We start from the raw sequence: 57,671 nt of genomic DNA, 5'->3' as shown, positions 1-57,671 counted from the left end.
CCTCCGTGAGATTCTTCAGTTACAGGATATATTTTTTTAAATAATCGTACCAAAGGATTTTTATCCGGCTGAATATCTTCATCTTTATGAAAAAGCATTTTAATCCCTGTAACCACAAGTAGTGCTCCAAAAATATAGATTATCCAATGAAACTTATTAATTAGAGCAACACCTGCAAAAATAAAAATAGCACGCATTGCCAAAGCACCCAAGATTCCCCAAAATAAAACTTTGTGTTGGTACTTTACATCTACTTTAAAATAAGTAAAAAGCATTATAAACACAAAGAGATTATCAATGCTGAGTGATTTTTCTATCACATATCCTGTAAGAAACTCTACTGCCTTTTGCTCTCCCATGAAAACATAAATGCCGTAATTAAAAATTAAGGCGAGTCCTATCCAAACGGCACTCCAAATTAGCGCTTCTTTTATTTTTACTTCATGTGATTTACGATGAAAAACGCCTAAATCTAAGGCTAACATAAAAAAAACAAAGCCTAGAAAACATATCCAAACAAAACTATCAATTACCATATCTTTTTTTTTGAAATTTTAATTAAATTTTAGACGCTAAGCGCCACTCCATAGTTTATTAAGAAAACCAATTAGCTCATCCAACAACCCAGAAAATCCTTTTTGAGAAATAAAATCTATCAGATACGAGAGCAATGGCAATAAAACGGCAAAAAAAACAATTATAAGGACTATTAAAACAAATGCTATAAATATTAAAAACAGCTTGAGTTTTTTATTGTTTCTTAGACTTGTTATAAACGCTTGTTTGTTAAAAACCACTTTTTCATCAGTATAGAATTTATACTTATAATGATCCTTTTTATAATAGTTTTGGTGTTTCTCATTTTTATAATAGTTGTTCCTTTTTTTAAAAAAGTCATTAAAATCCATGAGTAGTATTTTAGTTAATAAACACAGTTATTTAGCATTACAAAGTATAATGCAGTTTAAGTGATTGAAAAAATCAACCACTATTTTAAAAATCAGTGTGTATTAACTAAGCTTTGGCGGTTGCCAAACAGAAAAGAAAGGTTTTTGTAATCCTTTACTAAAATAGAAATGATTGTGATCTGTAAGATGTCCAACCATAGAAGAAAACTCCATTACAAAAACAATCTGGTGTTCTTCATTAACTTCATTATCAAAGTCGATTGTGTCTGAATGCAAAGTATCCTCTGCACTACACTCTATCAATGAAGTATTAGAATTTTCTTGAAAACAAATATCAAAACACAAGAGCACACTCATTAAGAGTACGATAGCGGCAAATATTTTTTTTCGATTAAATTTCATGCGGCAAAAATAATTAAAAAGTGATCTGTTGGTATTCTTATAGTCGAGAATTTGGAATTATTTAACAACAATGTAATAATCTAAGTTCTTTTGGATTTGACTTTTAAATCAATTCAAAAATTACGAGAATATTTTAAAACAAAAAATCCCGACACAGATCGGGATTTTTGTTTTATGAATTTTAGTAAAAAATGAAGAGAATAATTCTCTCCTTACATATTCCTTCTATATTGACCACCTACTTCAAATAAAGCAGAAGTAATTTGTCCTAATGAACAAACTTTGGTTGCTTCCATCAAATGCTCAAATAAGTTTTCATTTTTGATGGCCGCTTCTTGAATATCATTCAACTGTTGCTTCACTTTATCTTGATTAGACTGATGTAAATTATTCAACATCGTAATTTGATATTGTTTTTCTTCCTCAGTAGCACGAATGACTTCAGCAGGAATAACCGTTGGAGAACCTTTAGAACTTAAGAAAGTATTCACACCAATAATTGGAAATTCTCCTGTATGTTTTAAAGTTTCATAATACAAGGATTCTTCTTGAATTTTACTTCTTTGGTACATCGTTTCCATGGCACCAAGAACTCCACCACGTTCTGTAATTCTATCAAATTCTGCTAAAACTGCCGCTTCTACAAGATCTGTCAATTCTTCGATGATAAAAGCACCTTGAATTGGATTTTCGTTTTTGGCTAATCCTAATTCTTTATTTATAATCAATTGAATTGCCATTGCACGACGCACTGATTCTTCTGTTGGTGTTGTAATTGCTTCGTCATACGCATTGGTATGCAATGAATTACAATTGTCATAAATTGCATATAACGCTTGCAAAGTTGTACGAATGTCATTAAAGTCAATTTCTTGTGCGTGCAAAGAACGTCCAGATGTTTGAATATGATATTTCAACATTTGCGCTCTTTCATTAGCTCCATATTTATTTTTCATGGCTTTCGCCCAAATTTTGCGCGCTACACGACCAATAACAGCATATTCTGGATCTACTCCGTTAGAAAAGAAGAAGGACAAATTAGGTCCAAAATCGTTGATATTCATTCCGCGACTCAAATAGTATTCTACGTAAGTAAAACCATTAGAAAGCGTAAAAGCCAACTGCGTAATAGGATTCGCTCCTGCTTCGGCAATATGATAACCCGAAATAGAAACCGAATAAAAATTTCTTACATTTTTAGTAATGAAATATTCTTGTACGTCTCCCATTAATCGCAAAGCAAATTCTGTTGAAAATATACAAGTGTTTTGCGCTTGATCTTCTTTTAGAATATCCGCCTGAACTGTTCCACGAACTTGCGAAAGTGTTCTTGCTTTTATTTCATTATACACTTCCAAAGGTAAAACTTGATCTCCTGTTACTCCTAAAAGAAATAAACCTAAACCATTATTTCCTGCTGGCAAATCTCCTTGATAATGAGGCCTAACTACTCCTTTTTCTTTGTATATTTTATTTATTTTTTGCTCAACTTCTTTTTCTAATGCATTTTCCTTAATATAGTACTCACATTGCTGGTCTATGGCTGCATTCATAAAAAATCCTAACAACATAGGAGCTGGCCCATTGATCGTCATACTTACCGAAGTCATTGCATGTACTAAATCAAAGCCAGAATATAATTTTTTGGCATCATCTAAACAACAGATAGAAACTCCTGCATTTCCAATTTTTCCGTAAATATCAGGACGCACATGAGGATCATTTCCGTATAAAGTCACACTATCAAAAGCGGTTGACAATCGTTTGGCTGGTAATCCAGCACTTACATAATGAAAACGTTTATTGGTTCTTTCTGGTCCACCTTCACCGGCAAACATACGAGACGGATCCTCGCCTTCACGCTTAAAAGGATATAAACCTGCAGTAAAAGGAAATTCTCCAGGAACATTTTCTTGCAGACACCAGCGTAAAATATCGCCCCAAGCTTGATACTTTGGTAAGGCAATTTTCGGAATTTGAGAATGCGAAAGGGACTCGGTATGTGTCGCCATTTTTATTTCTCGATCTCGAACTTTAAAGGTATAAACTGGATTTTTGTATTTATTTACTTTTTCATTCCAAGTCAATATAATTTCCCAATTATAAGGATCTAAATCCATTTTTACTTTCTCAAATTGATTCAGTAATAGATTTAGGAAAATTTTATTTTCTGCAACTCCTTGTTTTTCTGATTCTAGAGCGCTTGGCAAAAGAGATTCATCATCGATTCCTGCTTTATTGATTGTAGGAACTTTTCCAGAAACGGTCTCTAATGTTTTAAAAATACCGTATAACTTTTGAGCAACTTGCTCTTGGCTTACTGCTGTTACATCATATTTGCGATTGCTTTCGGCAATTTCAGATAAATAACGCGTTCTATGTGGAGGAATAACATATATTTTCTCACTCATTTCACGCGTAATTTGGAACGTAGATTTCAAATCAGAATTTGTTTTCTCATGTACTTTATCCATAATCGATTTGTACAACGTATTCATTCCAGGATCATTAAACTGTGAAGCTATTGTTCCAAAAACTGGCATTTCATCTGGATTTACATCCCACAAATTATGGTTGCGTTGGTATTGTTTTTTAACATCTCTAATCGCATCTAAAGCACCTCTTTTGTCAAATTTATTTAGTGCTACTAAATCAGCAAAATCAAGCATATCGATTTTTTCTAATTGTGTTGCAGCACCAAATTCCGGAGTCATTACATATAATGAAACATCAGAGTGATCCATAATTTCGGTGTCCGATTGACCAATACCAGAAGTTTCAAGGATTATAATATCATATTTGGCCGCTTTAATAACTTGAATTGCATCGGCAACATATTTAGACAAAGCCAAATTGGATTGACGCGTTGCCAAAGAGCGCATATAAACTCTAGGGTTATTAATAGCATTCATTCGGATTCTGTCTCCTAACAAAGCACCTCCCGTTTTACGCTTAGAGGGATCTACAGAAATTAAACCAATTGTTTTTTCTGGAAAATCAATAAGAAAACGACGCACTAATTCATCAACCAAAGAAGATTTTCCTGCTCCACCTGTTCCTGTAATTCCAAGAACTGGGGTTTTGCAATCTTCATTCATTTTTATAATGGCTTCTAAAGCTGGTTTAGCGACCTCAGGAAAGTTCTCTGCGGCAGAGATTATTCTTGCAATTGCGGTTGGATTCTTAGACGCTAATTCATCCAACTCATTTGTCAATTTATCACCCGTAGGAAAATCAGATTGTTGCACTAAATCGTTGATCATTCCTTGCAATCCCATTGCCCGACCATCATCTGGCGCATAAATACGAGTAATCCCATAATCTTGTAATTCAGCGATTTCTGAGGGTAAAATCACTCCGCCTCCGCCACCAAATATTTTTATTTGAGGTGCTCCTTTTTCTTGAAGCAAATCGTACATATATTTAAAATATTCATTGTGTCCTCCTTGATAGGAAGTAATAGCAATAGCATTTGCATCTTCTTGAATTGCAGTATTTACTACCTCTTCTACACTTCTGTCGTGTCCTAAATGAATGACTTCAACACCTGTAGATTGTATAATTCTACGCATGATGTTGATTGCTGCATCGTGACCATCAAAAAGAGCAGCTGCAGTTACAATTCTTACTTTATTAATGGGGATATATGGTTTTTGTTGTTCCATTTTATGAATATGATAATTTAAGTCCGCAATTTACAATTTTATTTTAAAGATTATCTGAACTATTGCATGCTTGTTCATAAATCAATTCTTTTTTGTTCTACTAAAATGGGCTATCTTTCTTATTATAAGATTATAAAAGGAATACAGTAGAAAACAATAGTCACTAGATAGCTATAATAATAGGAATGTTACTTTAAAAATATAGTTTTTTTAAACAAGAATTGTTTTATAAATTTGAAAAATATTAAACCTATTTAAATTTTAAAAATATGAAGAAAATCTTCCTTATAATTCTTTTACTAAATGTTATTACTAGTAATTCTTTTGCTCAAAAAGCAGATACAGAAAAGAAAAAAGTAAAAATCACTATTCCGAAATCAGACTTTTACAAAAACATCAAAACCTATAATATCATTATTCAAGGCGACGATACTTGGGACAAGAAATACGCAGACAAGAATAAAATGACTTATGAAAAAAACACAACAAAAAACACAATAGAAGATTATACCAAAAAAGACACTATAAATCCTGACGTACGTGTTTTAATGGGTTACAAAGGACCCACTTATAAAAAATCAAGCAATGGACAATTTGTTTTAGATGGTGATTTTAAATATCTTGTTTTAGGAAAAAATAATGAAATTATTTATGAAAAAGGAGCTAATGCTACCATGTATTCGCCTACTTTTAATGGAAAAGCATATCAGAGTTTGACGAATGATTTAAATAATATAGCCTACAAATACTTAAATGACAATAATATTATATCAGTTGAGAAAGAGTACTCTATAAATTATGGTATTTTTGAAAAAGTAGAAGAATTTCCAGAATTAGTTGAATTTAATACTAAAACAACAGAATTTCTTGGTAAAATAGAAGCTAATACTTTAGACAAAAATTACTTAACCGATTTAGAGAAATTTTATTTAGGATATATTGGTAAAGAATATAAAAAATTAAAAGTAAAGGATTATAACAAAGTTGTATATCTTAATTTATCACTTACAGCATTATTTCTATCCAACTTTGATAAATCAATAGAGTATCTAGAAAACGCAAAACAAGGCGCCGGAATGATGAGTATGTGGCCAACCTATACCAAAGAAATTATTGATGGTTTTGTTACTGTAAATTCTTCTGTAAGCGGAGCAAAAGTGGCTAATCTATCTTATGATTCTGCATACCAGATTAACATAGATGGTACTGTAACGCAAAGTGGAAGAACCCAAACTGGTAAACTTAAAGTAGATCGCTTTCCTAATCTTGCTGAAGGAAGCATTTTAAATGATAATGATCCCACAGAAGCTAAAGTGTGGATTTATAAGGATAATGGCGAAGTTGACTTTATTAAAGTGGATGACAAAACTTCTATAAAAACCAATGATGGTGTTGAGTTAATCTTTATACCTTATAATAATAAATTTATTCTAGTAGAAAAGACAAACGATTCTTGCTACAAAAAATTTGAATCTAGTTCTGCAATAATCTATTGCAAGCAAGGTGACAAATATGTAATAAAGAAATAATATCTATTTCATAAAATCATTAACAACTTGATAAAAGGGATTTAACTTCGTTAAATCCCTTTCTTTTTATAAGACATTTAATATTTACAAAAAAAGAATTAAACTCAAATTAGAAACTGTTAGAATCATTAAAAATGCTACAAAAACTTTTAATGGCTTTATTTTTGAATAAGTAGTATTTTTACAAACGCCAGAAGGCAATATTAATGAAATAAATAATTTTACGATGAAAAAAGTTTTGATTTTAATGGTGGCTGTTTCTCTTTCGAGTTGCGCTGAGATGCAACAAGTGATGAACCAACTTCCGCAAACACAAGGAATAAACGGAATTGATATAGCTGGAGGATTAAAGGAAGCGTTGAATAACGGAATTACAAAACAAGTTACAAAACTTACCGCTACGGATGGTTTTTACAGAAATGAAGCTGTAAAAATTTTACTTCCGGAAGAGTTAAGAAAAGTGGATGCTGGGTTAAGAAAATTAGGTCTTAGCTCGTTAGCAGATGAAGGACTAAAAGTTTTAAATCGCGCTGCGGAAGATGCCGTAAAAGAAGCAACTCCAATTTTTGTTGATGCAGTCAGAAACATGACTTTCATGGATGCTAAAACAATATTAATGGGAAGTCAAAACTCAGCCACAAATTATTTACAAAACAGCACTTCGACGGCTTTGTATGGCAAATTTAGTCCAGTGATAAAAAATTCATTTACAAAAGCAGGCGCAGACAAAGTTTGGTCAAATATTATTAACAAATACAATAGCATTCCGTTGGTTAATAAAGTAAATCCAGATTTAACGGATTATGTAACTAATCAGGCAATGAATGGCGTTTTTAAAATGGTTGCTGTTGAGGAAAAAAATATTAGAACCAATATCAATTCTAGAACATCTGTATTGTTACAAAAAGTCTTTGCAATGCAAGATTCTAATAGGTAATTTACAATGAATTCAAACTGATGCAGGAAACACCGTATTAAAGTTAATTTACCTTAAAAAAACTTAACGTATGTACAACAAACTAATAACATAATCTTAACAGCAAGAGATCCTATTATGTATGATCTTTGCCATGTAATAAACTGGTTATTTATTATTTTTGGTTTTGGTTAGTTAAAGAATTGCCTGCATTTTTTAAATGCAGGCATTTTTTATTTAGTAGTATTTATAAATGACAATACTGTAGCATTAAAAGCATTAGGTTGCTCTACATTGACCACATGACCACAATTCTCTATAACAAAAAGTTTAGAGGATTTATAGTGACTCTCTACTACTTTTCGAACCGAAGGTAAAAACATATAGTCCTCTTCTCCCATTACATAAAGCGTAGGAATATTTAATTCAACTTGGCGAAACCATTTTAATATTGGATTGATCTCTGCAGTTAACTTAAACCATTTGATAAATTCTTTTTGATATAATTTTTTAGCTTCATTAATAAAAAGTAAGCGCGATTGTTTATGATTTTTTTTTGGCATTATTACAAAAGCAAACAATCGATATAAAACTAAATAGGGCAATACATATTTAAAAACATTGCCTAAACGCATTAAAACTTGGGAACGAAAATTCATTTTTAAAATGGCTCCTCCTAAAATCATACTTTGCACACGTTCGGGATACATTTCTGCTAAATGTCTGATTAGAATAGTACCCAAAGAAATTCCAACAAAATGTGATTTCTGAATTTTCAAAAAGTCCAAAACCTCTAAAATATCATTGGCCAAAGCCGTAAAAGTATATTTTTGTTTGAAAGCCGTTTTTAAAGTAGTTTTCGATTCACCATGTCCTCTTAAGTCTAGTAACAATACATTAAATTGTTTTTTGAAGTCACGAATTTGCTTGAACCAGATAGACGAACTTCCACCAGCGCCATGAACAAAAGTAACCCATTGGTCACTTTTTTTATTCTCATATATGGTATAATTAATCACGTCTTTTTTTTGTAAAAATAGGACTTTAATTTTAAATCCCAATTCTCCTTAAAACATTGCTTCTTACTTGTCCAAAAAGAAAGCATTACATGTAAATCAGAATTATATTTTTTAATGTAATTGCTTAAAATACGCAAAAGCTTTTAGCAATCTACTGCCATGCCAGGAGAACATCTCTCCATCTACGAGAATAGTTTTGGCCTGAGGCGCATTTTCATTTATTTCATCTATATGCTTTTCTTGAAAAGGATAAGGTTCTGAAGAAAGAAATACCAGATCTGGATTGTTTTCCAAGGCCATATTTTGAAGTTTTATTTCTGGATATCGTCCTCTATTACTGTAGCAATTTTCAAAATGATTTAATTTTAATAATTCATCAATAAAAGTACCTGATCCAGCAACCATAAAAGGATCTTTCCAAATAAAATAAGCTACTTTTTTTACGGGAACATCTTTGATAAACAACTTAAAATCATTCCAAGCAAAAGCAATTTTATCATTCCATTTTTTTGCTTCTGTTCTGCAATTAAAGAGTTGACCAAAATCTGAAATCATCTTAAAATTATCTTCAATTGTAATAATATCTGTTACCCAAACTGGGCAAATTTTTTGCAATTCCGCTACAATTTCTTTTGTATTCTCCTCTTTATTACAAATGATGATATCCGGTTGTAACAATCGGATTTTTTCATAATGCACTTTTTTAGTTCCGCCAACTGCTTTTATAGTCGATTTAAGAGAATAAGGATGCACACAAAATTTAGTAATTCCGACAATATTACTTTCTAAACCTAAATCACACAACAACTCCGTTTGCGAGGGAACAAGTGAAATGATTCGCTTAGGCGAAGTCATAAAGGAATGTGAAGTTCCCAATTGGTCAACAAATATTTTTGGTGTCAATTTATTGCTGTTTTAGAAACAAGTTATTTTTTTTCGAAATTGAATCGAATGCAAAATTAAAAAGATGACGTTTAATTCATTCTTTCAAATCTTATTTTTATACTAAAATGTAAAATTCCTATTCAATATATCTTCCATTTCCTGCTGCATTTTTAGCGCTTCTACTCTTGCTTTTTCTGCATAATCTAAACCGTTTGAAGCATAAATAATTCCTCTAGAAGAATTTATAAGCAAACCCACATTTTTATTTAGTCCGTATTTACAAACTTCAGAAAGACTTCCTCCTTGTGCTCCAACTCCTGGAACTAGTAAAAAACTGTCTGGTACAATTTTTCTAATTTCAGTAAAATATTCTGCTTTTGTAGCCCCCACAACGTACATCAAATTTTCTGAATTTTTCCAAGATTTAGATACTTCAAGCACTTTTTTATACAATTCTTTAGGTTGTGAATCATCAGAAACAGTCAAAGTCTGAAAATCAAAAGCACCTTCATTAGAAGTTAACGCTAACATAATGGTATGCTTGTTTTTGAAAGCTAAAAAAGGTTCTACGGAATCTTTGCCCATATAAGGCGCAACTGTTACACTATCAAAATTTAAATCTTCAAAAAAAGCTTTGGCATACATGGAAGAAGTATTCCCAATATCACCTCTTTTTGCATCGGCAATTGTAAATAGTTCTGAGTACTTTTCATTAATATAATTGATTGTTTTCTGTAAAGAAATCCATCCTTTTATACCATAAGCCTCATAAAAAGCAGTGTTGGGTTTATAGGAAACGCACAAGTCGTACGTTGCATCTATTATTCCTTTATTAAATTCGAAAATAGGATCTTCTAATTCTAATAAATGTGTTGGTATTTTACTTAAATCAACATCTAATCCTATGGTTAGAAATGATTTTTTACGTTTAATTTGATCTATTAATTGTTGTGTTGTCATTTTTATGTAGTTGTGCTGCAAAATTACAAACATAGTATGGATAACCTATAAATATTAAAATAAATTTTAAGTTCGAAACACCACGCTGAAACCTAACTTAAAATTACTAGGTTAATTCATGACTTACTTATCTGTCTTAGTTAAAAAAAATTCTGTTTAAAAAAGCAATAACCTGAATCGCTAAATCGTAGAAAGTGCCTAAAATAAAAATCAATTTAAGGCACTTCTTTATTTTGATTTATTTGAGTTAAAATCTATTGAATTTAAAAAGAAAATTAATGTTAAAAAAACGTAAAATTAACAGTTGTTGATTAAATCAAAAAAACACGCAAATAAGATAAACATAAAGTATAAGACACTAAAAATCAAAAGATATCATTTTGTAAAAAGGCATAAATAATTCAAAACAAAACCTTTTGAAGTGTAAATTCATACAAATATTGAATCAGAATGATTGTAAAAATGAAATTAGATGTAACATTTTTATATCTTTACTCATTAATTACTATTTTATGAAGATCTATTTAAAATTTGATTACGTCCAACTGACGAAAAAAATTGTTCAAGAAAAATTATCTGAACTAGGTTATAAGTATAATTTTATTGGTTTTGGCGAATTCAATTTTTTAGAAAAAGTACCTTCTGCAAAAATAGAAGAGCTTACTACTACCTTTCGCGAATATGGAATTGAAATAGTAGAAAGTCAAAAAAGTGTTTTAGTTCAAAAAATAAAAGATGCTATAGTTGAAATGGTTCACAGCGAAACTCCTTTAAACATCAAAAGCTCTGTTTATATTGCCGATAAATTAAATCTTAGTTACGCCTATTTATCGAATGTTTTTTCGGAAGTAACCTATACTTCTATTGAAAACTTTATTATCATTCAAAAAATAGAATTGGCAAAACAGTTAATGATTAATACACCACTTAATTTAACCGAAATTTCTATTCAATTAAATTATTCTAGTGTAGCCCATTTAAGTACGCAATTCAAGAATATGACTGGAATGACACCTTCGTCATTTCAAAAAATCATCCTAAAACGAAGAGAATTATCCAACAAAAAACAATAGCTAAACTAATTACAAATATGACTACTGATTATATAAACATTTGCCTTGCTGACGATGATGAAGACGATAGATTGTTTTTTACAGATGCATTTGATGAATTAAAAATTAACACTAAAGTTACCACTTTCAATGACGGTGTAGAACTGATGGATTATTTAAATGATGAAGATTCCGTTTTGCCAAACGTATTATTCTTAGATTTAAACATGCCAAAAAAGAATGGTGTTGAATGTTTGTTAGAAATTAAGAAAAATGAAAAGCTAAATGATATTGCAATCGCTATTTATTCTACTTCTTCCTCTGAAGAGCATATAGAGGAAACCTTTATCAATGGTGCTAATATCTACATCAAAAAACCAAATGACTTCGAGAATTTAAAAAAGATTCTTTCTGAGGTTGTTACTATTAATTGGCAATACCATACTTCTGGTTTAAACAAAGAAAATTTCTTAATGAGAATGTAAATGAAACATATCCAACTTCATAAATCACCTCTATTTCTAAAAATTATTTTTGTCATTTCGGTAGCAATTATATTTTTTATTGGTGGTATTACTTTCAAGCATATTACGGTATTAAAAAAATCGTCTGCTTATGTAAGTAATAGTTATGAAGTAAACATTGAACTTGAGCGCTTATTGTCTTGTATTAAGGATGCGGAAACCGGTCAAAGGGGTTATTTATTGACGAGAGATAAAAAATTCCTTAGACCGTATCACAATTCTGGCGCATTAATCAAAAAATCTTACCAACGCATTTCAGAATTAACTGCCAATAGCAGAACGCAACAAAGCAACTTAAAAAAGCTTCAATACCATATTAATAGAAGGCTAAATTATTTATCTAAAAATCTATATTTAATTGAGCAAAAAAATTATAAGATTAAGACACTGGATTCTAATTTTGTAACGGGGCAAAAAGCAATGGATTCTATTCGATATAGGATACAATCTATGATAATTACCCAGAAAATTCTATTAAAAAATAGACAAAAGGATTATGAATCAACGATGAATTATACTCCGCTATTAATCTATTTAACACTTATTATAACTTTAATTTTGATCACGATTGCATTTGTCAAAATGAATCGAGATCTGATACTGCTTAAAAACACAATTGACACTCTTACAATTGCAATAGAAGCCAATAAACTTTCTGAAATAGTGGGCAATTTTGGTAGTTGGCAATTGGACATCGAAACCTTTAAATATTCTTTTTCTGATAATGAGTATCGACTTTTGGGGTGTGAACCTCAGTCTTTTGAAGCCAGCAAAGAGGAATATTTTAAATTCATTCATCCCGATGATTTAGAATCAGTTAAAGAAAGTGTAAAAAATGTAAGTATCAATAACGCTTTCATACCCATAACCTACCGCATAATTAGAAAAGACGGTGAAGTAAGATATTTTAAAGACAAAGGACAAATTGTTTCCTTTTCATCAGATAAAAAAACTTTCATCGGTACGACTAGAGACATTACTTCTGAGATTAATGATCGCATTACTACTGAAGAACGCAACAGAGAGTTAGAGAGTAATAATAAAGAGCTTAGTGCTTTCAATTACATTGCCAGTCATGATTTACAAGAACCTTTACGTAAAATAGAAACTTTTATTTCCCGTTTAGTAAGTAAAGACTACGACAATTTATCCAGTTCTGGTCAACAATACATTTCTAGTATTCAAAAATCAACCAATAGAATGCGAGTTCTTATAGAAGATTTACTACAATTTTCTAGAACCAATAAGATGGAAAAAACATTTGAAGAAGTAGATTTGAATACTCTTCTTGAAAATGCAAAACAGGAACTCGCACAAATTATTGAAGATAAAAAGGCAAAAATAGAAAATAGTGCCTTACCAATTTTAAAAGTAATTCCGTTCCAAATGCAACAATTATTGATCAATTTGATTGGGAATTCATTAAAATACAGCTCGCAAGACAGAACACCAATAATAAAAATAGACTATTCTAAAGTAATTGCTAACGAAGAAGAATTGCTTCCAGATACGCATCATAAATACCATCGCATTATCATTAAAGATAACGGAATTGGTTTTGATCAAGAATATGCTAAAAATATTTTTGTACTTTTTAATAGACTTCACAATAAAAATGAATATCAAGGAACTGGGATTGGTTTAGCCATTTGCAAAAAAATAGTAGAAAACCATAAAGGATTTATTTTTGCAAAAGGAATTGTTGATAAGGGATCTGATTTCATTATTTATTTACCCGCAGAATAAGTACTTAGCAACATCATTTATAATTGCAAATAATCTTTAACAAACGAAAAACTGTTTTATTAATGAGACACAATTTGCATAATAACTTTGATTTTCAAGAGATTTTATCTAGGATTGAAAAATTATCTTCCGATTCTAAACCACTTTGGGGAAAAATGAATGTCGAACAAATGGTAGCACATTTAAACGCATTTCTTGAAACAGCATTAGATATTAACAATCACAAAAGAATGTTTATTGGAAAAGTAATTGGAACATTTTTTAAAGCAAGATATGTTAGTGAAAAACAATTTTCTAAAAATTCTAAAACACACAAGACTTACAAATTTTCGGATGTAAGAGATTTTCAAAAAGAAAAAATAAGATCCATTGATTTGCTAAATCAATTTTACAAAGGTGGAATATCAAAATGCACTACAAAACCGCATCCCTTTTTTGGACACTTAACTGCAGAAGAATGGGCAATTGTACAATGGAAACATTACGACCATCACTTAAGACAGTTTGGAGTGTAGAAAAAAGGATTAGTTTCTTGGATTTTAAGGAAAAGGAAAACATTCAGTTTCATTTTATGTTCCGCTATTATTGTCTTTGCAATTAGTTTTTTTCTAATTAAATAAAGAATCCTATACTTTCGCTTTTATTGATCACAAATCTACCTTTCTCAAACAAAAATCATTTACATTTTTTCTAAAACTACAACTACCAAACTTATAATAGCATTTTTGAACTATTGTAGTCTTCAAAAAATTATTATTTCAGTTTTGAGAGAATAAAACCTTTAAATTCTGTAAGATTTTTTTAAATGGATATAACATATTTTTAAAGATCTAAACAGAACTTTGCATCATACTTTTTTATAAAATAAAAAGTATAATATCTCATTAAATCATCCATTTGATTTAAAAAACAAACATGAAAAACATATTGAATATCAAAATAGTATTCACTGCATTAGCAATATTTTCAGGAATAGTAATAGTTGATGTTCAGGAGATAAAAAAACAGGATCAAACATTTCTCTATGAAATTGGTTTGGCAACAAGCAATACAGACATAAGTTTAGGTTACGAACATTTTAATGATTTTGCAGTGCTTACAAATCAAAACGTTAAAGAGGGATTAAGTCAAGTTTCGCTGAAATTAGCTTACAGATTTAAATTATAACACCATCTTAAATGAAAACATTTAAAATACTATTAAGCCTTGCTATAATTACACTTAGTTTTAGTTCTTGCAAAAGTGATCAACAAAAAAAAGCGGAAATAGTTACCAATAATTACGTTCGATTTGTAGACTCTGTTACTAACATTGGCAGAATTAATGCTGTTGAGAATTGGAATGCAATTGCAAAGAGTTTTGATAAAAAATCAAACGAACTCAATATTGAAATTGACAAACTGGAAGACGTTACTATTTATGATAAAAAAATAAATCCAGCTACCGCAAAATATGAAAATTTTAGAAATCTAGCTTTTGAAAAGAAGTTAGAGCGAAAAAAAGATTCCCCATCAAAATAAAGAATTAGTTAGTTATCCAAAAAAACCAGCGAGAACTCATTTCCGCTGGTTTTTTATTTATATTATATTTCAATATTTTATTTAGAAAACTTCACTGGCTTCCTTTAATTTTTCCATGTTGTTCACTAATTGCAACTCGTCAATTAGTTTTTGGATTTTTCCGTTCATTACACCATCCATATCAAAAACATCCATACCAACTCTGTGATCCGTTACACGACCTTGTGAATAATTATAGGTACGAATCTTTGCAGAACGGTCACCTGAGCTTACTTGCGATGTACGTTTTACAGCGTCTTCGGCTTGTTTTTTTGCTAATTCTTGTTCATATAAACGAGAACGTAAAACACCAAAAGCTTTATCCTTATTCTTGTGTTGCGATTTTTGATCTTGACATTGTGCCACTAATCCTGTAGGAATGTGCGTCAAACGAACAGCCGATTTAGTTGTATTTACCGATTGTCCTCCTGGTCCTGACGAACAGAAAAAATCGACACGCACATCATTCATATCAATTTGTACATCAAACTCTTCCGCTTCAGGAAGCACCATCACAGTCGCTGCCGAAGTATGCACACGTCCTTGTGTTTCCGTTTGAGGAACACGTTGAACGCGGTGAACACCAGCTTCAAATTTCAAAGTTCCATATACATCTTCACCAGTTACTTCAAAAATAACCTCTTTGAATCCGCCTGAAGTTCCTTCATTCATATCTACAACCGAAGTTCTCCAGCCTCTATTTTCACAATATTTGGTATACATACGAAATAAATCTCCTGCAAAAATACTCGCTTCATCCCCACCCGTTCCGGCACGAATCTCCACCATAACATTTTTTGCATCCTCAGCATCCTTAGGAATCAACATAAATTTGATTTCCTCCTCTAGAGTTGGCAATCTGTCTTTGGCTTCATCCAGTTGCATTTTGGCCATTTCGGTCATATCTGCATCACTGTTATCAGCAATTATTTCATTTGCTTCATCAATATTGGCCATCAAAACCACGTATTCATCGCGTTTTTCTGCCAAAGCTTTTAAACTTTTATACTCTTGATTCAATTGCACATAACGTTTCTGATCCGAGATTACATCTGGTTGAATGATTAAATCCGAGATCTCATCGAAACGTTGTTTTACTATTTGAAGTCTATCTAACATTTTCTGTTCTTTTATTGGAGTGCAAAATTACGAAATTTTTATTTATAGTTCGATACTTGCTCTTTTCAATTTTTCTCCTTTACTATAAATGCAGTTTTAGGAGCTATTTCCTGCTTTCCGCTTGTATCTTTTATTATAGTTTTACGCTAGCGCTCCAAACTAAAATAAAAGGATATCGCTGCAATCAGGGCTAGGGTTTTATAATAACTAAACTAGTATCAAATGGGGAGTACTTGTTAATTTCTAACAAGAGTTTTCATTTTAATATTTAATTATAGTGGTGTAAAAATAGTCTACGATAAGCAATAATTTATTCTCCATTTTTAAGAAAAATACATTCCTTACAATTTAAATATTAAAAGATAAATGAAATTGAAAATAAAGTAAGTTCTTATACTACCTTTGGTTTGCTTTTAAAAAATAAATAAGTAAAAAAAATAGTTCCTATGCCTACAGTAATTACTTCTAAGAATGACGACGAAGAGAACTATTCCTCTCAATTATTAACGGCAAATAAAAATCTAGCGTTACAAATTATTGAAACAAAAACACGTGAAGCGCAGTTAGTTATCGCTAACGCTAAACTTGTTTTTCAAAATAAAGAAAAAGAAAATCGCGCCGCTGAATTAGTCATTGCTAATCAAGAATTAGCTTTTCAGAATCAAGAAAAGCAAAATCTAGCAGAAGAACTAATTGTAGCTAACACACAACTTGAGTTTCAAAATAATGAAAAGGAAGATCGTGCCGCTGAATTAATTATTGCTAATCAAGAATTAGCGTATCAAAATAAAGAAAAGCAAAAACGAGCGGAAGAACTAATTGTAGCCAACACCGAACTTAAGTTTCAAAATATTGAAAAGGAAAACCGTGCAGCCGAATTAATTATTGCTAATCAAGAACTAGCTTATCAAAATGAAGAAAAGCAAAAAAGAGCGGAAGAATTAATTGTAGCCAACACCGAACTTAAGTATCAAAACAAAGAAAAAGAAAAACGTGCTGCTGAATTAATTATTGCTAATCAAGAACTAGCCTTCCAAAATCAAGAAAAGCAAAAACGAGCAGAAGAATTAATTGTAGCCAACACGGAATTAGGGTTTCAAAATAAAGAAAAAGAAAAACGTGCAGCCGAATTAATTATTGCAAATCTTGAACTTGCCTACCAAAATCAAGAAAAACAAAAACGAGCGGAAGAATTAATTGTAGCCAACACCGAACTAGAATTTCAAAATAAAGAAAAAGAGAAACGTGCCGCCGAGTTAATAATTGCCAATGAAGAATTAGCGTATCAAAATCAGGAAAAGCAGAAACGAGCTGAAGAGCTAATCATTGCCAATGAGGAGCTAGAATTTCAAAATAAAGAAAAAGAAAAGCGTGCTAACGAATTATTAATTGCCAATAAGGAAATAGAATCGTTTACCTATATTTCTAGTCATGACTTGCAAGAACCTTTACGAAAAATCCAGTCTTTTTCTGGAAGAATCTTTGTAGAAGAGTATGACAATTTATCTGCAATGGGTAAATATTATGTAGAAAGAACAAAGCTTTCTGCCTTGCACATGCAAACGCTTATAAATGACCTACTTGCCTATTCAAGAACAAATACAACACAAAGAAAATTTGTAAATAGCGATTTAAATCAAGTAGTGAATGAAGCGTTAGAAATGCTCAAAGAAGAGCTACAAGATAAAGACGCTACGATAGAGATTAAAGATTTGTGTGAGATAAATATCATTCCGTTTCAATTTAGACAACTGATTCAAAATTTAATAAGTAACTCCCTTAAATTTTCAATTCCAGGAAAAAAACCACATATTGTAATCATGTGCAATTTCATCAAATATGATCCAACTACTGCTATTGATTATATATTAAAAAAAGATTACTACCATATCACTATAAAAGATAATGGAATAGGATTTGAAGCAGAATATAAAGATAAAATTTTCGAAATATTTCAACGTTTACACGATAGAAAAGAATACCCAGGAACAGGAATTGGACTAACGATCGCAAGAAAAATAATTGAAAATCACCATGGACTTATCACTGCTGAAGGAAAAATCAATGAAGGCGCACAATTTGACATTTATATTCCTGCTCAACAGTAATTATCTAAAATAAAACTAACCAACTTACTTAATTCTATTTCTAAAATTAGTTTAGTTATTTAGATTGTAATTTTTATCTTATAAATCCTATGATTTGAATATAAATAGTTCTTTTGAAACTCCGTATTTTGAAATGTTTATTAATAGAGAAAATTGTATTAGTATTATTTTTGAAAATTATAGTGGTATTATATATTTCTCAATTTAGAGAAAAGAGAAGTATTTAGATTTACTAATTAGTCAAAAAAATTGAAAGAAAAAGTAAACGAAGATCATAAAATAATTTCAGTGCCAAGCTTACTTCAAATTGGCTACTATTTATTTGGAATTTTATTCTCCTTAGGACTAACTTATTTGATATACAGTTCAAAATCAAATCCAAATGAGGATCAAAATGAGGTTGTAAAAGGCGTTATAGTATTTATATTCTTGTCGATGGCACTGGCTTGTACTTATATGCTTTTGCGTTCAAAAAAGATTGTGCTTACAAATAAAAATTTAATACTATCGTATCCGTTACTATTCTACTCTAAAAAGATAGAATTTAAAAATATAAAAAAAGTAACTGAAGACAATTATAAAATAGAAACCTCTCATAATTTTAGTCAAATAGATATATATAGCGGTCTAAAAATCACTATTGAATTTTTTGACTCTAAAAAAATTGTAATTAATTCTATGGAAATAACGAATTACAATTTGATGTCAAAGAATTTAAAAAATACGACTAGACCCTATTTTAAAATAGTATTACAAGATAAGAGTCAAAAGAATTTTCAAGGATATGGATGTTTATTAGTTTTAGTTATAGTGACCTCTGGACTACTAATTTCCTTATTTTAAAATAACATTACTGCGAGCTTATAAGCTCTAGTTTGCAATTTAGATAGGCTGGACGATGTCTTTTTCCTATTTTTGTTTTCACTTTAAACCTTCTAATTTCAAATCTATGAAAAATAAAATTGCATTACTCGTATTTCTTGTAGCTTTTAGTGCTTGTAAAAAAGTAGATTCTGAAGCAAATGAAAAAGATAAAATTAAATTAGCGCATTGGCTTTTAGGAAATTGGGAAGACAAATCAGTAGATGGTTCACTCACTGAAAATTGGTCAAAAGTAAATGATAGTACATATCAAGCTACTTCTCACTTTATAAAACTAAAAGATACCTTGCATTATGAAACCATTCGCTTGCAACAAAAAGGCGAAACACTAACCTATATAGCAACTGTACAAGGACAAAATGATGACAAGCCTGTTGCTTTCAATCTAATAACAGCTAACGATAAACAATTGGTTTTTGAAAATCTAAAAAATGATTATCCACAAAAAATTAGCTACACTCACATTTCAAAAGACAGTTTAGTTGCTGAAGTTTCTGGAATACAGCAAGGAAAAGCAAGTAGCGAGAAATATAAAATGGGTAAACGTAAGTAACGTATCGACTTGAATCATATTTTTTTACTTTTGCCTTCCTTAAATTTAATTAATATTAAAAACCTTAAATTAGATGTCTAAAATAATTAAAACAGTAACAATTCTAATTTGTTTTTTATCATTTAAAGGATTCGCAATGCAAATTTTTGTTAAGCTTCCTGCAGCCAATACAATAGCCTTAGAAGTTGAAGCAAATGATATTATTGAAAATGTAAGAGCTAAAATTCAAGATAAAGAAGGTATTGATCCTGCGGATCAAATATTAAAATATGGAGAAATAATTTTAGTGGATGCTAGAACTTTAGCGGATTATAATATACAGAAGGAAAGTCTAATTACTTTATCAACAGATTCCTCTTTGGGGATTTTTGATCAAAATTTACAAATCAATAAAGTTACTCTTAATCCTAATCCTTCAGATAGTTTTATAAAGCTAAAAGGTTTAAACCAATAAGAAAAATATACAATTTATAACACCTCAGGAGCTAAAATGATAAGTGGTCAAACTTTGGATAATCAAAAAATAAATATTCTTTCCTTAAAAAATGGTGTGTACTTCCTAAGATTTGAAAATGGCAGCAGTAAAAATTTTAAAAAAATTAACTGTTCTGACTAAATTTAAAGCTTTTATTTAATCATTCATTGGCGTTCAAGTCAATCTTATTTATTTTTTTTTGATGCGGAAACAGTTCAAAATAGGCATTGAGAAATTCCATCTTCAAAACAAACCTTATTATCCCCAATCAAATCATAAATAAATCGTTGTACTTCAGTTTCGCCGACGAAGGAAAATGACGAAATATCAACAATAAAATGAATAGAAAATTACTCTTAAATTTAACATTTCCGCTCACGATAATAATATTTATACTTTTCACCAAATGGTGGATTGTAGATGTAATTGATGGTACTGACGCAATAATGTATGGTTTTCCTTTTATTTACAAATCACCTGCATTTTATACTTCTATGGCAGTAGAATATTTTATAATAGAATTAATTGCTGATATTCTCCTATATTTTGGAACAATTATCGGAATAATTTTCTTAATCAATAAATTTATATTCCAGATTAAAGTCAGAAAAAAGGTAACTTCAACCCTATACATATTTGCAGGAATATTAATTATTTTTGAGTTATTAATTGCTTCTCTACCCGAAAATATGTTTTCATTTAATAGAAATTATGATATTATAATAAAACAAAGAGGTTTTGATTATCCTTTTAACAGTAATGACAAAAGAGAATTTGACAAATATCATAAATAAAAAACAGGAAGCAAAAGCCGTTTACATTGATTGGGATTTTATACTTAATGTACAACTAGTTTCGTAGTTAGAAAATTTGTTAATAATTTAAAAATTACGCCTCTTAAATCGCAAGCATTGGCAAGCATCAAGACTTAAGGCTGTAATTGCGCCGCAGATTCAAAAATGAAATCAAATTGAAAAATTACGAAAACTTACGCGATACTCTTTTATTTTATGGAGTTGATTGTCACCAACCCTATTATGTATCTTCTGGTAACACCATTTTTGAATTTCCTGACAAAAGCTTTCGGATGGATTTTTATTCAATTTGTATCTGTATCAATGGAGAAATCACTATCGAAATAAATAATAAACTCTATACGATAACAAAAAATAGTTTTTTCATTTCTGCCCCATCAACCATAGTTCGTTTTAAAGCTGTAAGTATAGATCTTGAAATTAAATTACTGTTTTTCGAAAATAATTTTTTACTTAAAAATATGGCTAATCCATTTTTTATAGAAAAACTATCACTTTTCCAACACTCTTATTACAGTGTAATTAATTCGAATGAAGTAGAAGCCGAAAAATTGCATAATATTCTTAATTACTTAAAGGAACAGTCTAAAAGGAACGGAAAATTTGTAGAGGATATTATACGCACAATCATTGTAAATCTGTTATTGGAAGCCGCCCATATTATAGATCAATATAAAACTCAATCTACGGAAAATCATCCCTTAAACAACAGTTTGTTTTATAAATTTATGACATTAGTAAATGAAAATAGTAGTAAACATAAAGAAGTTGACTTTTATGCCAATCAATTATTCATCAGCAACAAACACTTGATTGTTTTGTCAAAAAAAGCAACTGGAAAAACACCACATCAAATTATAGATGAAGCTTTATTAAAAGAGGCTTTTGTTTTATTAAGCACACCAGAACTCACGGTTTCAGAAATTGCTTACCGTCTTCAGTTTAATTCCAATTCTGCTTTCGGACGATTCTTTAAAAGGTATACTACCATTTCGCCTTCTGAATATAGAATCCGAGAAGACGTTTAGAATTTAAGGTTAGATATGATGAATTTGGGGATATAAGTTAATTTAAACATAACGGTAAATTTGTTCTAATCAATAAAAAAATTAAAGAACATGAAACCAAACACTTCAAAATTTGATAAAATACTAAATGCTTCAGAACAATTTGGGAAAGTAAACCACGAACCCGATTCCAGTAAAGAAGTACAAGTGAACAGCCAACAAAAAACGATGCCTTTTTCGGATCAAATCGGAAATTACCAACGAAACAAAGGCATTCCCTCCGCAACTTTTGATAAAAGCAAAGTATATATTGTGGGAAGTGGAATTGCAGGAATGTCTGCAGCTTATTATTTTATCCGCGATGGACGTATTCCTGGGGAAAATATTGTTTTCCTAGACCAATTGTCTGTTGACGGTGGCTCTATGGATGGTGCTGGAAATGCCAAAGATGGATATATTATACGTGGTGGACGTGAAATGGATATGACCTATGAAAATCTGTGGGATATTTTTCAAGATATTCCTGCTCTAGAATTGCCAGAACCTTACAGTGTTTTAGACGAATATCGATTAGTGAACGATAATGATCCTAATTATTCAAAAGCCCGTTTAATTCATAATCAAGGACAAATAAAAGATTTTAGCAAGTTTGGTTTAGAAAAAAAAGACCAATTGGCAATCGTCAAGTTATTGATGAAGAAAAAAGAAGAATTGGATGATTTAACTATTCAAGATTATTTTAGCGAATCGTTTTTAAATAGTAATTTTTGGTTTTTTTGGCGTACTATGTTTGCCTTTGAGAACTGGCATAGTTTGTTAGAATGTAAGCTTTACATGCATCGCTTTTTACATGCTATAGATGGTATGAAAGATTTCTCTTGCCTGGTTTTTCCAAAGTATAACCAATACGACACCTACATCACGCCATTGAGAAAATTTCTTGAAGGAAAAGGAGTTAAAATTGAGTTGAATACATTAGTAAAAGACTTAGATATTCATATTGATACAGAAGGAAAAGTAGTGGAAGGAATTATTGCTGAAAGAGATGGTAAAGAAGTAAAAATCCCAGTAGGCAAAAAAGATTATGTGATTATAACCACAGGTTCTATGACAGAAGACACTTTTTATGGTGATAACAAAACAGCACCCGTAATTGCAATTGATAACAGCACTAGCGGACAAAGTGGAGGCTGGAAACTTTGGAAAAATTTAGCTGCAAAATCTCCAGTATTCGGTAAACCAGAAAAATTCTGTTCCAATATTGAAAAATCTGGTTGGGAATCTGCAACATTAACTTGCAAACCATCCACTTTTACAGAGAAATTAAAAGAACTTTGCGTTAACGATCCGTACTCAGGAAAAACAGCAAGTGGCGGAATTATCACCATTACAGATTCTAATTGGTTAATGAGTTTTACTTGCAATAGACAGCCTCATTTTCCTACGCAACCCGATGATATTTTAGTAGTTTGGGTATATTCTTTGTTTATGGATAAGGAAGGTAATTACATTAAAAAAACAATGCCACAGTGCACAGGAGATGAAATTTTAGCGGAGCTATCTTATCATTTGGGAATTATAAATCAGCTAGATAACGTAGTAGAAAACACAATTGTTAGATCTTCTTATTTACCGTACATTACCTCTATGTTTATGCCAAGAGCCCAAGGTGATCGTCCAAGAGTAGTTCCCGAAGGTTGTAGCAATTTAGGTTTAGTAGGACAATTTGTAGAAACAAACAACGATATTGTTTTCACGATGGAAAGTTCGGTAAGAACAGCAAGAATAGCGGTTTATAAATTATTGAATTTAAACAAACAAGTTCCTGATATTAATCCACTGCAATATGATATCCGACAAATATTAAAAGCAACTCAATCGTTAAATGATTACGAACCTATTTTCGGAGAAGGAATTCTAAGAAGAGTGTTAAAAGGAACTTATTACGAACATATTTTGGTGAATACCGATGAAGAAAAAGAAGAACACGAATCTTTTTTCACAGAACAATTAAATAAATTTCAAGATTGGATGAAAGAATTAAAAGTTTAAAAAAATAGACTCCAAAAACGGATTTGTAATTACTCAATCCCTCCTTTTTTCAATTTAATAATTATTACAAGTTAAAAACTAGAAAGATTAGTTTTAAAATTGCAGCGCTATCACATAATGCTCTTTTGATATTCCACAATAGGAGGATTTGCAATGCGTGAAAACAATAATAAACTACACTAAAACAAAAAAGCTACAAGAAAATATTTCTTGTAGCTTTTTTTAGTTACAAACTAAAAATCTATATTTAAGATCAAATATTCTAATCCTGCTGCGTGAATCCCCCAAAATTTGCTACAAACGCTGGGCAAACAAATTAAATACACAATTAAATTCATTACGAGAAATAGAGCGATGTGGCTAACAAAAGTAAACCCAGCAAATTATCAGAACTGATGTAGCAAATGTGATGAAGCGCGTTCCTAGCAATGATTAATTCGTGTATAACTCTCTAAAATTTCATTTCGATACCAAGTTCTAAATTCCTAATTTGCGGCTTCAAATAATTAGTATCAAATGAAGGTCTGTATTGCCGAAAAACCAAGTGTAGCAAGAGAAATAGCATCTGTATTAGGTGCCAATACCAAACACGATGGCTATTATGAAGGGAATGGTTATGCGGTGACATACACTTTTGGACATTTATGCACTTTAAAAGAACCCAACGATTATAAACCCCATTGGAAAAGTTGGGATTTGAATAATTTGCCCATGCTACCTGAAAAATTTGAGACCAAAGTGGTAGAAAACTCTGGAATTCAAAAGCAGTTTAAAATTATAAAATCTTTATTTGACAAGGCCACATTAGTTATCAACTGCGGTGATGCTGGACAAGAAGGAGAACTTATACAACGCTGGGTTATGAATGAAGCGCAGTACAAAGGCGAAGTGCAACGCTTGTGGATTTCGTCCTTGACAACCGAAGCCATTAAAGAAGGTTTTCAAAACTTAAAGCCATCTGCTTTATACGATAATTTATATTATGCTGGATTTTCTAGAGCCATTGGCGATTGGTTGCTGGGTATGAATGCGACGCGTTTGTACACCGTAAAACATGGTGGTTACAAACAAGTTTTATCTATTGGTCGAGTACAAACGCCAACATTAGCCATGGTAGTAGATCGGTTTAAGGAAATTGAAAATTTTAAACCACAACCCTACTGGGAATTACAAACTTTATATAGAGAAACACTTTTTAGTTATGAAGAAGGTCGTTTTACAAACAAAGAAGACGGGGAACTTTTAGCCAATAAAGTCAAGGAAAGTGATTTTGAAATTATTGCTGTCGATAAAAAGAACGGAAATGAGTTTGCTCCTAAGTTATTTGATTTAACTGGATTACAGGTCTATTGCAATACCAAATTTGGGTTTACAGCAGATGAAACTTTAAAAATTGTACAAACCTTATATGAACAAAAAGTAGTTACGTATCCTAGAGTAGACACCACTTTTTTACCAAGCGATATTTATCCGAAAGTGTCTGGTATTTTACAGAATTTAACTAATTATGGCGAATTGACACAACCATTATTAGGAAAAAAAATTAAAAAATCACCTAAGGTTTTTAATGACAAAAAAGTAACAGATCACCACGCAATTATTCCAACAGGAGTTCAAAATAAGTTGCAATACAATCAGCAACAGGTTTATGATATTATTACAAGACGTTTTATTGCCGTTTTTTATGATGATTGTTTGGTAGCCAATACCACCGTTTTGGGAAAAGCAGCCGATGTAACTTTTAAAACCACTGGAAAAGAGATCTTAAAAAAAGGATTTCGTGTTGTTTTTGATACTTCGACTCCGCTCAGTACTAACTCAAAGGAAAAAGAGGCTGATATACTTCCTAGTTTTATTGTGGGCGAAAAAGGCCCGCACCAACCTTCCTTTTTAGAAAAGGAAACAAAACCACCCAATCAGTTTACAGAAGCTACTTTACTTCGCGCCATGGAAACAGCCGGAAAACAAGTGGATGATGAAGATTTACGCGAATTGATGAAAGAAAACGGTATCGGACGTCCATCAACGCGAGCTAATATTATAGAAACTCTTTTTAGGAGACAATACATTATTCGTAATAAAAAACAAGTATTGCCAACACCTACTGGTATTCAATTGATTGATACGATTCAGAATGAATTAGTCAAATCGGCTGAACTTACGGGTTCTTGGGAAAAGCAATTAAAAGATATAGAGAAAGGAAACTATAGCGCTGGTTCTTTTATCAATAATATGAAACGCATGATTGAAGTCTTGGTCGATGAAGTGCGTAGTGAAAAGCGACATGCCAATATTTCTCACGCACAAACTCCTCAGAAAGAAGTCGTCAAAACAGAGAAAAAGAAAGCAGCGGGAATTTTGGCAGAAATTTGTCCGAAATGTAAAAACGGTTCTTTTATAAAAGGAAAATCAGCTTACGGTTGCAGCAACTATAAATCGGGATGTGCGTTTGTGCTACCTTATATATTTGCTGATAAAAAAATCTCCGAGAATCAATATTTAAGATTGATTCAAAAAGGCTCTACAGTAAATTTAAAAGACTTTAAAACTGAAACTGGAGTTGTTGAGGGTTTACTCCGTTTTGATGAAAACTTCCAAATTAAATTAGAACCTAAAAAAACAATTGCTTCTAGTCTAGCAGATCAATCTAAATCTGCTTCGGATGTATTAATTTGTCCAAAGTGTGCAAAAGGAAGTATTTTAAAAGGCAAAACTGCTTATGGCTGTAGCCAATATAAGTTGGGATGCGATTTTAAAGTAACTTTTGATGAAGTCAGGTCAAAACTAAAAGATCAAAAACCTACAAAAGAAATTGTTCATACAATCCTAAAAAATAGTGCTAAATAACTGACTCCAAGTAAGTTTTATGCTCCTATAAATTTTTATACTTCTCAGATTATTAGAGTGAATTGAAGTTAATAAAGACCTTTAATAATCTCTACAAATGTTAAATATTTAAAACAAAACACTGATTTTCATATAATTAACAATCAATAAGATTTATTATTGATATTTAATCTAAATAAGCTTTGTGGATTCAAAATGAGGTTTTATATTTGCATCGTTATTTTTAATTATTCCAAATAAAGAATCATGAGCAATCAAATTAAAGTCCTTTTCATCTTATTATTAACATCATTTTACATACAAGCACAAGAAACCGGAATTATCGAAGGAAGAATACTTTCTGCCGATGGATTTCCGCTAAAGGGAATTGCTATTAAATTAGGCAAAGAAGCAAAAACTACTGAAACTAATGATAATGGTGAGTTTAGTTTCAAAAATTTCCCAATAGGAAGCCATACCATTACATTAGATGGTATCGGAATGAAGAGACAATCTAAAGAGATTAAAGTTTTACCAAATCAAACTAATTTTGTGGAGTTTAAATTAATCGAAGAAATTACCGCTTTAAAAGAATTGGTAATTAGAATTAAACAAACCCCAAATAAGAAAAAAGAAACTGTTTTATCTGGTTTGAATATTAAACCAATTGATTTGCCACAGAGTCTTCAAATTATAGGACATCATGTTATTGAACAGCAACAGTCTGTACGATTGAGCGATGTAATCAAAAATATAAATGGTGTATATGTTGGTTCAGCACGTGGAGGCGCATCAGAAACCTTCTGGTCTAGAGGATATGATATGTCTTCGAACAATATGTTTAAAAATGGATTCCGTTTGAATAGCGGTTCGATGCCGGAAGTTTCTTCGCTTGAAAGAGTGGAAGTACTTAAAGGAAGTGCTGCCTTATTATTTGGTAACGTTGCTCCAGGTGGTATCGTAAATATGGTTACCAAAAAACCTTCATTTAAAAGTGGTGGTGAAATTAGCATGCAAATGGGAAGTAATTCTTTCTATAAGCCATCGATTGATATTTATGGTCCTTTAGACAAACATATTGCATACCGTTTTACCGGTTCTTACGAGAACTCTGAAAGTTTTAGAGACGTGGTGAAAAAAGAACGTTACTATATAAATCCATCTGTACTTTTTAAAGCGAGTGATAAAACAGAAATTGTATTACAAGGAGATTATTTACATGACAATTGGACTCCCGATTTTGGAACAGGTATTATTGGAAAAACCATTGTTGATATTCCAAGAAATACTTACTTAGGTGCTGATTGGTCTAATGGGCAAACTAGACAAGCGAGTGTTTCTGGATTAGTAAAACATGAGTTCAATGAAAATTGGAAATTGAATTTTAATAGTTCATTTCAAAACTTTGAAAGAAAATCAAAAGGAACAGAACGTGTTCAACCAGCAGCAAACGGTGATTGGAGTCGTCCATTAGGTCAAAATAAAAATTCAGAACAAATTATTGGAGAACAATTTAGCGTACAAGGTAATTTTCAAACTGGTAGCGTAAAGCATCAATTGTTTACTGGAATTGATTTTGAAAATTCTTTTTCTCAAGGATATACATACACTTTTACACCAAATACTTATGGTAGTGGAAATATATTTGACCTTGATAATTTCAATCAAGGCGGAGCAATACCAGAAGGGACAAATACTAAAATTGTAAAAACAGATACCAACCGTTTCGGAATTTATGCACAAGATTTAATTTCTCTTACTGAAAAATTTAAAGTACTTGCAGGAATTCGTTGGTCATGGCAAGAAGCGCAAGCAACTAGTCAAGATTTAACTAAAACTCCTATAGTAATAAAGGAAGATGCAAAACGTATTGATCAAGCCTTTACTCCAAAAATTGGTTTAGTATACCAACCTACTAAAGACATGTCGTTGTTTGCTAGTTATTCCAACTCGTTTACACCAAACTCAGGAACAACAGTAGATCTAAAAGTAATTAAACCATCTATAATTGACCAATATGAATTGGGAATTAAGAAAGATTTCTGGAGAGGTTTCTTGAGTACAAATTTTACTTTATACCAAATTGAGAACAGTAATTTAGCACAAACTGCTGAGTTTAAAGCAGACGGATCAAGCAATACTGATTCCTCTATAAAAGTATTAAGTGGTGCAACAAAAAGTAAAGGAGTTGAACTAGATATTACAGCAAGACCTACAGAGGGTTTAAGCATTATGGCAGGATACAGCTACAATGACATGCGTTATACTAAAACTTCAGGTCTTCAAGGAAGTGCTATTGAAGGTGATCGTTTGACAAGAACACCTGCAAATACAGCTAATTTAAGTTTCTTTTACACATTGCCTTCCGGAATATTAAAAGGATTATCAATTGGTTCTTCTGCAAATTATATCGGGAAACGTGTTGGCGGATGGAACAACCAATATAAATCAAGCGAACCAAATGGTATATTTGATAGAGAAATTCCTTTAGATGGTTACACAACAATCGATATTTCTGCTGGTTACCAATGGGGGAAATTTTCAATCTTATGCAAATTATCTAATATTACAGATGAGTTAAATTATACGGTGCATGAAAACTACAGTGTAAATCCAATTGCTCCTCGTCAAGTAATGACTTCATTAAAATATAAATTTTAAGAAAACTTAAAATAGAATTATAAAAAACTTTTTTCTGTAAGGTCACAAATTGATCTTGCAGAAAAAAGTTTTTATTTTTTATATTAGAATAAGTTATTTTCGCAAATAGAAATCGAACACAAAAATGAAAAAGAAAAACTTCCGTAATTTACATAGAGATTTAGGCTATTTTTATATTGGTCTTATAATTTCCTTTGCCTTTTCTGGACTGATGATGAATCATAGAGATTCTTGGCATCCTGAAAAATACACAACGAAAACTAAAATGATTCAGGTGCAACTTCCAGAGGAGAACCAAATCAATGAAAAATTTGCTGAAGCGTTGGGTGTAAAATTAGGAATCGATGATAAACTCCGAAAACACAGCATTAAAAAAGGGAGTTTGAAAATTTCGTTTGAAAATCATGATCTCGAAATTGACCTAAAAACAGGAAAAGGGGAAATGGTTACTTTTATAAAAACACCAATCATCAGTCAAGCGATGAAATTGCATAAGAGCACTTCTAATTTTTGGATATATTATTCTGATATTTTTGCGTTGAGTTTAATCGCTATAGCATTAACTGGAACCATAATGGTTAAAGGCGGAAAATTCAGCTTTAAAGAACGGGGTTGGAAACTAGCTTTAGCTGGAGTTTTATTTCCCTTACTATTCTTATTTTTATTATCTTAGTAGAAACAAGTACTGCTAAAATAATTTGCCAAATTACAAATAGAAAACAATTATCTACATTGAAATATGAAGCTCTCTCTAAAAAATTTACTTTGGCTTTTTGTGTTATTATTATCTACTTCTTGTATTTCTAAAAAAAACAGCAAACTTAGAACGAACAACCAATTCAATGAGAAATATAAAGAAAGCGTAAAATCTTTCACAGGAACATTAGACGCCACCCAATACAAAGAAATTAGAGCTTTATTTGAAAAGGAATTAAACACTACTTTGCCCCAAGATAAAAACATATTAATAAATTACAGTCAGAAAGCAGAAAATTGTATTTCACCAGAAATAAATAAAAGAAAAAAATCAATTCAAATTGACAATAAAATAAAAATTTCCCAATCAATCAGTGCCCAAAACAATACTATTGATTTCTTCGTTTATACGGAAGATAACTTTGATAAAGAGAAAGTAAATTTTATTTTAGACTCAGGATTTTTCTATAATAAAGTATTTACGCTTCACGAAAATTGTGCTGCTTTCTTTATTCTCAAATCTAATGGAGATTTCATGAAATTTTATGGTGAAGATTATTACAGTCAAGTTATCTACTTTTTAAAGAAAAAGTAATTTTTTACTATACCTTTCAAATAAAAATAAAAAATCCCAATTCTGAATAATCAGAATTGGGATTTTTTAATATCTAAAATGTCCAAAATCTATTTTAATCCAGCTAAACTTTGCTCGATCGTTTCAATTTTAGCAAGTGCATCCGCTTCTTTTTGTCTTTCGTTTGCCAAAACTTTTTCTGGTGCACCAGCTACAAATTTCTCATTTGCCAGTTTATTTTGAACTGATTTCAAGAAACCTTGCGTGTAAACCAACTCTGCAGTTAGTTTTGCTATTTCAGCCTCTACATCTATACTTCCGGTAATTGGAATAAAATATTCATTTGATTTTACTCGGAACGATAAAGCGCCATCCACTTTGTCTGAGACATATTCTAATGTAGTAATATTGCCTAATTTGGTTACAACCGAATCAAAATAAGTCGAAGTTTTATCATTATTAATCGCTTTCAATTCAATTGCATCTTTGAAAGGAATATTCTTGTCTTTACGGATTGTTCTAATACCTGAAATTACTTCAATTGCATTTTCGAAATCTGTAATTAGATTGGCGTTAAATGGTTTCATTTCTGGCCAAGTAGAAACGATTAAAGCTTCCTCGGTCGTTCTTTCAGCTAAGATTTGCCAAATTTCTTCTGTCAAGAAAGGCATAAATGGATGCAATAACTTCAAGTTGTTTTCCAACATTTCAATCGCTTTCGCAAAAGTTACGCTGTCAATTGGTTGCTGGTAAGCTGGTTTTATCATTTCTAGGAACCAAGAACAGAAATCATCCCAAACCAATTTATAAATTGCCATTAAAGCGTCAGAAATTCTATATTTCTCAAAATTATCTTCAATTTCTAAAAGTGTTTGTTGCAATTTGGCTTCATACCATTCTATTGCTACTTTAGAAGATTCCGGTTGTGGAATTGCATCTGAAACTTCCCAACCTTTAATTAATTTGAATGCATTCCAAATTTTATTGGTAAACGCTTTTCCTTGGTTACACAACTCTTCATCAAACATAATATCGTTTCCAGCAGAAGCGCTCAAAAGCAACCCTACACGAACGCCATCGGCACCAAATTTCTCAATTAAATCTAATGGATCTGGTGAATTCCCCAATGATTTAGACATTTTACGCCTTTGTTTGTCCCGAACTAAACCTGTTAAATATACATTTGTAAACGGTTTTTTATCGGTATATTCATACCCTGCAATGATCATACGCGCCACCCAGAAAAACAAAATATCTGGACCAGTTACTAAATCATTCGTAGGATAATAGTATTTAAAATCTTCGCTTTCTGGATCCATAATTCCTCCAAAAACAGACATTGGCCATAACCAAGAAGAGAACCAAGTGTCTAAAGCATCTACGTCTTGTGTAAGATCAGAAATTTGAAGTTCTTGGTTAGCCGTTTTTTCTTTGGCTAAAGCCAAAGCTTCTTCAACAGATTCAGCCACTACAAAATCTTCTTTTCCGTCGCCGTAGAAATAAGCAGGAATTTGTTGTCCCCACCACAATTGGCGAGAAATATTCCAATCGCGAATATTATTCAACCAATGCGCATAGGTATTATTAAAACGCGCTGGATGTAATTTAATATCGCCATCTACTAAAACAGATTGTATCGCTGGTTTTACTAAATCCTCCATTTTCAAGAACCATTGGTCTGACAAACGAGGTTCGATCACCGCTTTTGTTCTTTCAGAAGTTCCTACTTTATTCAAGTGAATTTCCATTTTTGCCAAAGCACCAATTGTTTCCAATTCTTTTGAAACTTCTTCACGAACTACAAAACGGTCTTTTCCTTGGTAATGCAAACCAAAACTATTTAGTGTAGCATCTTCATTAAAGATGTCTACTATTTCCAAATTGTGTTTTTCACCCAAAGCCTTGTCATTCATATCGTGAGCAGGCGTTACTTTTAGGCAACCTGTTCCAAATTCGATATCTACATACTCGTCTTCGATAATAGGAATAATTCTTCCGCAAATCGGAACGATGGCTTTTTTTCCTTTCAAATGAGCAAAACGCTCGTCATTAGGATTGATACAAATCGCAGTATCTCCAAAAATGGTTTCTGGACGTGTTGTAGCAATCGTTAGAAAGTCTTCACTTCCTTCAATTTTATATTTTAGGAAATACAATTTCCCTTGTTGTTCTTCATAAATAACTTCTTCGTCAGACAAAGTCGTTTTCGCTTCTGGATCCCAGTTTACCATTCTGTAGCCGCGATAAATTAATCCTTTGTTGTATAAATCCACAAAAGATTTTATAACAGATGCTGACATATCTGGATCCATTGTAAACTTGGTTCTCTCCCAATCGCATGAAGCACCTAGCTTTTTAAGTTGATCTAGGATAACACCACCGTATTTATCGGTCCATTCCCAGGCGTGCGCCAAAAACTCTTCGCGAGTTAAATCATTTTTATTGATTCCTTCTGCTTTTAATTTGGCTACCACTTTTGCCTCAGTAGCAATTGATGCGTGATCCGTTCCAGGAACCCAACAGGCGTTGAATCCTTTAAGACGTGCTCTTCTAATCAATACATCCTGAATGGTATTGTTCAACATGTGACCCATGTGCAAGACTCCAGTCACGTTTGGTGGAGGAATTACAATGGTATAAGGTGTTCTATGATCTGGCTCCGAATGAAAATAATTGTTTTTCATCCAGTAGTCATACCATTTATTTTCTATATTTTTAGCGTCAAATTGTGCAGGGATAGTCATATAAAGCAACTGTTAAAACCAAAATTATACTTTGGTCTGATATTTGTAATTTAGATAGGGAACAAAAGTAAATAATTATGTACACTATAAAAAGATAAATAAAAATTTGTGCATTAATTAAAAGAAACTATTTTTACTAAATGATTCAAAACAAATAAAAATGAAAAAAACAATAATTTTATTCGCATTAGCATTAATAAGTAGTATTGGTTTTGCTCAAAATGGACCTAAAATCGTATTCTCTGCGCCAGACAACACAATTGATTATGGCCGAGTTACCAAGTCCGAAAATGGCACACGTGATTTCATTTTTACAAACACAGGCAACGCTCCATTAATCATCACCAATGTACTTTCTACGTGTGGATGTACGGTTCCAACAAAACCAGATGAGCCAATAATGCCCGGTAAAACAGGAAAAATTACAGTAAAATACAATATGGCTCCCGGACCTATTAGAAAAACAATAACTGTTGAATCTAATGCCGTAAATTATGATGAAGGAAGAGTGGCTATAAAAATAAAAGGAGAAGTAATTTCTAATTAATTTTTAAAATTTATCCAACCAAAAATGCTTCTGAAAATTTTCAGAAGCATTTTTTTTTATAAAACATCTTCTAATTGGAATCTGAATTTCAATATTTTATCTTCTCTTTCAATTTCTAAATTGATCCATTTATCGGTTTCCGATCTAAAAATGGCATTTATATGTTCTAAGGTCAGTTTATAAACTGTGTCGTGATTAATCTTAATAATTACATCTCCTTTTAGAAGTCCTGCTTTTGCCGCCGAAGAATTCTTACGAACATGTGCAATTTCATAAACAGGTTTCAATTGAAATTTATATTTGAAATCAGATTTTGTTGTATAAACCTCAGATTCATTAAACTTTGATGCTAATGGAATGGTTTCCATTGGTACTGTTTCTTGAACCCATTGCAATCCGTTGTGTTGCACTTCAATTCCACTTTTATTATAACTGAAAGTGCTAGAAAAATTGCCATTCTTTTTTAAAAATAGCTTTTGATTTTTATAATCAAAAACGACATTAAATCTCTTCATCACTTCACCGCCTACAGAACCCATTCTATCTGTAACCATAGTAACGTTTTTGATTGAAATAGAATCAGGAAAAGCAGCAATAAGGTTTTTAAATTCAAACTCTGCCAAATTAAATTTTTCAATTTTACCTCGCTTACCTTCAATATCACCACTAAATCCTTTCCCTAAGAAATCGTCAAAATTTTTCTGAGGAATAGCAATATTTTTTGAAGAATCTTCAAACAACCAGACGGCATCACTATTACCAATATCAATTAATAATTTGACTTCACTCTCTTGAGCATTCAACGTAATTTTACTTTTTAAGTATGGTTTTGATTTCTCTATGGTAATTGGAATTGTGGTAAACTTTTTCTGAATCTTATTTTGATTTTTCTGAATGTCCCTGTAAACAATTATGTGTTTTTTTCGATAATTGATTTCGACTAAATTATTCCTAAAAAAAGGATTTCCAATTATACCGTTTACCGGAATCCCTATGTGAGAAGATAAATTGAACTCAGGATCTAAAACTATATATAGCAAATGACTACTCATTTTTAAGCCACCACATTCTAAAACATTGTTTTGCGATTTTAATCCTTCAACAGCCGTTTGATTTCCAAGTCCACGCAAAATCACTTTCTCTACGTTTATAAACCGAAAATCTTTTTTTTCTTCTAAACTAAAAAGTATAGTTTCAGAAACTCCCGTGTCTAGCAAAAAATTGAGTTCAGTCCCATTTACTTTGATAGGCACAAAAATTAAATTATTTATTATTTTAAAAGGTATTTTTACTCTATTAACTCCCTCTTCAAACAAAAAACCTTGTTGCCCGTAGATCGGAACAATTAATAAAGAAATTAGAACTAAAAAAAGCACTTTAAGCATTGTGATTCATTTAGATAAAAATAGGAAATTAATTGATTCAAAAATGTAGATTTAACAATATATACACTTTTTATTTGCAATAAATTCCGAAAAAAAATCGCAAATTTGCAATTCAATAATCAAGACTATGCCAAAAATATCTAACAAAGGCAAATTAATGCCAGAATCGCCAATACGTAAATTAGTTCCGTATTCAGAAATAGCTAAGAAAAAAGGGAATAAAGTATATCATCTAAACATTGGACAACCGGATATCAAAACTCCTGAAGTTGCCATGGCAGCTGTCAAGAACATAGATTTAACGATTCTTGAATACAGTCATTCTGCTGGTAATGAAAGTTACAGAAAGAAATTAGCTGCTTATTACACCAATCAAGGTATTCCTGTAAATACAGAAGATATTATTGTTACAACAGGTGGATCAGAAGCATTAATGTTTGCAATGGGAAGCACAATGGATCAAGGGGATGAAATTATTATTCCTGAACCATTTTATGCTAATTATAATGGTTTTTCTACTGCGTCAGGAATTAATGTAATCCCTGTAATCTCAACAATTGATACTGGATTTGCATTACCAGCAGTTGCAGATTTTGAAAAACTGATTACACCTAAAACTAAAGCTATTCTTATTTGTAATCCTGGAAATCCAACCGGATATTTATATTCTAAAGAAGAAATTATGCAATTGGCAGCATTAGTCAAAAAGCATGATTTATTTTTAATTTCTGACGAAGTTTATCGTGAGTTTACTTACGATGGTGATATTCATTATTCAGTGATGAATGTTCCAGGACTTGAAGAACATGCAATTATGATTGATTCTGTATCAAAAAGATACAGCATGTGTGGCGCTAGAATAGGATGTATTGTTTCTAAAAATAAGGAGTTAATGGCTACGGTAATGAAATTTGCACAAGCAAGATTAAGTCCACCTACAATTGAGCAAATTGCAAGTGAAGCAGCTTTAGAAACACCACAAGCTTATTTTGACGAAGTAATTTCAGAATACAGAGAACGTAGAGATACTTTGATTGAAGAATTAAATAAAATCGAAGGTGTTATAGTAAGCAAACCAAAAGGTGCTTTTTATTGTATCGCACAATTGCCAATTGACAATGCAGATGCTTTTGCACAATGGCTTTTAGAAAGCTATGATTTGAATGGCGAAACTGTAATGGTAGCTCCAGCTGCAGGCTTTTACTCTACTCCTGGAATGGGATTAAATCAAGTTCGAATTGCTTATGTTTTAAAGAAAGACGATTTAATTAGTGCCGTAAGAATATTAAAAGCAGCGATTCCTGTTTATAATGCATTACAAACTAAAGCATAATAGATTAAAAATCTCAATTCCTATTAATTAGAAAGGAGAATAAATTATTACAAAGGCAATAATCGCAAGGTTATTGCCTTTATTTTTAATTCAAAAATAAAACTAGTACAAGAATATTTTTGTTTGATTTGTTGTTTATTTCATTCTGCATTTTAATAAAACAAAAATGGGTTTGCCATTAAATAATTCAACCTATAGAAATTCTTTAATTTTTATTATTTACCTTTACGCTTTAAATAAATTTACCCAATATAATAGTTCCTTTTAATGATAAATAAAGAAGAATTTCAAGACGAAATAGGAGATAATCACATTAGTTTATCCGCAAAAAACCCAGTGAGAGATGATGCTTTTGCCATTTCAGATGATGAGAAAATTGAAAAAATAAAAAAAGACGTTGAGAGTATTCTGCTTACACTAGGAATGGACTTGACAGACGATAGTTTAAAAGGTACGCCCAATCGTGTTGCCAAGATGTTTGTAAAAGAAATTTTTGGAGGTTTGAATCCGGAAAGAAAACCAAAAGCATCTACTTTTGACAACAACTACAAATACGGCGAAATGCTTGTAGAGAAAAATATCATTGTATATTCTACTTGCGAGCACCATTTATTACCTATAATAGGAAGAGCACATGTGGCTTACATTTCTAATGGAAGTGTAATTGGTTTATCAAAAATGAACCGAATTGTAGAATATTACTCTAAAAGACCTCAGGTTCAAGAGCGTTTGACGATGCAAATTGTACAAGAGTTACAACAAGCATTAGGAACTGAAGATGTTGCTTGTGTGATTGATGCCAAACACCTTTGCGTAAACTCAAGAGGAATAAGCGATATCGAAAGTAGTACTGTAACATCAGAATTTGGTGGAAAATTTAAAGACAGCGTGACTCGCAGAGAGTTTTTAGATTATATTAAACTAGAGACTAAGTTCTAAATTACTTTATTCGTCATTAAACAATAAACCCTAGCCCTGATTGTAGTGGAAATCCTTTTTATTTTTTCTTAAAAATCAAAAGATTGTAACGCAAAGCAGGAATTAGCTCCTAAAAAACAAACTAAATGCCTTTATACGAAACGCAAACACTCAAAATATACAATTCTCTTTCGGGAGAAAAAGAAGTATTTAAACCAATTCATGAAGGAAATGTGGGAATGTATGTTTGTGGACCTACCGTTTACAGCAATGTTCACCTAGGAAACGTACGAACTTTTATGTCTTTTGATGTGATCTTTAGGTATTTATTACACTTGGACTATAAAACTCGTTATGTGCGTAACATTACTGATGTTGGTCATATTGTAGATGATGTGGATGAAGGTGAGGATAAAATTGCTAAAAAAGCACGTTTAGAGCAACTAGAACCCATGGAAGTTGTGCAGCGTTATACGGTAGATTTTCATGATATCTTAAATGCTTTTAACTTTTTACCACCAAGTATTGAGCCAACAGCAACTGGACACATAATTGAACAAATTGAAATTATCAAAAAAATTATTGATAATGGAATTGGATATGAAGCGAACGGATCGGTATATTTTGATGTGGTAAAATTCAACAAAACCAATCATTACGGACGCTTAAGTGGTCGTAATATTGAGGATATGTTGGCAAACACCCGCGATCTTGATGGTCAAAGTGACAAGAGAAATCCACAGGATTTTGCACTTTGGAAAGAAGCAGAACCACAACACATCATGCGTTGGCCTTCACCTTGGAGCGATGGTTTTCCGGGTTGGCATTTGGAATGTACTGCTATGAGTACAAAATATTTAGGCAATCATTTTGACATTCATGGTGGCGGAATGGATTTGAAATTCCCTCATCATGAATGTGAAATTGCTCAAAATGAAGCTTGTACTGGGCAAACTCCGGTAAATTATTGGATGCATGCCAATATGCTTACCTTAAATGGTAAAAAAATGGCTAAATCTACTGGTAACAATATTTTACCAAGGGAAATATTGACTGGAGATAACACTATTTTAAGCAAAGCTTTTTCAGCTTCGGTAGCACGATTTTTTATGTTGCAAGCTCATTATAGAAGCATTTTGGATTTCTCTGACGATGCAATTGTTGCTGCAGAAAAAGGATACAAACGTTTGATGGAAGCAATTAGTTTGCTAAAAGAAATAAACGCAAATACAAAAAGCACTATTGATATTGCAGCATGGAAACAGTCTTGTTATGATGCCATGAATGACGATTTTAACTCGCCAATCTTAATTGCACAATTATTTGAAGGTGTCAAATATATCAACTTATTAAACGATGGCAAAGAAAGTTTAAATCTAGCCGATTTAGAGCTATTTTCTAAAGCAATGAATGCGTTTGTATTTGATGTATTAGGACTGGAAGATGAAAAAGTTTCCGATAGCAATAACGACAAATTAGAAGGAACAGTAAATATGCTAATCGAAATGAGAAAACAAGCAAGAGACAATAAGAATTTTGCTTTGTCTGATCAAATTAGAGATCAATTGATAGCGTTAGGAATTAAATTGAAAGATGGTAAAGAAGGAACTACTTTTAGTGTTTAAAACTTCTTTTATAAGATTAAATCTAAAATACTAAAGGCAATTATCTGATATATGATTTCAAAAATTCTTATTTTTCCTTTTGTATTGTTAGTTCGGTTTTACCAAACAGCTATTTCTCCTTTTACTCCGGCTTCTTGTAGATTTGAACCTACTTGCTCCAGTTATATGATACAAGCGTTACAAAAACATGGTTTGTTATATGGTGGATTTCTAGGCTTAAAAAGGATTGTAAGTTGCAATCCATGGGGAAGAACCGGTTACGATCCCGTTCCAGAAAAGAAGTGCAAGCACGAACATTAACCTTTTATTGGTACGAACTTTTCTTTTATTTTTTATTTTTACACCAGATTAAAAAAAACAACCTTACATGACACATGCTTTGAATATCGTTTGGAATCCTTCAGAAGGAATAGATTTAGGCTTTTTTATGATTCGTTATTACAGTTTAATGTTTGTAATTGCTTTTGGATTAGGCTGGTACATCATGAAAAACATCTTTGAACGTGAAGGTGAATCGATAGAAAAACTAGATTCGTTATTTATCTGGACCGTTTTAGCAACTTTAATAGGAGCTCGATTAGGTCACGTTTTCTTTTACGACTGGGAATATTATCGCAATCATTTATTAGAAATTCTTTTACCGATTAGAGAAAATCCAAATGAATCTTTATTTAATATCATTCAAGGTTGGGAATTTACTGGATTTCAAGGACTAGCAAGTCATGGCGCAGCTATTTCGATCATAATTGCAATGTATTTTTACAGTAAAAACGTTCTAAAAAAACCACAATTATGGATTTTAGATCGAGTTGTTTTAGCAGTTGCTAGTGGAGCAATTTTTGTGCGTTTAGGTAATTTTTTTAATTCAGAAATTATAGGTCACGTTACCAAATCACCTTTTGGAATAAAGTTCATTAGAGATCATTTTAGTCCCATGGATGCAGTCAATGCTACGCAAATACCCAATCCAACTGCGGCTTATGCTGCAATAGCAAATGATCCTAAGTTTTCTGCTTTGCTTGATCAAGTTCCTGCAAAACATCCAACTCAACTTTATGAAGGTTTTTGTTATATCTTCGTTTTTGCCATATTATTTTTCTTGTATTGGAAAACAGAAAAAAGAAAATATACAGGATATATTTTTGGAATGTTTTTAGTATTGTTGTTTACCGTTCGCGTCATAGTTGAATCCGTAAAAGAAAGTCAAGGCGGTTTTGAGAGTGCTTTGGGCTTACTATCAACTGGCCAATGGTTAAGTATACCTTTTATACTTGTAGGACTGTATTTTATCTTTACAGCACAGAAGGAAGTAACTAATTAAACATATATTCACAATATAAAAAAGCGTTATCTGGAAACAGATAGCGCTTTTTTTATGATTGAAATATTTGTGATCAACATTAAACTTTAGCATCAATTTAGTTTACTTATACTCACATAAATCTTAACGTTCTTAATTGTGATTTACAACAATTAAATAATAGAATACTGATAGTAATATCTAGTCAAAAAAAAATTTCGTGATACTGAACAGCATTAAATAGACACAATTGTAGCATAGCAAAACAGTAAACATTATGCAACGCACATCTTCGTAAAGAATCCTATAATTATTCATCAATCTATTTTTAACTAACAATACCTCTTAAAAGAAAAGTATTCTATTTAAGATCAGCATTATTATTTCGTTAAGAGAAACATTAAAATGAATAATTTGTATCTATTTAAGCCAAAAAAAAAGAGATTCAACTTTCGTTGAATCTCTTTTTTAAAATCTATGTAAAAAACTAATTAAGCTTCTTTATGTGTAATTTCAACCTTTTCTTTATCTTCTTTCGAGATCGTATCAACAAGGATTGGCGTTGCAATAAATAATGAAGAATAAGTTCCTACTATAATACCTATCAACATAGCGAATATAAATCCTCTAATTGATTCTCCTCCAAAAACAAACATGATTAATAATACAACAATCATAGTTAACGATGTATTGATTGTTCTTGACATTGTTGTATTAATAGATTGATTAACTATTTCAGCAAATGTACCTTTAGTTTTACCAGCTAAATATTCACGAACCCTATCAAATACAATAACAGTATCATTCATAGAATATCCAATTACCGTAAGAATCGCAGCGATGAAATGTTGGTCAATCTCCATACCAAAAGGCATAAATTTGTAGCATAACGAATAGATTCCAAGTACAAAGATAACATCATGCGCAACAGCAGCAATAGCACCTAAACTATATTGCCATTTTCTATAACTAATCATTAAGTATAAAAATACAATTGCCATTGCTCCAAGAACAGCCCAATAAGCATTTGTTTTGATATCTTCTGCAACAGTAGGACCAACTTTAGAAGCTTGTAAAATACCTACTTTTTTACCATCATAAGCGTTAACGAATTTATCATAAGTTAAACCAGCAGAATAATGTTGTTTTAGATTTTCAAACAACAATTTATTTACCTCTTCGTCAGCTTGAATACCTGGCTCTTGAACTTTATATTTTGTTGTAATTTTTAATTGATTATCACTACCAAAAACTTTTACTTCGGCACTACCATCAAAAACTTTTTCTAGTTCTGCTTTTACAGTTTCTGTTTCAATTGGTTTCTCAAAACGGATTTGGAATGTTCTTCCTCCTACAAAGTCTGTTCCTTCATCAAGACCATTAATTGCTAATGAAGTAAAACTGATGATAACAATACAGATTGAGATTAAGTACGTCCATTTTTTCATTCCTAAGAAGTTGAAATGGAAGTTTGTGAAAATATTTTTTGAGAATTTAGTAACAAATGTCAAATCATTCTTTCTGTTAATATTCCAATCAATAAAGATACGTGCAATAAAAATAGAAGTAAATAACGATGTTATAATACCAATTAATAATGTAGTAGCAAAACCTTTGATTGGTCCTGAACCAAAAATAAATAAAACAGCTCCAGTTAAAATGTGTGTAACATTCGCATCAGTAATAGATGACATTGCACCTCTCCAGCTGTAAGATGTCTTAATCGCTTCCTCGAGTGTTCTACCAGCTCTTAATTCTTCTTTTGCTCTTTCATAGATGATAATATTCGCATCTACTGCAGTACCCATTGTCAATACAATACCAGCAATACCAGGCAAAGTTAATACAGCTCCAATACTTGCAAGAATACCAAATAAGAAAAGTAAGTTAACCGCTAATGCAATATTTGCAAACCAACCTGCTTTACCATAATAAATCATCATCCAAAGTGATACAATAAACAAACCTAAAATAGCTGAGTTTGTACCATTATCAATTGCCTCTTGTCCTAGGGATGGCCCTACCACTTCTGACTGAACAATATCAGCAGCAGCTGGTAATTTACCTGCTCTTAAAACATTCGCTAAATCTTTAGTTTGTGTAACATCAAAAGCTCCAGAGATTTCAGATCTTCCACCTGATATAGGTCCGCTAGAAACTCCAGGTGCAGAATAAACTACATCATCAAGTACAATAGCAATATTACTTTTTTGAGTATAAGCTCTTCCTGTTAATTCTTCCCAAGATTTAGCACCTTGACCGTCCATTTGCATAGAAACAGCTGGTTTACCTAATTGATCAAAAGTATCTTTAGCATCTGTAACAACACCACCACTCATTGCAGGAATATTATCTCTATTTCCTCTTAAAGCGTATAATTCTACAGCATCTACTGCTTTTCCTTTTTCATCTTTAATCGTAGATGTTATACCCCAAACAAATTTAGCATAACGTTGATCTCCAGCTAATAAAATTCTAATATCAGCTCTTTTAAAGTAACCATTGATAACAGCAGTATCTTTTGGTGAGAAAAGACCTAAAACAGGACCACCACCTTGAGCGATAATTTTGTCTAGTAAAGGATTATTTCCTTTTTTAGCAACTGCTGTGTCTTTTGCATCAGCCAATAAAGCGCTTAATGAATCCTTAACAACAGGTTTTACTTCAGTAGTTTTGATTTCAGTTTTTTTCAATGACTCATTAGCAGCCATTATAAAATTACCAATTTCTTCTATTTTATACGTTTCCCAAAACTCTAATTGAGCAGTACTTTGTAATAATTTTTTAATTCTGTCTACATCTTTTGCTCCAGGCAATTCAACCAAAATTTGTCCTGAATTTCCTAATTTTTGGATATTAGGTTGTGTAACACCAAATTTATCAATACGTTTTCTTAAAACTCCAAAAGCGCTTTCTACAGACTCGTCTACTTTTCTAGAAATAATTTTCTTTACTTGTGCATCTGTCATTTGAAAATCTACTCCACCTTCACCTTGTAAACTTCTGTTTGCAAAAATATCCGGAGAGGCTAGTTTTACAGTTCCATTTGAATTGGCATCAAAAGCATCAAAGAATGCATCTAAATAGGTTTGGTTCCCTTTTTTATTTGCAGTTGCATCAGCTAAAGACTTATTGAAAACTGGGTTTTTAGAATTATTTGATAATCCTTTTAAAATATCTTTAACTGATATTTGAAGAATAACGTTAATTCCTCCTTCTAAGTCAAGACCTTTATTGATTTGTTTGTCACTAACTTCATTGAAAGTGAAATTGGTAAAACCAAGATTAAATACTTTCTCCTTACCAATAGAGTCTAAATATTTAACTTCTTTCTCAGAATCACCATTAGCAAAAGATTTTGCATCGTTTTTTACTTTACTTGCCACAAAAGTGAAAGAAAGTTGGTAAATACTTACCAATGCAAATAGAATTGCGAAAAATTTAATAAGTCCTTTATTCTGCATTATTACTAAAAATTAATTATTTTTTATTTATTTATTTTTGCTTTAAACCCTATATAGCAACAACTTAGATCACTTTCTTAAATTAAAAAACTATCTAAAATGTTGCTTCATTTTTTTTAAACCGAGCAAATATATAATTAACGACAAGATTAACCAATTTATTTATTAATTAATCTCAAGAAAAAAGACTGCAAAGTTGCAGTCTTGTATTTCTTTTATGTAATTTTTATACCAAAATCGATTTTAAAGCGTCATTCATTTGTCTAACAGCATCTGCACTTTTAGCAAATAAAGTTTTCTCAGCATCATTAAGTTCAATAGAAAGAATTTCTTCTACACCATTTTTACCAATAATACAAGGTACTCCGATACAAATATCATTTTGACCATATTCTCCTTCTACAAAAACAGAACAAGCGATCATTTTCTTTTGATCATTTAATATACTATCTACTAAAAAAGCAACTGATGCTCCAGGGGCATACCAAGCAGATGTTCCTAAAAGACCAGTAAGAGTTGCTCCACCAACCATTGTATCGGCTGCCACTTTTTGTAATTGTTCTCCAGAAAGAAATTGCGAGACTGGAATTCCATTATACGAAGCCAAACGTGTTAAAGGAATCATAGTTGTATCACCATGACCACCAATAACCATTGCTGAAATATCATTTGCTGGTTTATCTAAAGCCAAAGATAAATAAGTTCTAAAACGAGAACTATCTAAAGCACCACCCATACCTATAATTCTATTTTTTGGCAATCCTGTAGATTTTAGCGCCAAGTATGTCATTGTATCCATAGGATTAGAAACAACTACAATAATAGTATCTGGAGAATGCTTTAGTACATTTTCTGCTACCGTTTTTACTATTCCTGCATTGATTCCTATTAATTCCTCACGAGTCATTCCTGGTTTTCTAGGAATTCCAGAAGTAATTACCACTACATCACTCCCTGCTGTTTTAGAATAATCATTTGTAACTCCAGTTACTTTGGTATTAAAACCTGTATTTGTAGCACACTGCATAATATCAAGCGCTTTACCCTCAGCAAAACCTTCTTTTATATCTAACAATACTACTTCGCTAGCAATTCCTCTATAAGAAATCACATCTGCACATGTCGCCCCTACATTTCCTGCTCCTACAATGGTAACTTTCATTTTTTAAGTTTTTTGGTTGTTTGTTACTCTAGTTAATATTATATAAAACCTACTTTATTCTAAAATAAAGTAGGTCTATCTCATTTGCTATGCGTCGATTTTTGCGTAAACTGCATTTTTTTCAATAAAATCTCTTCTTGGCGGTACCTCATCTCCCATCAACATTGAAAAAACTCTATCTGCTTCTGCCAAACTATCAATAGTTACTTGACGCAATGTTCTAAAATTAGGGTCCATTGTAGTTTCCCACAATTGCTCTGCATTCATTTCTCCAAGACCTTTATAACGTTGAATTCCTGCGCTTCCGCCCATTCTTTCATTCGCTTGATCACGTTGAACATCATTCCAAGCGTATTCTTTTTTATTTCCTTTTTTAACTAAGTACAAAGGAGGTGCTGCAATGTATATGTGTCCTTGCTCTATTAACTCTTTCATAAATCTAAAGAAGAATGTCAAAATCAAAGTAGAGATGTGACTTCCATCGACATCGGCATCACACATAATAATTACTTTGTGGTAACGTAATTTTGAAATATTCAAAGCTTTACTATCTTCTTCAGTACCAACAGTCACACCAAGTGCGGTAAATATATTACGAATCTCTTCATTTTCAAATACCTTATGATGCATTGCTTTTTCGACGTTCAAAATCTTACCACGCAGTGGTAAAATAGCTTGAAAAGCACGATCACGACCTTGCTTTGCTGTTCCTCCTGCCGAATCTCCCTCGACAAGATATACTTCACATTTTGCTGGATCTTGTTCAGAACAATCAGATAATTTTCCTGGTAATCCACCTCCACCCATTACGGTTTTACGTTGTACCATTTCACGTGCTTTTTTAGCAGCGTGTCTTGCTTGAGCCGCAAGAATAACTTTTTGAACGATGATACGAGCATCATTTGGATTTTCCTCCAAATAGTTTTCAATCATTTCCGAAACTGCTTGTGAAACCGGAGAAACTACTTCTCTGTTTCCAAGTTTTGTTTTAGTTTGTCCCTCAAATTGTGGCTCTTGAACTTTTACCGAAATAATTGCAGTTAATCCTTCACGGAAATCATCTCCTGAAATATCAAACTTCAACTTATCTAACATTCCAGAGGCATCTGCATATTTCTTTAAAGATCTTGTAAGACCTGTTCTAAAACCTTGCAAGTGCGTTCCTCCTTCGTGCGTATTGATATTATTTACATAAGAAAAAATATTCTCTGTATAGCTGGTGTTGTAAATCAGTGCAACCTCAACAGGAATCTCTCCTTTTTCATGATCCATAGAAATCACATGCGCAATTATTGGCTCACGATTTCCATCTAAATAACGAATATATTCTTTAAGACCTTCGTCAGAATGAAAAACTTCTGAAACAAAATTACCGTCTTTATCTTTTTCTCTTTTATCTGTAAAAGTAATTGTAATCCCTTTGTTCAGGAAAGATAATTCACGCATACGAGCAGACAAAGTATCATAAGAATACTCTATTGTCTGTGTAAATATACTTGGATCTGGATAAAAAGTTACAACAGTTCCTCTTTTCGTGGCATCACCAATTTGTTTTACTGGATATAATGCTTTTCCTTTTTCATATTCTTGCTCGTAAACTTTTCCGTCAGCACTATGAACTGTAGCGCGCAAGTGTTTTGACAAAGCATTTACTACAGAAACCCCAACACCGTGAAGTCCTCCAGAAACTTTATACGAATCTTTATCAAATTTTCCACCAGCACCAATTTTAGTCATTACAACCTCCAATGCTGATACACCTTCTTTTTTATGAATTCCAACTGGGATACCACGACCATTATCTTCTACGCTAATAGATCCATCTTCATTTATATCAACAATGATTGTATCACAATGACCACCCATTGCTTCATCGATAGAGTTATCTACTACTTCATAAACTAAATGGTGCAGACCTCGAACACCTACATCTCCAATATACATCGATGGACGCATTCTAACATGCTCCATTCCTTCTAATGCTTGAATACTATCTGCTGAATAACTGTCCTTCTTAATTTCTTCGCTCATATTTTTCCTTCTAAAAAAATGTAATTTTTGTCTAACACGCAAATATATAAAAACGCAAACTAGATAACCGTTAAAATACCTTATTAAGCCTTTAAGTTATTAACATTTTATCAATTTGTTTTCACTAAATACCCGAAATTAAAGCTTTCTAATAAAATTAAAATTTTGACATTACAAATAACTGTTTGTATTTTTGCTACATGAATGATAACTTCACCACTGAATATTTCGGAATAGGCATACAAAACGGTAAAACTCCAGAAAATTTAGGCGTTCTATGGCGATCTGCACAAAACTTAGGCGCGAGTTATATTTTTACCATCGGAAATCGATATGCAAAGCAGGCTTGTGACACTCATAATGCTGTAAAATCTATGCCCTATTTTCATTATGAAAATTTTGAAGACTTTTACAGAAACCTACCTAAAGGAGCTCGTTTAGTAGGCGTTGAATTAGACGAAAACGCAGAAGATTTAGAAACTTTTGAACATCCAAGACGCTGTGTTTACTTGCTTGGCGCAGAAGATAATGGACTCACCAAACAAGCGATTGAAAAATGTCATTTTTTAGTAAAATTTAAATCCCAAAAAAGCTTAAATGTATCTGTAGCCGGGAGCATTGTTCTTTATGACAGAGGCATAAACAAACCTAGGTCTTAATAATCGATTGAGATTTAAAATATAAAAAAGCAATAAAAAAATCTTTAAATTAGACACAAGTCTACATACAAAACCAGATTGATTTATTTAGCTGTTGCAAGATCTGATTTTACGTGAGCTGCATTAGCTCTACCACTTGGATCTAGATTTTCTTGCCATTTCGGAATCCATTTTCTCACCGTTTGAGCAGCACTCGTTTGTGGAAAATGTTTATTAAAAATAGAACGATACAAATAAGCCTCCTTGGTGGTTGGTGCATTATATAGAAATTCAACTGCTGCTCCTGATAATTGCTCATCTGTAACTTGCGAAGAACAATACGTTATCAACTCATCAATCCAATTGTATCCTACGCCATCCGAAAACTGTTCTTTTTGCCTCCAAAGTACCTCTTGTGGCAAATAGGGATCTTCAGGAGTATCAAATGCTTTTCTTAAAATATATTTTTCTTTATCAGCGTAGGTTTTAGGCATTTTTTCTTCTGCCTTGATACGAATAGCCATATCCAAGAATGCTTTGTCTAAAAAAGGCACTCTTGTTTCTATACCGTGAGCCATAGTCGCTTTATCCGCTCTTAAAAGATCAGCAGTAAATAATTTCTGAACTCTTTCTATTGTTTCTTTTTGAAAATCTATTGCTGTTGGCGCATTTCTAAAATACAAATATCCTCCAAAAATTTCATCGGCTCCTTCGCCAGAAAGCACTACTTTTATTCCTAAATCCGCAATAGCTTTTGACAAAAAATACATAGGAACACTAGCGCGAATAGACGTTACGTCATAGGTTTCTAGATGCCAAATTAATTTATCCAAGATTTCTATTCCTTCTTGCACAGAGAAATAAACCTCATGATGTTCTGTACCTAAAAAATCAGCTACTTTTCTGGCTGCCTTTACATCCGGCGCTTCAGCATCTAATCCTATTGAAAAAGATTGTAATTTTTTTCCCGATTCCGCTAATAATCTCGAAGCAATTGCTGATGTAAGTGATGAGTCTAATCCTCCTGAAAGCAAAACTCCTACCGGAACATCACTCATTAAACGCTTTCGAGTAGCTTCGATGAGAGTTTCTCTAATAAGATTTAAATTTAAATCTTGATCAGCCTGTAAATAATCTTCATAATCCGGTTTGTAATATTTTACGAAACCGGTTTTTGGTGTATAATAATGTCCTGGAGGAAAGGTCGAAAATCTTTTACAGTGATCTGCAATCGGTTTCATTTCAGAAGAAAAATAAATTCGCCCTCTTTCATCTAAACCATAATACAAAGGTTTGACACCCAAAGGATCTCTGCCGGCAATAAAATCATTACCATCAACTACTACAAATGCCCAATCACCATCTAACATGTTGCAGAAATCATATCCAAATTTTTCATATAAATGAACAATTACTTCAGAATCTGACTTAGTTCTAAAAACATGGTCTTTTAAAACACCATCTCTTAATTGCTGGTGATTGTATATTTCGCCATTATGAACCATATATGCTTTTCCAGAACCTTTTATGGGTTGTTTTCCGGATTGCAAATCAATAATAGACAAACGTTCATGACTTAATACGTGTCCGTTTTCTGTAATATAAATATCACTTTCGTCTGGCCCGCGATGTGACATTCGTTTGGAAAGTTCTTTAACAAGTTCCCCATCTTTTCCTTTCCCAATAACTACTAAAATTCCACACATAATTAAATCTTTATTAATAACTCCACTTATTTTTATCACACAAATATGCATTATCAACTACAATAACCAAATACAAATACTTATTTTACTTATAATTAACAATTAAAATCATAAATATAAGTGAAAAATGAAATTAACAATGCTAGATTCTTTTTATCATTTAAACTTGAAACTTTTATCACAAACATTATTTACTAAAACGAAAGAAATATAAATGTAATTATTAATATATATTGAAGAAATTATTTTAATAAAAAAAACGCTCCCATTAAGGAAAGCGTTTTCTAAATTATATATTTCAAAAGTAAATTATGCTTTTGCATAAGCATCATCATGCACACTGGCAACCGCTCTCCCAGAAGGATCATTCATATTTTTGAAAGCTTCATCCCATTCTAAAGCGATTTTCGTACTACAAGCAACACTTGCTTCCTGAGGTACACATAAAGCAGCGGCATCACTTGGAAAATGTTCTGCAAAAATAGAACGATAGTAATATTCTTCTTTAGAAGTTGGTGTTTGTAATGGGAATTTATATTTCGCATTGGCTAATTGCTCATCAGACACTTCCTTAGCTACCACTTCTTTTAAAGTATCTATCCAACTATAGCCAACTCCGTCACTAAATTGCTCTTTTTGTCTCCATGCCACACTTGGTGGCAACATATCTTCAAATGCTTTACGAACTACCCATTTTTCCATGGGATGTTCTTTGTTGATCATTTTATCTTGTGGATTGATACGCATCGCTAAATCCATAAATTCTTTATCTAAAAACGGAACACGCCCTTCTATTCCCCAAGCTGCTAAACTTTTATTCGCACGCAAACAGTCGTACATGTGCAGTTTTCCTAATTTACGTACGTTTTCTTCGTGAAATTCCCTTGCATTGGGCGCTTTATGAAAATAAAGATAACCTCCAAACAATTCGTCTGCTCCTTCGCCTGAAAGAACCATTTTGATTCCCATTGATTTAATAACTCTTGCCATTAACCACATAGGAGTTGACGCTCTAACAGTAGTCACATCGTAAGTTTCTAAGTTGTAAATTACATCTCGAATGGCATCTAAACCTTCTTGAATTGTAAATTTAATTTCGTGGTGAATGGTGCCAATATGATCAGCAACTATTTGAGCTGCCGCTAAATCAGGCGAGCCATCTAATCCTACAGAAAAAGAGTGCAATTGTGGATACCAAGCATCAGCAACATCACCTGATTCTATACGTTTTTGGGCATATTTTTTGGCTACAGCCGAAGTAATAGAAGAATCTAAACCACCTGAAAGTAAAACACCGTAAGGCACATCGCTCATCAACTGTCTGTGAACAGCGGCCTCAAGCGCTACTTTAATATCTGAAATATTAGTTTCGTTATCTTTTACAGCATCATAATCAACCCATTCTCTTTTGTACCATTGTACAAATTCTCCGTCTTTGCTTGACATATAATGTCCCGGAGGAAACAATTCTATTTTAGTACAATAGCCTTCTAACGCCTTCAACTCTGAAGCTACATAAAAAGTTCCGTGTTGGTCCCAACCAATATACAATGGTATAATTCCCATGTGATCACGCGCCACAAAGTATTCATCTTTATCAACATCATAAATAGCAAATCCGAAGATACCATTCATCTCATCTATAAAATGAGGTCCTTTTTCTTTATAAAGTGCCAAAATAACTTCGCAGTCACTTTCGGTCTGAAAGTTGTATTTCCCTTCAAATTGTTTGCGCAATTCTCTGTGGTTATAAATTTCACCATTGGCAGCTAAAACTAGTTTGCCATCTTCACTTAACAAAGGTTGTTTGCCAGAAGCTGGATCAACAATTGCCAATCGTTCGTGAGATAAAATTGCTTTATCATTGCTAAAAACTCCACTCCAGTCTGGTCCGCGATGGCGAATAATTTTAGACATCTCTAACACTTGGGGTCTTAAGGTTTCTGCTTTTTGTTTTAAATCGAAGGCACATACTATTCCGCACATAACTATATATTTTTAAATGTTTTATTTATTTTGATAAGGCAAAGATGCAATTACACTTATAATTACAAAACACAAATACCTATTTCAGTTATAAATTGAAACAAAAAATACTAATTAACGCAGTATATATAATTTACAACCTACGAAAACGCCTCTGCAAATTATAAATTATCATTTTTAACAATTTATCTAGTTTACTTTAGCTCCTTTTAAGTAAGTTGCTTTAGGAAGTATTTTAACAATTTGATCTTCATTTACTTTCATTAAATCCTTATCGAAAATTACAAAATCAGCCCACTTTCCTACTTCTAAGCTTCCTTTTTCTTTTTCTTGAAAGTTTGAATAAGCAGCCCATATTGTCATCCCTTTTAATGTTTCTTCTCTGCTCAGAGCGTTTTCTATTTGGAATCCTCCTTTAGGATAATTTTTGCTGTCTTTTCTAGCTACAGCTGCATGAAAGGTCAGCATAGGATTTACTTGTTCTACAGGAAAATCAGTTCCTAATGCTATAATTCCTGCTTTTTGCAACAATTTTTTATAAGCATAAGCATTCTTTAATCGCTCTTTACCTAGTCTTTCTCCCGCCCAATACATATCAGAGGTAGCATGAGTAGGTTGTACTGAAGGAATAATACCTAATTTAAAATAATCAAAATCTTGCTCTCTTATAATCTGAGCGTGTTCAATTTTCCAACGGCGGTCTTTTTTTCCTCTCAAAACTTCTTTATAAATTTTCAATAAAACAGTATTGGCAGAATCTCCTATCGCGTGCGAATTCAATTGAAAATCTGATGCTGCAATTTGTTTTGCAATTCCTTTTAACTCTGAAGGCGAAGATAATAGAGCACCATATTGTTTAGCCATATCCGAATATTCTTTATGAAGACAAGCGCCACGAGAACCTAAAGCACCATCACCAAAAAGCTTAAAAGAACGCACATCTAAAGAATTGGTTTTGTAAATTCCTTTTTTCAAATACAGATCAATATTTTTTTGATTGGCAGAAATCATGGCATAAACATTAATTTTCAAAACCTTTACTTTTTGTAAACTATCAATCAAGTGAATAACATCAGGGTCTAAACCGGCATCATTCACGGTAGTTAATCCATAATGAAACATGTTTTTTTCAGCATCTACTAAAGCTGCAATTTGAGTTTTACGATTTGGTTTTGGTATTATTTTAAAAACCAAATCCATGGGATTATCGATTAAAATACCAGTTGGTTCTCCATTTTTAATTTCAATTTGACCACCCACTGCTTTCGTATCTTTAGTAATTCCTGCCAATTTTAATACTTTACTATTCACAATTATAGCATGCCCATCAATTCTATTTAATACTACAGGAATATCAGGGAATTCTGCGTCTAACTCTTCTTTTGTAGGAAATTGTTTTTCTACCCAATTGTTTTGGTCCCAGCCATTACCAACAATAAAGTCTGATTTTTTTACTTTTTGAAAAGCCTTTATGCGAGCAATGACTTCTTTCATACTTCGAGTACCTCGCAAATCTACTTCTTGTAAACTTAAACCAAAACCATAAAAATGACAATGGGCATCTATTAGTCCTGGATAAATAAACTTTCCTTTTGCATCAATTGTATTTTTAGATTCATACACGTTTTGAATTTCAGAGTCCGTTCCAATGGCTACAATTTTCCCTTCACTAATTGCCATCGCTGTAGCGGTACTAAACGTTTTATCAACGGTATAAATTGTGGCATGTGTAATTATGGTATCTACAGTTTTTTTTTGGTTTTGATTACAAGAAAAAACTAAAAATAAAGAAAGAAGTAGTGTAATTTGTTTCATTGATTTGATTTTTTTGAGTTTAAAAAATAAGGAACTTATGCTATTTCTTGTATCGTGTATTTTGTATTATTTATTTCAAATTCAAAACCAACCTTATTCCCCATCAGATGTTTTCCTAGCGGAGATTGAGGTGATAGCGCAATAACATTGATTCCGTCAATAGTGATTTTTGGTAAAGCCAAACTAAGATACAAGTAAATTCCGTTGGCTTTGACTAAACTTCCAACAATAATATTTTCAGCAATAGTTAGCGCATCTATTTTGTCTAAAACTGATTTTTGAGTGAGTACTTCTCGTAATTTAGAATTAAGTTTTTCTTGTTCGATATGCATCATAGACAAAGCTGTTTCGTGTTTATCTCCAGCAGAACCTTTAGCGTCATTTTTAGAATCTTCCGTTAATGCTGCAATCATGTCTCTAAAAGCATCTATTTTGTCTTGTACCAATTGTACATAATAATTATAAATTTTTTGTTTGAATGTCATATTTTTTACATTAAAATTTTAATACAAATCAAGAACTATCGGATTTTTTTTCTCTTCTTAACTCTAAAAAACAAAGTTAGCCTATTATTTGAGAGGTACACAATTTTTCTAAAACCGAGTCTGCTTCATTATGAAACTTGAATAAGAATCTCTAACTTTACAAATAACTATTAACTTATCAAAAAGACTATGAGAAAATCTAGAATTATTGCCTCGGCAATCTGCGCACTTATGATGCTTTTATCTAATTCTATAAATGCACAAAAATTTCCAGACTTAGACAAAAGCCCTCTGGATGCTGCTTGGTTCCCTAATGATTACAAAGATGCAAACAAAACTGTAAGAGTGCTATACAGCCGTCCTCAACTAAAAGGACGTAGTCTTAGCGAACTAGCTCCTAATGGAAAAGTATGGAGAACGGGAGCTAACGAAGCTGCTGAAATAAACTTTTACACAGATATGTATCTTGGAAAAACTAAAATAAAAGCGGGAGTTTATACTCTTTATACGATTCCAGGTGAAAAAGAATGGACCGTGATTATAAATAAAGACAAAAATGTTTGGGGTGCCTATACCTACAATGCAAAAAATGATGTCGCTCGGTTAAACATTCCTGTAACAATAGCAGATGATTATATTGATGCATTTGCCATGGTTTTTACTAAAACGGATAAAGAGATCGTACTTAATTTAGGATGGGACAAAATGAGAGTCGCTATTCCTTTTACAAAATAAATAGTACTCTAAAACAAAACAGGCTACCCAAAAGGTAGCCTGTTTTGTTTTTATGCTGTTTAAAAAATAATTACTCTAAAAATCAAATTTATAATTAGCACCCAAAACCAATTGAAATCCTTGTACAGGATAATTTTGCCATTTTTGGTAACCACTATTTGTAATGTTATTTGCTCTAATAAATCCTGTTAATCGATCACTATAATTGTACCCTAAATTAGCATTTAAATCAAAGTAAGATTTTAAAGTTACAATACCTTCCTTATACATTGGTTGAAAATCTATTACTGTAAAATCTTTTCTCTCTCCAACATAAAAAACATTTACACCAGCGAACCATTTTTTAGTAATATTAAAATCAAGATTTGAATTTACTTTTACTGTTGGCAAATTCCAAGCTTCATTCTGTGAAGCATTTTTAAAACTGCTAAAACTTCCGTTGACACCAAAGGTCACATTATCTGAAAAATCAGCTTTCAATTCGCCATAAAAACGCAAAGTTCTCATGTCATCATAAACTACCTGAAAGGAGTTTCCATATTCATAATTTTCATTACTTGGGTTTTCATCATGAATATTACTTTTAAACAACGCTTTATTTCTCTCGTTTGTATAAGAACCTCTAACATTGTAACTAACATTATTAGATAATTTACCTTTTAACCCTGCAAAAATATCATATTGCTGGTCTGTAGGGGCAACAAATAATGTTGGTGATAAAAACGGATTTACACCCACAAAATCTTGATATGAATTTTGTTTTAAATCTCCTTCAGCCCCTGCATAAAAAATCATTAAATCTCCCACGACTTTATAGGAAGCATTGAACTTTGGATATACTAAAAACTTATTATTACTATTTTGATTATCTAGGCTGTAAAAAATAGCAGCACCAATGGTAAGTGTCCAGTCTTGTTCTAGCATTACAAAACTTGGAGAAACTCCAAAATTAGTAAAACCATATTTTAAAGGCTGTACATTATTGAGGTAGTTTTTTTCAAAACTTCCACCAACATAATCCACAATAAAATCTGTCTTAACAGCACTATCCATTACATCAAAAGCTACCGTTGGCTTAATAAAAAATCTATTCTCGGAAGAATTAAATATATCTGTAAAATGATTGTACTTCAAGCTTACTTTATTTACAATACCGTCACTAAACGCAACATTACCACCTAATGAAATAGTAGTGTAAGCTTGTTTTGGATCAATACTGTTTATCAGACTTCTTCTATCATCCAACGAAAGTGTATTAGCAAAATTAACTGGCAGTCCGTACCAATTATATATTTGGTTTTGCATTCCTAAATCTAAATTCCAAGATATATCTTTTTGATTCGAACCGTACATTAAATCGAGTGAAGTATCGTAAAATCGATCGTCTAATCGAGCTTCTTTAATGCCTCCTTGCGAAGAGTGATGTCTAAACATACCACCAACATAATCCGTATTACTCAGATCGTGGTTCACGAATAATTCTCCTATTAAAGTTCCGTAATTACCCAAACCTAAAGTAGCGTAATTCTTGAATAAGTGTGCTTGTTTTTCTTTTTCAACACCTTCTGCTTTTCCTTTTGATGGAGTAAATGTTGAAGCAACAGGAAAAGAAAAAATAGTATATTTTACCACTTCTTTCTTAGTATTCCCCTCATCATCTAACTCTCCCACTTCCTTCACTTTAGAAGCATCTGAAATTTTTGGAGTATAAGGTTTTACGACATTTACAGTTTCATTTCCAATCTGTTCTTTCTTTTGAGCAAATGAAAATTGAGAAATCAATAAAAATAAAATCCCTAATCCAACTCTACTTGAAATACAAGGTGCTAAAAATGTTAATGTATTATTTGGTACCATTTTAATTTTTAAATCTTTAAATGTCATCTTTTATTTTTTTTTATTTTAAGTATAATTTTTATACTTTATTTTAAACTTCCCATTCTCCCTTGGCAACAAATTTTGTTTTGCCGCCAATATTTATATCATACTGATTATCTGCTAAACTCCCCTTGAAATGAATCTGTGAAGGTCTATTAATAAAATCACCTTGATAATTGATGGTATTAATTTCTGATTGATGATACTTTAAAAGAAAAGCTTGCAAACAAGAGCTAGCACTTCCTGTGGCAGCATCCTCAATAAGTCTATTGTTCTCTACACACAGCATTCTGCTACTAATTTTATTATCTTCTACACAAAAAAAGTAAAATGCTCGGTGATCCGTTTGACAATTTTCACGCAACCATTTATCCATTTTGTCCTGATTAAGAACTAAATTTTTTAATGCTTGTATATTTCTAACTGGAACAAGTACAAATGCACTTCCTGTTGTTACTTCTTGAATAGGAAATTCTGTATTTAAATCAGCTGAACTTAAATTAGTAAATGACAGAAAATCCGTTGCTGAAAAGGTTGCTAGAAACTCCGGCTGTGCTGCTTGCAACCAAACTAAATCTTCTTCTTGTCGAACAGAAATGGAACCAACAGGAACCAAAACACTAATATCTTGACCACAGTTATCTATTATCTTATTCATCAGCAACCACGAAGTACCAATTATGGGATGACCCGCAAATTGCATTTCATGTTGTGGCGTAAAAATTCTAATCGTTGCTATTTCATCTTTTATAGCAGTAATAAAAGTACTCTCGGCAAAATTTGTTTCACGTGCAATCTGCAACATCTGAGCGTCAGTTAAACTCTCCGCATCTAAGAAAACGGCTAATTGATTTCCTTTATATTTTTCTTCTGCAAAAACATCTACTATGTAAAAAGGTATTGTCATTAGAGGATTATTTTGACTTTAATTAGGTTGAAACAAATACTAAATTTTAAACATCATCAATAGATTAGAAATTACTTTC

Annotated in this window: 48 protein-coding genes (2 of these 48 cut by a window edge); 28 read left to right on the top strand and 20 right to left on the bottom strand. The window is 31.9% G+C overall.

What is annotated here, in order from left to right:
• From H2650_RS07530 to H2650_RS07515, 4 genes are all read right to left on the bottom strand, one after another.
• Positions 1 to 536: the 5' portion of a TerC family protein gene (locus H2650_RS07530; RefSeq protein WP_188050177.1), read on the bottom strand. 394 nt of this gene lie to the left of the window's left edge; 536 of the gene's 930 nt are visible here — the first part of the coding sequence; its start codon is at positions 534 to 536; its stop codon lies beyond the left edge, outside the window.
• Positions 537 to 572: 36 nt separating this feature from the next.
• The gene (locus H2650_RS07525) at positions 573 to 908 is read right to left on the bottom strand and encodes a hypothetical protein (RefSeq protein WP_188050176.1); all 336 of its coding nucleotides are present in this window, start codon (positions 906 to 908) and stop codon (positions 573 to 575) included.
• Positions 909 to 1,010: 102 nt separating this feature from the next.
• Positions 1,011 to 1,310, bottom strand: coding sequence for a hypothetical protein (locus H2650_RS07520; RefSeq protein ID WP_188050175.1), 300 nt, complete (start codon positions 1,308 to 1,310; stop codon positions 1,011 to 1,013).
• Positions 1,311 to 1,522: 212 nt separating this feature from the next.
• Positions 1,523 to 4,975 (bottom strand): methylmalonyl-CoA mutase family protein, encoded by a 3,453-nt coding sequence (locus H2650_RS07515; protein WP_188050174.1) that lies wholly within the window; start codon positions 4,973 to 4,975, stop codon positions 1,523 to 1,525.
• 269 nt (positions 4,976 to 5,244) lie between these two features.
• Here H2650_RS07515 and H2650_RS07510 point away from each other — a divergent pair, with 269 nt between their 5' ends.
• Both H2650_RS07510 and H2650_RS07505 read left to right on the top strand, forming a co-directional pair.
• Entirely contained in the window at positions 5,245 to 6,504 is a 1,260-nt protein-coding gene (locus tag H2650_RS07510; RefSeq protein WP_188050173.1) for a hypothetical protein, read from the top strand.
• Between the two features lie 226 nt (positions 6,505 to 6,730).
• Complete coding sequence (locus tag H2650_RS07505; protein WP_188050172.1) at positions 6,731 to 7,441, top strand: DUF4197 domain-containing protein; 711 nt, start codon at positions 6,731 to 6,733, stop codon at positions 7,439 to 7,441.
• A 212-nt stretch (positions 7,442 to 7,653) separates the two neighbouring features.
• Here the strand turns inward: H2650_RS07505 and H2650_RS07500 are convergent, their stop codons facing one another.
• From H2650_RS07500 to pyrF, 3 genes are all read right to left on the bottom strand, one after another.
• Positions 7,654 to 8,439 (bottom strand): alpha/beta fold hydrolase, encoded by a 786-nt coding sequence (locus H2650_RS07500; protein WP_188050171.1) that lies wholly within the window; start codon positions 8,437 to 8,439, stop codon positions 7,654 to 7,656.
• 111 nt (positions 8,440 to 8,550) lie between these two features.
• Positions 8,551 to 9,294, bottom strand: a complete 744-nt coding sequence (locus H2650_RS07495; protein WP_188050287.1) for an ABC transporter substrate-binding protein — start codon at positions 9,292 to 9,294, stop codon at positions 8,551 to 8,553.
• Positions 9,295 to 9,444: 150 nt separating this feature from the next.
• Positions 9,445 to 10,284 carry an orotidine-5'-phosphate decarboxylase gene (gene pyrF, locus H2650_RS07490; protein WP_188050170.1) on the bottom strand — a complete coding sequence of 280 codons (840 nt, stop codon included), beginning with the start codon at positions 10,282 to 10,284 and terminating at the stop codon, positions 9,445 to 9,447.
• A 512-nt stretch (positions 10,285 to 10,796) separates the two neighbouring features.
• Between pyrF and H2650_RS07485 the strand changes: the two genes are divergently transcribed.
• The 6 genes from H2650_RS07485 (at position 10,797) to H2650_RS07460 (ending at position 15,126) form a co-directional block, all read left to right on the top strand.
• Positions 10,797 to 11,357, top strand: a complete 561-nt coding sequence (locus tag H2650_RS07485) for an AraC family transcriptional regulator (protein WP_188050169.1) — start codon at positions 10,797 to 10,799, stop codon at positions 11,355 to 11,357.
• Between the two features lie 17 nt (positions 11,358 to 11,374).
• Positions 11,375 to 11,821, top strand: coding sequence for a response regulator (locus H2650_RS07480; RefSeq protein WP_188050168.1), 447 nt, complete (start codon positions 11,375 to 11,377; stop codon positions 11,819 to 11,821).
• Positions 11,822 to 13,606 (top strand): CHASE3 domain-containing protein, encoded by a 1,785-nt coding sequence (locus tag H2650_RS07475; protein ID WP_188050167.1) that lies wholly within the window; start codon positions 11,822 to 11,824, stop codon positions 13,604 to 13,606. It abuts the gene before it with no gap.
• Positions 13,607 to 13,668: 62 nt separating this feature from the next.
• Positions 13,669 to 14,121 (top strand): DUF1569 domain-containing protein, encoded by a 453-nt coding sequence (locus H2650_RS07470; protein ID WP_188050166.1) that lies wholly within the window; start codon positions 13,669 to 13,671, stop codon positions 14,119 to 14,121.
• A 400-nt stretch (positions 14,122 to 14,521) separates the two neighbouring features.
• Positions 14,522 to 14,773, top strand: a complete 252-nt coding sequence (locus H2650_RS07465; protein ID WP_188050165.1) for a hypothetical protein — start codon at positions 14,522 to 14,524, stop codon at positions 14,771 to 14,773.
• An 11-nt stretch (positions 14,774 to 14,784) separates the two neighbouring features.
• Complete coding sequence (locus H2650_RS07460) at positions 14,785 to 15,126, top strand: hypothetical protein (RefSeq protein ID WP_188050164.1); 342 nt, start codon at positions 14,785 to 14,787, stop codon at positions 15,124 to 15,126.
• Between the two features lie 81 nt (positions 15,127 to 15,207).
• Here H2650_RS07460 and prfA read toward each other — a convergent pair whose 3' ends face one another.
• The gene (gene prfA, locus H2650_RS07455; protein WP_188050163.1) at positions 15,208 to 16,284 is read right to left on the bottom strand and encodes a peptide chain release factor 1; all 1,077 of its coding nucleotides are present in this window, start codon (positions 16,282 to 16,284) and stop codon (positions 15,208 to 15,210) included.
• A 446-nt stretch (positions 16,285 to 16,730) separates the two neighbouring features.
• Between prfA and H2650_RS07450 the strand changes: the two genes are divergently transcribed.
• The 12 genes from H2650_RS07450 (at position 16,731) to H2650_RS07395 (ending at position 30,954) form a co-directional block, all read left to right on the top strand.
• The gene (locus tag H2650_RS07450; protein ID WP_188050162.1) at positions 16,731 to 18,392 is read left to right on the top strand and encodes an ATP-binding protein; all 1,662 of its coding nucleotides are present in this window, start codon (positions 16,731 to 16,733) and stop codon (positions 18,390 to 18,392) included.
• Between the two features lie 249 nt (positions 18,393 to 18,641).
• Positions 18,642 to 19,235: a hypothetical protein gene (locus tag H2650_RS07445; RefSeq protein ID WP_188050161.1), complete on the top strand. Its 594-nt coding sequence runs from the start codon at positions 18,642 to 18,644 to the stop codon at positions 19,233 to 19,235.
• 106 nt (positions 19,236 to 19,341) lie between these two features.
• Positions 19,342 to 19,827 carry a DUF6265 family protein gene (locus H2650_RS07440; RefSeq protein ID WP_188050160.1) on the top strand — a complete coding sequence of 162 codons (486 nt, stop codon included), beginning with the start codon at positions 19,342 to 19,344 and terminating at the stop codon, positions 19,825 to 19,827.
• Between the two features lie 136 nt (positions 19,828 to 19,963).
• A complete protein-coding gene (locus tag H2650_RS07435) occupies positions 19,964 to 20,281 on the top strand; it encodes a ubiquitin-like protein (RefSeq protein WP_188050159.1) in 318 nt (105 codons plus the stop codon).
• A 12-nt stretch (positions 20,282 to 20,293) separates the two neighbouring features.
• Entirely contained in the window at positions 20,294 to 20,443 is a 150-nt protein-coding gene (locus H2650_RS16005) for a T9SS type A sorting domain-containing protein (protein WP_370566831.1), read from the top strand.
• Positions 20,444 to 20,640: 197 nt separating this feature from the next.
• Positions 20,641 to 21,096, top strand: coding sequence for a hypothetical protein (locus H2650_RS07425; protein ID WP_188050157.1), 456 nt, complete (start codon positions 20,641 to 20,643; stop codon positions 21,094 to 21,096).
• 176 nt (positions 21,097 to 21,272) lie between these two features.
• Positions 21,273 to 22,145 (top strand): AraC family transcriptional regulator, encoded by an 873-nt coding sequence (locus H2650_RS07420; protein WP_188050156.1) that lies wholly within the window; start codon positions 21,273 to 21,275, stop codon positions 22,143 to 22,145.
• Positions 22,146 to 22,235: 90 nt separating this feature from the next.
• Positions 22,236 to 24,176 carry an oleate hydratase gene (locus tag H2650_RS07415; RefSeq protein WP_188050155.1) on the top strand — a complete coding sequence of 647 codons (1,941 nt, stop codon included), beginning with the start codon at positions 22,236 to 22,238 and terminating at the stop codon, positions 24,174 to 24,176.
• A gap of 516 nt (positions 24,177 to 24,692) precedes the next feature.
• Positions 24,693 to 27,023: a type IA DNA topoisomerase gene (locus tag H2650_RS07410; RefSeq protein WP_188050154.1), complete on the top strand. Its 2,331-nt coding sequence runs from the start codon at positions 24,693 to 24,695 to the stop codon at positions 27,021 to 27,023.
• Positions 27,024 to 27,269: 246 nt separating this feature from the next.
• On the top strand, positions 27,270 to 29,663 hold the full coding sequence (locus H2650_RS07405) for a TonB-dependent siderophore receptor (protein ID WP_188050153.1): 2,394 nt from the start codon (positions 27,270 to 27,272) through the stop codon (positions 29,661 to 29,663).
• 124 nt (positions 29,664 to 29,787) lie between these two features.
• Positions 29,788 to 30,336, top strand: a complete 549-nt coding sequence (locus H2650_RS07400) for a PepSY-associated TM helix domain-containing protein (RefSeq protein ID WP_188050152.1) — start codon at positions 29,788 to 29,790, stop codon at positions 30,334 to 30,336.
• A gap of 66 nt (positions 30,337 to 30,402) precedes the next feature.
• Positions 30,403 to 30,954, top strand: coding sequence for a hypothetical protein (locus H2650_RS07395; protein WP_188050151.1), 552 nt, complete (start codon positions 30,403 to 30,405; stop codon positions 30,952 to 30,954).
• A gap of 89 nt (positions 30,955 to 31,043) precedes the next feature.
• On the opposite strand, the gene H2650_RS07390 is transcribed toward H2650_RS07395, so the two are convergent.
• Positions 31,044 to 33,677, bottom strand: coding sequence for a valine--tRNA ligase (locus H2650_RS07390; RefSeq protein ID WP_188050150.1), 2,634 nt, complete (start codon positions 33,675 to 33,677; stop codon positions 31,044 to 31,046).
• Between the two features lie 160 nt (positions 33,678 to 33,837).
• Between H2650_RS07390 and H2650_RS07385 the strand changes: the two genes are divergently transcribed.
• Positions 33,838 to 34,224 carry a DUF1573 domain-containing protein gene (locus H2650_RS07385; protein WP_188050149.1) on the top strand — a complete coding sequence of 129 codons (387 nt, stop codon included), beginning with the start codon at positions 33,838 to 33,840 and terminating at the stop codon, positions 34,222 to 34,224.
• A 56-nt stretch (positions 34,225 to 34,280) separates the two neighbouring features.
• Here the strand turns inward: H2650_RS07385 and H2650_RS07380 are convergent, their stop codons facing one another.
• Positions 34,281 to 35,609 carry an aspartyl protease family protein gene (locus tag H2650_RS07380; RefSeq protein ID WP_188050148.1) on the bottom strand — a complete coding sequence of 443 codons (1,329 nt, stop codon included), beginning with the start codon at positions 35,607 to 35,609 and terminating at the stop codon, positions 34,281 to 34,283.
• 127 nt (positions 35,610 to 35,736) lie between these two features.
• On the opposite strand from H2650_RS07380, the gene H2650_RS07370 reads away from it, so the two are divergent.
• The 5 genes from H2650_RS07370 (at position 35,737) to lgt (ending at position 40,806) form a co-directional block, all read left to right on the top strand.
• Positions 35,737 to 36,942, top strand: a complete 1,206-nt coding sequence (locus H2650_RS07370; RefSeq protein WP_188050147.1) for a pyridoxal phosphate-dependent aminotransferase — start codon at positions 35,737 to 35,739, stop codon at positions 36,940 to 36,942.
• Between the two features lie 267 nt (positions 36,943 to 37,209).
• Entirely contained in the window at positions 37,210 to 37,881 is a 672-nt protein-coding gene (folE, locus tag H2650_RS07365; protein WP_188050146.1) for a GTP cyclohydrolase I FolE, read from the top strand.
• 125 nt (positions 37,882 to 38,006) lie between these two features.
• Entirely contained in the window at positions 38,007 to 39,485 is a 1,479-nt protein-coding gene (gene cysS / locus H2650_RS07360) for a cysteine--tRNA ligase (RefSeq protein WP_188050145.1), read from the top strand.
• 51 nt (positions 39,486 to 39,536) lie between these two features.
• Complete coding sequence (gene yidD, locus H2650_RS07355) at positions 39,537 to 39,785, top strand: membrane protein insertion efficiency factor YidD (RefSeq protein WP_188050144.1); 249 nt, start codon at positions 39,537 to 39,539, stop codon at positions 39,783 to 39,785.
• 67 nt (positions 39,786 to 39,852) lie between these two features.
• Positions 39,853 to 40,806 (top strand): prolipoprotein diacylglyceryl transferase, encoded by a 954-nt coding sequence (gene lgt / locus H2650_RS07350; protein WP_188050143.1) that lies wholly within the window; start codon positions 39,853 to 39,855, stop codon positions 40,804 to 40,806.
• A gap of 470 nt (positions 40,807 to 41,276) precedes the next feature.
• Here the strand turns inward: lgt and secDF are convergent, their stop codons facing one another.
• The 3 genes from secDF to gyrB all read right to left on the bottom strand — a co-directional run bounded on the left by secDF (position 41,277) and on the right by gyrB (position 47,442).
• Positions 41,277 to 44,249: a protein translocase subunit SecDF gene (gene secDF, locus H2650_RS07345; protein WP_188050142.1), complete on the bottom strand. Its 2,973-nt coding sequence runs from the start codon at positions 44,247 to 44,249 to the stop codon at positions 41,277 to 41,279.
• Between the two features lie 226 nt (positions 44,250 to 44,475).
• On the bottom strand, positions 44,476 to 45,411 hold the full coding sequence (gene mdh, locus H2650_RS07340; RefSeq protein WP_188050141.1) for a malate dehydrogenase: 936 nt from the start codon (positions 45,409 to 45,411) through the stop codon (positions 44,476 to 44,478).
• A gap of 87 nt (positions 45,412 to 45,498) precedes the next feature.
• The gene (gyrB, locus tag H2650_RS07335; protein ID WP_188050140.1) at positions 45,499 to 47,442 is read right to left on the bottom strand and encodes a DNA topoisomerase (ATP-hydrolyzing) subunit B; all 1,944 of its coding nucleotides are present in this window, start codon (positions 47,440 to 47,442) and stop codon (positions 45,499 to 45,501) included.
• A 200-nt stretch (positions 47,443 to 47,642) separates the two neighbouring features.
• Here gyrB and H2650_RS07330 point away from each other — a divergent pair, with 200 nt between their 5' ends.
• Complete coding sequence (locus H2650_RS07330) at positions 47,643 to 48,101, top strand: RNA methyltransferase (RefSeq protein ID WP_188050139.1); 459 nt, start codon at positions 47,643 to 47,645, stop codon at positions 48,099 to 48,101.
• 83 nt (positions 48,102 to 48,184) lie between these two features.
• On the opposite strand, the gene asnB (H2650_RS07325) is transcribed toward H2650_RS07330, so the two are convergent.
• From asnB (H2650_RS07325) to H2650_RS07310, 4 genes are all read right to left on the bottom strand, one after another.
• Positions 48,185 to 49,786, bottom strand: coding sequence for an asparagine synthase B (gene asnB, locus H2650_RS07325; RefSeq protein ID WP_188050285.1), 1,602 nt, complete (start codon positions 49,784 to 49,786; stop codon positions 48,185 to 48,187).
• 309 nt (positions 49,787 to 50,095) lie between these two features.
• Positions 50,096 to 51,772 (bottom strand): asparagine synthase B, encoded by a 1,677-nt coding sequence (gene asnB, locus H2650_RS07320; protein ID WP_188050138.1) that lies wholly within the window; start codon positions 51,770 to 51,772, stop codon positions 50,096 to 50,098.
• Positions 51,773 to 51,961: 189 nt separating this feature from the next.
• Entirely contained in the window at positions 51,962 to 53,587 is a 1,626-nt protein-coding gene (locus H2650_RS07315; protein WP_188050137.1) for an amidohydrolase, read from the bottom strand.
• A 35-nt stretch (positions 53,588 to 53,622) separates the two neighbouring features.
• Positions 53,623 to 54,072 carry a hypothetical protein gene (locus H2650_RS07310; RefSeq protein WP_188050136.1) on the bottom strand — a complete coding sequence of 150 codons (450 nt, stop codon included), beginning with the start codon at positions 54,070 to 54,072 and terminating at the stop codon, positions 53,623 to 53,625.
• Positions 54,073 to 54,261: 189 nt separating this feature from the next.
• On the opposite strand from H2650_RS07310, the gene H2650_RS07305 reads away from it, so the two are divergent.
• Positions 54,262 to 54,807, top strand: a complete 546-nt coding sequence (locus H2650_RS07305; protein ID WP_188050135.1) for a DUF2911 domain-containing protein — start codon at positions 54,262 to 54,264, stop codon at positions 54,805 to 54,807.
• Positions 54,808 to 54,882: 75 nt separating this feature from the next.
• Here H2650_RS07305 and H2650_RS07300 read toward each other — a convergent pair whose 3' ends face one another.
• The 3 genes from H2650_RS07300 to H2650_RS07290 all read right to left on the bottom strand — a co-directional run.
• Complete coding sequence (locus H2650_RS07300) at positions 54,883 to 56,691, bottom strand: TonB-dependent receptor (RefSeq protein WP_255462808.1); 1,809 nt, start codon at positions 56,689 to 56,691, stop codon at positions 54,883 to 54,885.
• A gap of 43 nt (positions 56,692 to 56,734) precedes the next feature.
• On the bottom strand, positions 56,735 to 57,592 hold the full coding sequence (locus tag H2650_RS07295) for a PhzF family phenazine biosynthesis protein (RefSeq protein ID WP_188050134.1): 858 nt from the start codon (positions 57,590 to 57,592) through the stop codon (positions 56,735 to 56,737).
• 71 nt (positions 57,593 to 57,663) lie between these two features.
• Positions 57,664 to 57,671 carry the 3' portion of a tetratricopeptide repeat protein gene (locus tag H2650_RS07290; RefSeq protein WP_188050133.1) on the bottom strand. Its footprint extends 3,007 nt past the window's final position, so the window shows 8 of its 3,015 coding nt (coding positions 3,008–3,015); the start codon falls outside the window, past its right edge; the stop codon is at positions 57,664 to 57,666.

It is taken from the genome of Flavobacterium sp. GP15 (assembly GCF_014281985.1).
GTDB lineage: Bacteria > Bacteroidota > Bacteroidia > Flavobacteriales > Flavobacteriaceae > Flavobacterium > Flavobacterium pygoscelis.
Note: the sequence above shows the minus strand (reverse complement) of the source record. Positions and strands in the feature narration are given on the sequence as shown.

Excerpts from the sequence above, each read along its gene's own strand:
- H2650_RS07525 (WP_188050176.1), bottom strand. The coding sequence starts at position 908 with ATGGATTTTAATGACTTTTTTAAAAAAAGGAACAACTATTATAAAAAT.
- H2650_RS07520 (WP_188050175.1), bottom strand. The coding sequence starts at position 1,310 with ATGAAATTTAATCGAAAAAAAATATTTGCCGCTATCGTACTCTTAATG.
- H2650_RS07515 (WP_188050174.1), bottom strand. The coding sequence starts at position 4,975 with ATGGAACAACAAAAACCATATATCCCCATTAATAAAGTAAGAATTGTA.
- H2650_RS07510 (WP_188050173.1), top strand. The coding sequence starts at position 5,245 with ATGAAGAAAATCTTCCTTATAATTCTTTTACTAAATGTTATTACTAGT.
- H2650_RS07505 (WP_188050172.1), top strand. The coding sequence starts at position 6,731 with ATGAAAAAAGTTTTGATTTTAATGGTGGCTGTTTCTCTTTCGAGTTGC.
- H2650_RS07495 (WP_188050287.1), bottom strand. The coding sequence starts at position 9,294 with ATGACTTCGCCTAAGCGAATCATTTCACTTGTTCCCTCGCAAACGGAG.
- pyrF (WP_188050170.1), bottom strand. The coding sequence starts at position 10,284 with ATGACAACACAACAATTAATAGATCAAATTAAACGTAAAAAATCATTT.
- H2650_RS07485 (WP_188050169.1), top strand. The coding sequence starts at position 10,797 with ATGAAGATCTATTTAAAATTTGATTACGTCCAACTGACGAAAAAAATT.
- H2650_RS07480 (WP_188050168.1), top strand. The coding sequence starts at position 11,375 with ATGACTACTGATTATATAAACATTTGCCTTGCTGACGATGATGAAGAC.
- H2650_RS07475 (WP_188050167.1), top strand. The coding sequence starts at position 11,822 with ATGAAACATATCCAACTTCATAAATCACCTCTATTTCTAAAAATTATT.
- H2650_RS07470 (WP_188050166.1), top strand. The coding sequence starts at position 13,669 with ATGAGACACAATTTGCATAATAACTTTGATTTTCAAGAGATTTTATCT.
- H2650_RS07465 (WP_188050165.1), top strand. The coding sequence starts at position 14,522 with ATGAAAAACATATTGAATATCAAAATAGTATTCACTGCATTAGCAATA.
- H2650_RS07460 (WP_188050164.1), top strand. The coding sequence starts at position 14,785 with ATGAAAACATTTAAAATACTATTAAGCCTTGCTATAATTACACTTAGT.
- prfA (WP_188050163.1), bottom strand. The coding sequence starts at position 16,284 with ATGTTAGATAGACTTCAAATAGTAAAACAACGTTTCGATGAGATCTCG.
- H2650_RS07450 (WP_188050162.1), top strand. The coding sequence starts at position 16,731 with ATGCCTACAGTAATTACTTCTAAGAATGACGACGAAGAGAACTATTCC.
- H2650_RS07440 (WP_188050160.1), top strand. The coding sequence starts at position 19,342 with ATGAAAAATAAAATTGCATTACTCGTATTTCTTGTAGCTTTTAGTGCT.
- H2650_RS07435 (WP_188050159.1), top strand. The coding sequence starts at position 19,964 with ATGCAAATTTTTGTTAAGCTTCCTGCAGCCAATACAATAGCCTTAGAA.
- H2650_RS07425 (WP_188050157.1), top strand. The coding sequence starts at position 20,641 with ATGAATAGAAAATTACTCTTAAATTTAACATTTCCGCTCACGATAATA.
- H2650_RS07415 (WP_188050155.1), top strand. The coding sequence starts at position 22,236 with ATGAAACCAAACACTTCAAAATTTGATAAAATACTAAATGCTTCAGAA.
- H2650_RS07410 (WP_188050154.1), top strand. The coding sequence starts at position 24,693 with ATGAAGGTCTGTATTGCCGAAAAACCAAGTGTAGCAAGAGAAATAGCA.
- H2650_RS07405 (WP_188050153.1), top strand. The coding sequence starts at position 27,270 with ATGAGCAATCAAATTAAAGTCCTTTTCATCTTATTATTAACATCATTT.
- H2650_RS07400 (WP_188050152.1), top strand. The coding sequence starts at position 29,788 with ATGAAAAAGAAAAACTTCCGTAATTTACATAGAGATTTAGGCTATTTT.
- H2650_RS07395 (WP_188050151.1), top strand. The coding sequence starts at position 30,403 with ATGAAGCTCTCTCTAAAAAATTTACTTTGGCTTTTTGTGTTATTATTA.
- H2650_RS07390 (WP_188050150.1), bottom strand. The coding sequence starts at position 33,677 with ATGACTATCCCTGCACAATTTGACGCTAAAAATATAGAAAATAAATGG.
- H2650_RS07385 (WP_188050149.1), top strand. The coding sequence starts at position 33,838 with ATGAAAAAAACAATAATTTTATTCGCATTAGCATTAATAAGTAGTATT.
- H2650_RS07380 (WP_188050148.1), bottom strand. The coding sequence starts at position 35,609 with ATGCTTAAAGTGCTTTTTTTAGTTCTAATTTCTTTATTAATTGTTCCG.
- H2650_RS07370 (WP_188050147.1), top strand. The coding sequence starts at position 35,737 with ATGCCAAAAATATCTAACAAAGGCAAATTAATGCCAGAATCGCCAATA.
- folE (WP_188050146.1), top strand. The coding sequence starts at position 37,210 with ATGATAAATAAAGAAGAATTTCAAGACGAAATAGGAGATAATCACATT.
- cysS (WP_188050145.1), top strand. The coding sequence starts at position 38,007 with ATGCCTTTATACGAAACGCAAACACTCAAAATATACAATTCTCTTTCG.
- yidD (WP_188050144.1), top strand. The coding sequence starts at position 39,537 with ATGATTTCAAAAATTCTTATTTTTCCTTTTGTATTGTTAGTTCGGTTT.
- lgt (WP_188050143.1), top strand. The coding sequence starts at position 39,853 with ATGACACATGCTTTGAATATCGTTTGGAATCCTTCAGAAGGAATAGAT.
- secDF (WP_188050142.1), bottom strand. The coding sequence starts at position 44,249 with ATGCAGAATAAAGGACTTATTAAATTTTTCGCAATTCTATTTGCATTG.
- mdh (WP_188050141.1), bottom strand. The coding sequence starts at position 45,411 with ATGAAAGTTACCATTGTAGGAGCAGGAAATGTAGGGGCGACATGTGCA.
- gyrB (WP_188050140.1), bottom strand. The coding sequence starts at position 47,442 with ATGAGCGAAGAAATTAAGAAGGACAGTTATTCAGCAGATAGTATTCAA.
- H2650_RS07330 (WP_188050139.1), top strand. The coding sequence starts at position 47,643 with ATGAATGATAACTTCACCACTGAATATTTCGGAATAGGCATACAAAAC.
- asnB (WP_188050285.1), bottom strand. The coding sequence starts at position 49,786 with ATGTGTGGAATTTTAGTAGTTATTGGGAAAGGAAAAGATGGGGAACTT.
- asnB (WP_188050138.1), bottom strand. The coding sequence starts at position 51,772 with ATGTGCGGAATAGTATGTGCCTTCGATTTAAAACAAAAAGCAGAAACC.
- H2650_RS07315 (WP_188050137.1), bottom strand. The coding sequence starts at position 53,587 with ATGAAACAAATTACACTACTTCTTTCTTTATTTTTAGTTTTTTCTTGT.
- H2650_RS07310 (WP_188050136.1), bottom strand. The coding sequence starts at position 54,072 with ATGACATTCAAACAAAAAATTTATAATTATTATGTACAATTGGTACAA.
- H2650_RS07305 (WP_188050135.1), top strand. The coding sequence starts at position 54,262 with ATGAGAAAATCTAGAATTATTGCCTCGGCAATCTGCGCACTTATGATG.
- H2650_RS07300 (WP_255462808.1), bottom strand. The coding sequence starts at position 56,691 with ATGACATTTAAAGATTTAAAAATTAAAATGGTACCAAATAATACATTA.
- H2650_RS07295 (WP_188050134.1), bottom strand. The coding sequence starts at position 57,592 with ATGACAATACCTTTTTACATAGTAGATGTTTTTGCAGAAGAAAAATAT.